This is a genomic window from Burkholderia sp. LK4, assembly GCF_001043615.1.
Lineage (GTDB): Bacteria > Pseudomonadota > Gammaproteobacteria > Burkholderiales > Burkholderiaceae > Burkholderia > Burkholderia cepacia.
This window is the reverse complement of record NZ_LDUL01000049.1, coordinates 1-55,483: the sequence shown is the minus strand read 5'-3', so window position 1 is coordinate 55,483 and position 55,483 is coordinate 1. Positions and strand designations below refer to the sequence as shown.

At 66.3% G+C, this 55,483-nt stretch carries 51 protein-coding genes, 1 tRNA gene and 1 pseudogene; 16 read left to right on the top strand and 37 right to left on the bottom strand.

Annotated elements, in window-relative coordinates; translation table 11 throughout:
- The 11 genes from VK92_RS24920 to hutH all read right to left on the bottom strand — a co-directional run.
- Nucleotides 1-842: aminotransferase (locus VK92_RS24920; protein WP_048468200.1), on the bottom strand; the 842-nt coding region annotated here is incomplete at its 3' end.
- Between the two features lie 28 nt (nucleotides 843-870).
- A complete protein-coding gene (locus VK92_RS24915; RefSeq protein ID WP_048468199.1) occupies nucleotides 871-2,208 on the bottom strand; it encodes a glutamine synthetase family protein in 1,338 nt (445 codons plus the stop codon).
- Nucleotides 2,209-2,220: 12 nt separating this feature from the next.
- The gene (locus VK92_RS24910; RefSeq protein ID WP_048026185.1) at nucleotides 2,221-3,027 is read right to left on the bottom strand and encodes a gamma-glutamyl-gamma-aminobutyrate hydrolase family protein; all 807 of its coding nucleotides are present in this window, start codon (nucleotides 3,025-3,027) and stop codon (nucleotides 2,221-2,223) included.
- A 168-nt stretch (nucleotides 3,028-3,195) separates the two neighbouring features.
- A complete protein-coding gene (locus tag VK92_RS40565; protein ID WP_080982012.1) occupies nucleotides 3,196-3,420 on the bottom strand; it encodes a hypothetical protein in 225 nt (74 codons plus the stop codon).
- A gap of 368 nt (nucleotides 3,421-3,788) precedes the next feature.
- Nucleotides 3,789-4,586, bottom strand: a complete 798-nt coding sequence (gene hutG, locus VK92_RS24905; protein ID WP_048026187.1) for an N-formylglutamate deformylase — start codon at nucleotides 4,584-4,586, stop codon at nucleotides 3,789-3,791.
- A gap of 60 nt (nucleotides 4,587-4,646) precedes the next feature.
- Complete coding sequence (locus VK92_RS24900; RefSeq protein WP_048026190.1) at nucleotides 4,647-6,023, bottom strand: formimidoylglutamate deiminase; 1,377 nt, start codon at nucleotides 6,021-6,023, stop codon at nucleotides 4,647-4,649.
- 8 nt (nucleotides 6,024-6,031) lie between these two features.
- Nucleotides 6,032-7,255, bottom strand: a complete 1,224-nt coding sequence (hutI, locus tag VK92_RS24895; protein ID WP_048026191.1) for an imidazolonepropionase — start codon at nucleotides 7,253-7,255, stop codon at nucleotides 6,032-6,034.
- Between the two features lie 4 nt (nucleotides 7,256-7,259).
- Nucleotides 7,260-7,898, bottom strand: a complete 639-nt coding sequence (locus VK92_RS24890) for a HutD/Ves family protein (protein ID WP_048026192.1) — start codon at nucleotides 7,896-7,898, stop codon at nucleotides 7,260-7,262.
- A gap of 2 nt (nucleotides 7,899-7,900) precedes the next feature.
- Nucleotides 7,901-9,589: a urocanate hydratase gene (hutU, locus tag VK92_RS24885; protein ID WP_027786936.1), complete on the bottom strand. Its 1,689-nt coding sequence runs from the start codon at nucleotides 9,587-9,589 to the stop codon at nucleotides 7,901-7,903.
- A 38-nt stretch (nucleotides 9,590-9,627) separates the two neighbouring features.
- Nucleotides 9,628-10,323, bottom strand: coding sequence for a histidine utilization repressor (hutC, locus tag VK92_RS24880; RefSeq protein ID WP_027786935.1), 696 nt, complete (start codon nucleotides 10,321-10,323; stop codon nucleotides 9,628-9,630).
- 4 nt (nucleotides 10,324-10,327) lie between these two features.
- The gene (hutH, locus tag VK92_RS24875; RefSeq protein WP_048026193.1) at nucleotides 10,328-11,851 is read right to left on the bottom strand and encodes a histidine ammonia-lyase; all 1,524 of its coding nucleotides are present in this window, start codon (nucleotides 11,849-11,851) and stop codon (nucleotides 10,328-10,330) included.
- Between the two features lie 223 nt (nucleotides 11,852-12,074).
- Between hutH and VK92_RS24870 the strand changes: the two genes are divergently transcribed.
- On the top strand, nucleotides 12,075-12,995 hold the full coding sequence (locus tag VK92_RS24870; RefSeq protein ID WP_048026195.1) for a glutamate/aspartate ABC transporter substrate-binding protein: 921 nt from the start codon (nucleotides 12,075-12,077) through the stop codon (nucleotides 12,993-12,995).
- Between the two features lie 21 nt (nucleotides 12,996-13,016).
- Here VK92_RS24870 and VK92_RS24865 read toward each other — a convergent pair whose 3' ends face one another.
- Together VK92_RS24865 and VK92_RS24860 are read right to left on the bottom strand one after the other, a co-directional pair.
- Entirely contained in the window at nucleotides 13,017-13,772 is a 756-nt protein-coding gene (locus tag VK92_RS24865) for a 4'-phosphopantetheinyl transferase family protein (protein ID WP_048026197.1), read from the bottom strand.
- 194 nt (nucleotides 13,773-13,966) lie between these two features.
- Nucleotides 13,967-15,010, bottom strand: a complete 1,044-nt coding sequence (locus VK92_RS24860) for an alpha/beta hydrolase family protein (protein ID WP_048026199.1) — start codon at nucleotides 15,008-15,010, stop codon at nucleotides 13,967-13,969.
- A gap of 202 nt (nucleotides 15,011-15,212) precedes the next feature.
- Between VK92_RS24860 and VK92_RS24855 the strand changes: the two genes are divergently transcribed.
- Nucleotides 15,213-16,154, top strand: coding sequence for a LysR substrate-binding domain-containing protein (locus VK92_RS24855; protein ID WP_048026200.1), 942 nt, complete (start codon nucleotides 15,213-15,215; stop codon nucleotides 16,152-16,154).
- A 191-nt stretch (nucleotides 16,155-16,345) separates the two neighbouring features.
- Nucleotides 16,346-17,578 (top strand): MFS transporter, encoded by a 1,233-nt coding sequence (locus tag VK92_RS24850; protein ID WP_048026201.1) that lies wholly within the window; start codon nucleotides 16,346-16,348, stop codon nucleotides 17,576-17,578.
- A 135-nt stretch (nucleotides 17,579-17,713) separates the two neighbouring features.
- Here the strand turns inward: VK92_RS24850 and VK92_RS24840 are convergent, their stop codons facing one another.
- Nucleotides 17,714-19,192, bottom strand: coding sequence for a cryptochrome/photolyase family protein (locus VK92_RS24840; protein ID WP_048026246.1), 1,479 nt, complete (start codon nucleotides 19,190-19,192; stop codon nucleotides 17,714-17,716).
- Nucleotides 19,193-19,552: 360 nt separating this feature from the next.
- Between VK92_RS24840 and VK92_RS24835 the strand changes: the two genes are divergently transcribed.
- The gene (locus VK92_RS24835) at nucleotides 19,553-20,032 is read left to right on the top strand and encodes an SRPBCC domain-containing protein (RefSeq protein ID WP_048026203.1); all 480 of its coding nucleotides are present in this window, start codon (nucleotides 19,553-19,555) and stop codon (nucleotides 20,030-20,032) included.
- A 13-nt stretch (nucleotides 20,033-20,045) separates the two neighbouring features.
- Nucleotides 20,046-20,498 (top strand): nuclear transport factor 2 family protein, encoded by a 453-nt coding sequence (locus VK92_RS24830; protein ID WP_048026247.1) that lies wholly within the window; start codon nucleotides 20,046-20,048, stop codon nucleotides 20,496-20,498.
- Nucleotides 20,499-20,587: 89 nt separating this feature from the next.
- Here the strand turns inward: VK92_RS24830 and VK92_RS24825 are convergent, their stop codons facing one another.
- From VK92_RS24825 to VK92_RS24810, 4 genes are read right to left on the bottom strand one after another with little or no spacing between them, the layout of a single operon-like run.
- Nucleotides 20,588-21,568 (bottom strand): hypothetical protein, encoded by a 981-nt coding sequence (locus VK92_RS24825; protein WP_048026205.1) that lies wholly within the window; start codon nucleotides 21,566-21,568, stop codon nucleotides 20,588-20,590.
- A 17-nt stretch (nucleotides 21,569-21,585) separates the two neighbouring features.
- The gene (locus tag VK92_RS24820) at nucleotides 21,586-22,377 is read right to left on the bottom strand and encodes an SDR family oxidoreductase (protein ID WP_048026207.1); all 792 of its coding nucleotides are present in this window, start codon (nucleotides 22,375-22,377) and stop codon (nucleotides 21,586-21,588) included.
- A 41-nt stretch (nucleotides 22,378-22,418) separates the two neighbouring features.
- Nucleotides 22,419-23,612: a sulfotransferase family protein gene (locus tag VK92_RS24815; RefSeq protein ID WP_048026209.1), complete on the bottom strand. Its 1,194-nt coding sequence runs from the start codon at nucleotides 23,610-23,612 to the stop codon at nucleotides 22,419-22,421.
- Nucleotides 23,609-24,718, bottom strand: a complete 1,110-nt coding sequence (locus VK92_RS24810; RefSeq protein ID WP_048026211.1) for a DUF1214 domain-containing protein — start codon at nucleotides 24,716-24,718, stop codon at nucleotides 23,609-23,611. Before VK92_RS24810 ends, VK92_RS24815 begins: the two co-directional genes overlap by 4 nt.
- A gap of 130 nt (nucleotides 24,719-24,848) precedes the next feature.
- Here VK92_RS24810 and cysD point away from each other — a divergent pair, with 130 nt between their 5' ends.
- The 5 genes from cysD to VK92_RS24785 all read left to right on the top strand — a co-directional run bounded on the left by cysD (nucleotide 24,849) and on the right by VK92_RS24785 (nucleotide 31,727).
- On the top strand, nucleotides 24,849-25,829 hold the full coding sequence (gene cysD, locus VK92_RS24805; RefSeq protein WP_224051324.1) for a sulfate adenylyltransferase subunit CysD: 981 nt from the start codon (nucleotides 24,849-24,851) through the stop codon (nucleotides 25,827-25,829).
- Nucleotides 25,829-27,742 carry a sulfate adenylyltransferase subunit CysN gene (gene cysN / locus VK92_RS24800; protein WP_048026214.1) on the top strand — a complete coding sequence of 638 codons (1,914 nt, stop codon included), beginning with the start codon at nucleotides 25,829-25,831 and terminating at the stop codon, nucleotides 27,740-27,742. The genes cysD and cysN overlap by 1 nt, the downstream gene beginning before the upstream one ends.
- Nucleotides 27,743-27,879: 137 nt before the next feature.
- Nucleotides 27,880-29,067 carry a helix-turn-helix transcriptional regulator gene (locus tag VK92_RS24795; RefSeq protein WP_021162441.1) on the top strand — a complete coding sequence of 396 codons (1,188 nt, stop codon included), beginning with the start codon at nucleotides 27,880-27,882 and terminating at the stop codon, nucleotides 29,065-29,067.
- Nucleotides 29,068-29,323: 256 nt separating this feature from the next.
- Nucleotides 29,324-30,691: an MFS transporter gene (locus VK92_RS24790; protein ID WP_111999086.1), complete on the top strand. Its 1,368-nt coding sequence runs from the start codon at nucleotides 29,324-29,326 to the stop codon at nucleotides 30,689-30,691.
- Nucleotides 30,678-31,727, top strand: a complete 1,050-nt coding sequence (locus tag VK92_RS24785) for a lactonase family protein (RefSeq protein ID WP_048026217.1) — start codon at nucleotides 30,678-30,680, stop codon at nucleotides 31,725-31,727. Before VK92_RS24790 ends, VK92_RS24785 begins: the two co-directional genes overlap by 14 nt.
- Nucleotides 31,728-31,788: 61 nt before the next feature.
- On the opposite strand, the gene VK92_RS24780 is transcribed toward VK92_RS24785, so the two are convergent.
- Nucleotides 31,789-32,826, bottom strand: coding sequence for an AraC family transcriptional regulator (locus VK92_RS24780; RefSeq protein ID WP_048026219.1), 1,038 nt, complete (start codon nucleotides 32,824-32,826; stop codon nucleotides 31,789-31,791).
- A gap of 204 nt (nucleotides 32,827-33,030) precedes the next feature.
- On the opposite strand from VK92_RS24780, the gene VK92_RS24775 reads away from it, so the two are divergent.
- On the top strand, nucleotides 33,031-34,140 hold the full coding sequence (locus VK92_RS24775; protein WP_048026221.1) for a fatty acid desaturase: 1,110 nt from the start codon (nucleotides 33,031-33,033) through the stop codon (nucleotides 34,138-34,140).
- A gap of 23 nt (nucleotides 34,141-34,163) precedes the next feature.
- On the opposite strand, the gene VK92_RS24770 is transcribed toward VK92_RS24775, so the two are convergent.
- The 8 genes from VK92_RS24770 to VK92_RS24735 form a co-directional block, all read right to left on the bottom strand.
- The gene (locus VK92_RS24770) at nucleotides 34,164-34,784 is read right to left on the bottom strand and encodes an HAD family hydrolase (protein ID WP_048026222.1); all 621 of its coding nucleotides are present in this window, start codon (nucleotides 34,782-34,784) and stop codon (nucleotides 34,164-34,166) included.
- Between the two features lie 146 nt (nucleotides 34,785-34,930).
- A complete protein-coding gene (locus tag VK92_RS24765; protein ID WP_048026224.1) occupies nucleotides 34,931-35,800 on the bottom strand; it encodes a hypothetical protein in 870 nt (289 codons plus the stop codon).
- A 51-nt stretch (nucleotides 35,801-35,851) separates the two neighbouring features.
- Entirely contained in the window at nucleotides 35,852-36,508 is a 657-nt protein-coding gene (locus tag VK92_RS24760) for a TerD family protein (RefSeq protein WP_021163605.1), read from the bottom strand.
- A 94-nt stretch (nucleotides 36,509-36,602) separates the two neighbouring features.
- Nucleotides 36,603-37,619 carry a DUF475 domain-containing protein gene (locus VK92_RS24755; RefSeq protein WP_021163606.1) on the bottom strand — a complete coding sequence of 339 codons (1,017 nt, stop codon included), beginning with the start codon at nucleotides 37,617-37,619 and terminating at the stop codon, nucleotides 36,603-36,605.
- A 46-nt stretch (nucleotides 37,620-37,665) separates the two neighbouring features.
- A complete protein-coding gene (locus tag VK92_RS24750; RefSeq protein WP_021163607.1) occupies nucleotides 37,666-38,412 on the bottom strand; it encodes a VWA domain-containing protein in 747 nt (248 codons plus the stop codon).
- 20 nt (nucleotides 38,413-38,432) lie between these two features.
- On the bottom strand, nucleotides 38,433-39,524 hold the full coding sequence (locus tag VK92_RS24745) for a toxic anion resistance protein (protein WP_048026225.1): 1,092 nt from the start codon (nucleotides 39,522-39,524) through the stop codon (nucleotides 38,433-38,435).
- Nucleotides 39,525-39,876: 352 nt separating this feature from the next.
- Nucleotides 39,877-40,293: a hypothetical protein gene (locus VK92_RS24740; protein ID WP_048026226.1), complete on the bottom strand. Its 417-nt coding sequence runs from the start codon at nucleotides 40,291-40,293 to the stop codon at nucleotides 39,877-39,879.
- Between the two features lie 45 nt (nucleotides 40,294-40,338).
- Nucleotides 40,339-40,965: a LysE family translocator gene (locus VK92_RS24735; protein ID WP_048026248.1), complete on the bottom strand. Its 627-nt coding sequence runs from the start codon at nucleotides 40,963-40,965 to the stop codon at nucleotides 40,339-40,341.
- A 155-nt stretch (nucleotides 40,966-41,120) separates the two neighbouring features.
- On the opposite strand from VK92_RS24735, the pseudogene VK92_RS43120 reads away from it, so the two are divergent.
- The 3 genes and pseudogenes from VK92_RS43120 to VK92_RS24725 form a co-directional block, all read left to right on the top strand.
- Nucleotides 41,121-41,309 (top strand): annotated as a pseudogene (locus tag VK92_RS43120) (hypothetical protein); the annotation flags it as partial.
- A gap of 57 nt (nucleotides 41,310-41,366) precedes the next feature.
- Nucleotides 41,367-41,457 (top strand) — tRNA-Ser (locus tag VK92_RS24730).
- Between the two features lie 254 nt (nucleotides 41,458-41,711).
- On the top strand, nucleotides 41,712-42,119 hold the full coding sequence (locus tag VK92_RS24725; protein ID WP_048026229.1) for a hypothetical protein: 408 nt from the start codon (nucleotides 41,712-41,714) through the stop codon (nucleotides 42,117-42,119).
- A gap of 45 nt (nucleotides 42,120-42,164) precedes the next feature.
- On the opposite strand, the gene VK92_RS24720 is transcribed toward VK92_RS24725, so the two are convergent.
- Nucleotides 42,165-42,407 carry a hypothetical protein gene (locus VK92_RS24720; protein ID WP_048026231.1) on the bottom strand — a complete coding sequence of 81 codons (243 nt, stop codon included), beginning with the start codon at nucleotides 42,405-42,407 and terminating at the stop codon, nucleotides 42,165-42,167.
- A gap of 25 nt (nucleotides 42,408-42,432) precedes the next feature.
- Nucleotides 42,433-43,470 (bottom strand): FRG domain-containing protein, encoded by a 1,038-nt coding sequence (locus tag VK92_RS24715; RefSeq protein WP_082160933.1) that lies wholly within the window; start codon nucleotides 43,468-43,470, stop codon nucleotides 42,433-42,435.
- Nucleotides 43,471-43,757: 287 nt separating this feature from the next.
- Between VK92_RS24715 and VK92_RS24710 the strand changes: the two genes are divergently transcribed.
- On the top strand, nucleotides 43,758-44,465 hold the full coding sequence (locus tag VK92_RS24710) for a TIGR02391 family protein (RefSeq protein WP_048026234.1): 708 nt from the start codon (nucleotides 43,758-43,760) through the stop codon (nucleotides 44,463-44,465).
- A gap of 157 nt (nucleotides 44,466-44,622) precedes the next feature.
- Here VK92_RS24710 and VK92_RS24705 read toward each other — a convergent pair whose 3' ends face one another.
- The 5 genes from VK92_RS24705 to VK92_RS24685 are packed head-to-tail and all read right to left on the bottom strand — an operon-like array spanning nucleotide 44,623 to nucleotide 51,313.
- Complete coding sequence (locus tag VK92_RS24705; RefSeq protein ID WP_048026236.1) at nucleotides 44,623-45,450, bottom strand: competence protein CoiA; 828 nt, start codon at nucleotides 45,448-45,450, stop codon at nucleotides 44,623-44,625.
- A 41-nt stretch (nucleotides 45,451-45,491) separates the two neighbouring features.
- Nucleotides 45,492-45,779: a PAAR domain-containing protein gene (locus VK92_RS24700; RefSeq protein WP_048026237.1), complete on the bottom strand. Its 288-nt coding sequence runs from the start codon at nucleotides 45,777-45,779 to the stop codon at nucleotides 45,492-45,494.
- Between the two features lie 8 nt (nucleotides 45,780-45,787).
- Nucleotides 45,788-47,131 (bottom strand): type VI immunity family protein, encoded by a 1,344-nt coding sequence (locus VK92_RS40555; protein WP_082160934.1) that lies wholly within the window; start codon nucleotides 47,129-47,131, stop codon nucleotides 45,788-45,790.
- Nucleotides 47,132-47,169: 38 nt separating this feature from the next.
- Complete coding sequence (locus tag VK92_RS24690; protein WP_048026239.1) at nucleotides 47,170-48,435, bottom strand: VRR-NUC domain-containing protein; 1,266 nt, start codon at nucleotides 48,433-48,435, stop codon at nucleotides 47,170-47,172.
- Between the two features lie 25 nt (nucleotides 48,436-48,460).
- On the bottom strand, nucleotides 48,461-51,313 hold the full coding sequence (locus tag VK92_RS24685; RefSeq protein ID WP_048026241.1) for a type VI secretion system Vgr family protein: 2,853 nt from the start codon (nucleotides 51,311-51,313) through the stop codon (nucleotides 48,461-48,463).
- 423 nt (nucleotides 51,314-51,736) lie between these two features.
- Here VK92_RS24685 and VK92_RS24680 point away from each other — a divergent pair, with 423 nt between their 5' ends.
- Nucleotides 51,737-52,390 carry a hypothetical protein gene (locus VK92_RS24680; RefSeq protein WP_231616482.1) on the top strand — a complete coding sequence of 218 codons (654 nt, stop codon included), beginning with the start codon at nucleotides 51,737-51,739 and terminating at the stop codon, nucleotides 52,388-52,390.
- A gap of 63 nt (nucleotides 52,391-52,453) precedes the next feature.
- On the opposite strand, the gene VK92_RS24675 is transcribed toward VK92_RS24680, so the two are convergent.
- The 3 genes from VK92_RS24675 to VK92_RS24665 all read right to left on the bottom strand — a co-directional run.
- Nucleotides 52,454-54,469: a sodium:solute symporter family protein gene (locus VK92_RS24675; RefSeq protein ID WP_048026243.1), complete on the bottom strand. Its 2,016-nt coding sequence runs from the start codon at nucleotides 54,467-54,469 to the stop codon at nucleotides 52,454-52,456.
- A gap of 3 nt (nucleotides 54,470-54,472) precedes the next feature.
- On the bottom strand, nucleotides 54,473-54,817 hold the full coding sequence (locus VK92_RS24670; protein WP_048026244.1) for a DUF4212 domain-containing protein: 345 nt from the start codon (nucleotides 54,815-54,817) through the stop codon (nucleotides 54,473-54,475).
- Nucleotides 54,818-54,900: 83 nt separating this feature from the next.
- Nucleotides 54,901-55,483: AMP-binding enzyme (locus VK92_RS24665; protein ID WP_048026245.1), on the bottom strand; the 583-nt coding region annotated here is incomplete at its 5' end.

Genomic DNA, 55,483 nt, shown 5'->3' with positions numbered 1-55,483 from the left:
TGCGCGAACCATTCGCCGGTACGGCCGAAGCCGCCGATCACTTCGTCGGCCACCAGCAGGATGTCGTACTTGCGGCAGATCCGCTGGATTTCCGGCCAGTACGTCGACGGCGGGAAGATCACGCCGCCCGCGCCCTGGAACGGCTCGCCGATGAACGCCGCGACGTTTTCCGCGCCGAGTTCGAGGATCTTCGCCTCGAGCTGCTGCGCGCGGGCCAGGCCGAACGCTTCCGGCGTTTCGCCGGCCGCCGCCTCGCCGAAGAAATACGGCTGGTCGATGTGCACGATGTTCTCGACCTTCGACGGCATCTGCTCGTGCATGTAGCCCATCCCGCCGAGCGTGCCGCCGGCGATCGTCGAGCCGTGGTAACCGTTCTTGCGCGAGATCACGAACTTCTTCTGCGGCTGGCCCTGCACGCGCCAGTACTGGTGCACGAGGCGTAGCACGGTGTCGTTGCCTTCCGAGCCGCTGTTGCAATAGAAGAAGTGGTTGAAGCCGGCCGGCGTGACTTCCGCGAGCATCGCGGAGAGTTCGATCACCGGCGGGTGCGTGGTCTTGAAGAAGGTGTTGTAGAACGGCAGTTCCTGGATCTGGCGATACGCGGCGTCGGCGAGTTCCTTGCGGCCGTAGCCGACGTTCACGCACCAGAGGCCGGCCATCCCGTCGATGACCTTGTTGCCGTCCGAGTCCCACAGGTAGACGCCGTCGGCCTTCACGATCACGCGGCTGCCCGCGCGGTTCAGCGCGCCCATGTCCGAGAACGGGTGGATGTGGTGCGCGGCGTCGAGCGCGCGGTATTCGGCGGTCGAATGCGGTGAGAAGGCTTCGTTTCGATCGGTCATGTTTCCTCCGGATAACGCTGCCGCACGCTCAGACGTGCAGCAGCAGGTGCCTGCGTTCCCACGAGCTGATCACGCGGAAGAACGCTTCGTATTCGGTGTCCTTCAGCGCCAGGTAGGCCTTCACGAACTTGTCGCCGAGAATGCCGGCGAGCGGCGTGCACGCCGCCATCAGCGAGATCCCCTCCTCGAGATTGCGCGGCAGCTGGTACGGCAGGTTGTAGCCGTCCGACGCGATCGGCTCGGTCGGCGCGAGCTGCTGCGACAGGCCGAGATAGCCGGCGGCGAGCGTCGCCGCGAACGCGAGGTAAGGATTGCAGTCGACACCCGGAATCCGGTTCTCGATGCGGCGCGCCGATGCGCCCGACTGCGGGATGCGGAAGCCGACCGTGCGGTTGTCGTAGCCCCACTGCACGTTGATCGGCGCGGCCATGAAGCGCGACAGGCGGCGATACGAGTTGATGTACGGCGCGAAGATCGGCATCAGCGCGGGCGTGTACTTCTGCAGCCCCGCGAGATAGCTGTGGAACATCGGCGACACGGCGCCGTCTTCGCCCGAGAACAGGTTGCGCCCCGTGCGCGCGTCGGCCAGGCTCTGGTGGATGTGCATCGCCGAGCCGGGCTCGTCCTGCATCGGCTTGGCCATGAAGGTCGCGTACATGTTGTGGCGCAACGCGGCCTCGCGCACCGTGCGCTTGAACAGGAACACCTGGTCGGCCAGCGACAGCGCATCGCCGTGCATGAAGTTGATCTCCATCTGCGCGGCGCCGACTTCGTGGATCAGCGTGTCGATGTCGAGGTTCTGCATCTCGCAGTATTCGTAGATGTCCTCGAACAGCGGGTCGAACTCGTTGACGGCCTCGATCGAATACGACTGGCGGCCCGTTTCCGGGCGGCCCGTGCGGCCGACCGGCGGACGCAGCGGCAGATCCGGATCGGCGTTCATGTCGACCAGGTAGAACTCGAGCTCGGGCGCGACGACCGGCTTCCAGCCCTTCGCCTTGTACAGGTCGAGCACACGGCGCAGCACGTAGCGCGGCGAGATCTCGACCGGCGAACCGTCGAAGTGCACGCAATCGTGGATCACCTGCGCGGTCGGATCGACCGCCCACGGGATCAGGCAGATCGTCGACGGATCCGGCACGCACACCATGTCGGGATCGGTCACGCCGGTCAGCGTGCCGTCCTCCGGATAGTCGCCGGTGACGGTCTGCACCATCACGGCCTGCGGCAGGCGCATCGATTCGCCGGATTCGAACTTGTTGCGCGGAATGATCTTGCCGCGCGCGATGCCGGCCATGTCGGGAATGATCGCCTCGACCTCGGTGATGCGGTGCTGTCGCAGGAATTCGCTCAGTTCGGGTTGCATGATCGGCCTCTATCAGTCGACGTCGGATGCGGCCGGCGACGGCATCGCGCCGCCTGCCGCATGAATGCGATGGGTCATGCGCGCGCGGCACGCCGCGCCGAATGCCGCGAAGATGTCGCGCGACAGCGGCTGTTCCGCGTAGCGCCATTCGGGATGCCACTGCACGCCGAGCGCGAACGCACGCGCGCCGCGCACGCTGACGGCCTCGACCAGCCCGTCGGGCGCGCTGGCTTCGACGACGAGCCCCGCGCCGAGCTGCGCGATGCCCTGGTCGTGCAGCGAATTGACCGTCGCTTCAGGTGCGCCGTGCGCGATCCGCTGCAGCAGGCCGCCCGGCGCGAACTGCACGACGTGCGCGGGGCCGTACTGCCGTTCGAGCGGATCGGCCGGCCGCTCGCGGTGATCGTCGAAGCCGGTCGTCGCGTGCAGCCGCTGATGCAGCGTGCCGCCGTAGGCAACGTTCAGCTCCTGCATGCCGCGACAGATCGCGAGTACGGGCACACCCGCGTCGATCGCCGCGCGGATCAGCGGCAGCGCGGTCGCATCGCGCGCGGGATCGTGCAGCGTGTCGGGCGCGCTCGCGGCACCGCCGTAATGATGCGGCTCGACGTTCGAATAACTGCCGGTCAACAGCAACCCGTCGACCGCCGCGACGATCGCATCGGCCGGCTGGCGCGCGCCGAGCGCGGGCAGCACGAAGGCAAGCGCGCCCGCGCCGTCGACGAGCGCGGCCAGGTACTTCTCCCCCGCCGTGTGGTTCGGATGCGCACCGCGCAGGATGCGGTCGGCGGTCACGGCTACGATCGGTCGCGCATGCATGGGTGTCTCTCCGGCAATCGCGCGCGACACGTTCGCACGCGGGACGATGAAGGTTCGCGCCGGCACCGCACGCGCGCACCACGATGCGCCGCATGCCCAAACGCGATCGTGCCGCGCGGACGATGCGGCAACAGGCGGTGCGGCCCGGAACGGACGTGAAAAGGGACGCTAGGGCAACAACGATGCGCTGCCGTCGCACTGCACCGCGCTGAACACGCGGGCAGCCACGAGATTGAAGCGGCGCAGGCCGCGACGGGAAATGGCGAAGAAACGAGGTTCGCGCAAAGAGGCGGCACGCGTGCCGCGATCAGCATGCCGGATCGGCCCGGCCTGAGGCGGCGCGCCCGCCGACGGACTTCGCGTCCGGCGTATCGAAGGGCTGGCGGCTTTCACGATCGTACTCGACTGACGAATGCAGGACACGTGTCGCGATGAAGCGCATGCGGCAATGCCGCGCGGCGACACGTCGGCAAGGTGTCTCGCCGCGCATTCCGGTGCGATGCGGCCACGATCGATGGCCCGCCGCCGGTGCGCGCGTGACGACTTCCTGACATTCAGCTTATATCACCCAAAAATTGCGTCAAATTTTCAGGTGCGGATGACGACATCGATCAGACGAAACCCGGACGAAAAAAACGGCACCGATCTCGTGGATCGATGCCGTATTGTGCAGTGCATCGGTGCGTCACGCTGCGTGCCGGCGGGCCGGCGAGCCGTCACGCACCTGCTCCGCCGCGCTGCCGCATCCGTGCGGCCCGGGTTCAGCGATACGCGAGCGCGGTTTCGACGAGCGTCTGCAATAGCGGCACAATCCGCGCCGCACGCGTTTCGTCGTACGCGTAAGGGCGCGTCTCTTCCATGTAGGTGATCTGCGAGAGCTCGAGCTGCACGGCCTCGACGCCGGTTTCGGGCACGCCGTAGTGGCGCGTGATGTAGCCGCCCTTGAAGCGCCCGTTCGCGACGGCCGTATAGCCGCCATGTTCGAGCACGCGCGCGGCGAGCGCCTCCGCCAAGCCCGGCGCGGCACTTGCACCGCTCGACGTGCCGAAGTTGAAGTCCGGCAGGCGGCCGTCGAAGAAGCGCGGCACGTGCGAGCGGATCGAATGCGCTTCCCACACGAGCACGCGGCCGTGCTCGCGCTTCAGGCGTGCGACCTCGCGTTGCAGCGCGTCGTGGTACGGCAGCCAGTAGCGATCGCGGCGGCGCATGATCTCGTCGTTGCCGGGCAGCGCATTCGCCGGATACAGCGGCGCCTTGTCGAACGTATCGACCGGCACGAGCCCCGTCGTGTCCTGCCCCGGGTACAGGTTCTCGTTGTCGGGCGGACGGTTCAGGTCGACGACGTAGCGCGCATGCGACGGGACGAGGATCGATGCGCCGAGGCCGGCCGCGAAGCCGTACAGCCGTTCGAGATGCCAGTCGCAATCGTCGACGAAACGCGCGTCGGCCGTCATCGTCGCGGCGATGTCGTCGGGGATGTGCGTGCCTGCGTGCGGAATCGAGATCAGCAGCGGCAGCGTGCCCTGCTTCAGCGTGAATACAGCCGGTTGTTCAGTCATGTCGCATCACCGTTGAAGGTCTGCCGGCGCACGCAGGCGGCGTGCGCCGGTTGCCGCGCGTCAGCGCAGCAGTTGCGCCAGCGCGGCGCGGTAGTCGGCGTACGCGACGGTTTCGTCGCGATGGCGGCGGCCGCTCACGACGCGCTCGCCGCCCGTGTAGACGTCGAGCACCGGCGTCTCGCCGTGCTCCGCGAACACGATACCCGACAACCACGACGTGCTGTCGTGTTCGGCGATCGCCGGATGATCGGGATCGAGCACGAGCCAGTCGGCGCGGCACCCTTCGCGCAGCGCGCCGACGCGCCGCCCGCTGGCCTGCGCGCCGCCCGCGAGCGACGCGTCGAACAGGCGGTCGGCGACATGCGCCTGCGTGTCGCTCGCCAGCACGTTGCGCGCGCGGTGCACGAGCCGTTGCCCGTATTCGAGCAGGCGCAGCTCGGCACGCCAGTCGACCGACGCGTGGCTGTCCGAGCCGACGCCGATCACGCCGCCTTGCGCGAGATAGTCGACGGCCGGGAACACGCCGTCGCCGAGGTTCGCCTCGGTCGTCAGGCACAGGCCGGCGACCGCGCGACGCTGCGCGAGCGCGGCCGTTTCGGCCGCGTCGACGTGCGTCGCGTGCACGAGACACCAGCGTGCGTCGACATCGAAGCGATCGAGCAGCCATTGCACGGGGCGCGCGCCGTAGGCACGCACGCAGTCGTCGACTTCGGCCGTCTGCTCGGCGATATGGATATGCACGGGCGCGTCGTCGGGCAGCCCGTCGAGCAGCACGCGCAACCCGTTCTCGGACACCGCGCGCAGCGAGTGCGGCGCGACGCCGTAGCGCAGCCCGCCGTGCTCCGGCGCCGCGCGACGCATCGCGTCGAGCAGCTCGAGCAGGCCGTCGGGCGTATTGATGAAGCGGCGCTGGTCGTCGCGCGGCGGCTTGTTGCCGAAGCCGGCGAACTGGTACGACACGGGCAGCATCGTGATGCCGATGCCGGCCGAGCGCGCGGCGTCGACCACGCGCGTGCCGAGTTCCGCGATCTGCGGATAACGCGAGCCGTCCTGCGCGTGATGCACGTAGTGGAATTCGCAAACCGACGTATAACCGCATTTGAGCATCTCGACGTACAGCCAGCGCGCGATCGCGGCGAGTGCGTCGGGCGTGATCTTCAGCGCGAAGCGGTACATCAGGTCGCGCCAGCTCCAGAAGCTGTCGGCCGGATTCGCGCGGTATTCGGTGAGCCCCGCCATCGCGCGCTGGAACGCGTGCGAATGCAGGTTCGGCATGCCGGGCAGCACCGGCCCGGCCGCATGCGCGACGCCTGCCGGGGCATCGGTGTCGGGCGTCACGCCGGTCAGCGTGCCGGCCGCGTCCCAGCGCAGCAGCACGTTACGGCGCCAGCCGTCGGGCAGGTATGCATGGTCGGCGAACAACAGGGAGTCGGTCATAAGGCTATCTATCCATTCATCCGGCGAAACACGGTCGTGCCGCCGCGTACGACCTGCTCGCACAGCGGCCGGCCGATCCAGTAGGCGAGCTCCGCCAGCGAGCCGACCGACCATGCGGCGAAATCGGCCTGGCGACCGACCTCGAGCGCGCCGTGGCGATCCGCGCGGCCGAGCGCCGCGGCCGCGTGGCGCGTCACGCCCTGCAGCACTTCGGGCACCGTCATGCGGAACAGCGTGCAGCCCATGTTCAACGTCAGCAGCAGCGATTCGAGCGGTGACGTGCCGGGGTTGTGATCGGTCGCGAGCGCGATCGGCACGTCGTGCTTGCGCAGCAGCTCGATCGGCGGCAGTTGCGTCTCGCGGATGAAGTAATACGCGCCGGGCAGCAGCACGGCGACCGTGCCGGCCGCCTTCATCGCCTCGATGCCGGCTTCGTCGAGGAATTCGAGGTGGTCGGCGGACAGTGCCCGGTAGCGGGCGGCGAGCGCCGTGCCACCCGCGTTCGACAGTTGCTCCGCATGCAGCTTCACGGGCAGCCCGCGCCGCGTCGCGGCTTCGAACACGCGCTCGGTCTGGGCGAGCGAAAAGCCGATGCGTTCGCAGAATACGTCGACCGCGTCGACGAGCCCCTCGTCGGCCAGCGCCGGCAGCATCCGGTTGCACACTTCGTCGATGTAGTCGTCCGCGCGGCCCGCGTATTCCGGCGGCAGCGCATGCGCGCCGAGAAAGGTCGTGTAGACCGTGACCGGGAAACGCTCGCCGAGCTGGCGCGCGACGCGCAGCATCTTGCGTTCGCTCGCGAGGTCGAGCCCGTAGCCCGACTTGATCTCGATCGCGGTCACGCCTTCGGCCAGCAGCGGCTGCAGTCGCGCGGCGGCCTGCACGAACAGCGTCGTCTCGTCGGCCGCGCGCGTCGCGCGCACCGTCGACACGATCCCGCCGCCCTGCCGCGCGATCTCCTCGTAGCTGACGCCCGCGAGGCGCTGCGCGAATTCGTCGGCACGCGTGCCGCCGTACACGAGGTGCGTATGGCAGTCGACGAGGCCCGGCGTCACCCACGCGCCGTGCAGGTCCTCGCGCCGCCAATGCGCATAACCGTGCGGCAGCGCGGACATCGCGCCGAGCCAGACGATCGTGCCGGTTTCGTCGACGGCGATCGCCGCGTCGTCGATCGTCTCGTCGGGATGGCCGTGCGGACACAGCCTCAGGTGATGCCAGACAGTCGGTTTCATGCGTTCAGTCTCGTTCGCCGATGGCGAGCGACACGGCGAGCAACGCGCCGCTACCGCTCACGACGACGTCAAACGCACGCCGCGGCCCGTCGAGCCGCAACGTGTCCATTTCTTCCAGTGTGTAGCGCGTGCCGTCGATTTCAACGGCGACCTCGCCGGCCGCGCAAAACAGCAGCACGGTATCGGCATGCCCGATGCGGTGCGCGCCTGCGCGCCACACGTCGAGCGTGCCGCGCGCGGCCGAACGGCGCGTCATCAGGTTGAAGTCGCGCGTCGCGCCGTCGTGCAGCGTCGCGTCGATCGCCGCCTCGCCCGCGAAATCCGCTCGGGCCAGCGGTGCGTCGAGCACGTGGCGTGCGCCGCCTTCCTCGGCGAGCGTCATGCCTGCGCCGGACAGCAGCACGAGCGTGCGGTCGACGCCGTCGAAACGCGAGAACGGGCCGTCCGTGCCGACGTCCGCGACGCTCACGCGCCACGCGAACGCGTCGAGCGCGGCGCCCGGCGGCACCCCGAAGGAAGTCCCCTTGGGGGAAAACGCCGCGATTTCGCGCGTCACGCCGCCGCCGTTCTTCCATGGCGACGCGACGAGATCCGCTGCGCGCATCATCGTCGCGTTCACCGGCGCCTGATCGAGCGCCGTCATGCTCAGCGGCCGAGCATCGGCAGCTTCAGGCCGGCTTCGCGGGCCGTCTGCTGCGCGAGTTCGTAGCCGGCATCCGCATGGCGCATCACGCCCGTCGCCGGGTCGTTCAGCAGCACGCGGCCGAGACGCTCGTGCGCTTCGGCGGTACCGTCGGCGACGATCACGACGCCCGAGTGCTGCGAGAAGCCCATGCCGACGCCGCCGCCATGGTGCAGCGACACCCACGATGCGCCGCCCGCGGTGTTCAGCAGCGCGTTCAGCAGCGGCCAGTCGCTCACGGCGTCCGAACCGTCCTTCATCGATTCCGTCTCGCGGTTCGGGCTCGCGACCGAACCGGTGTCGAGGTGGTCGCGGCCGATCACGATCGGGGCCTTCAGTTCGCCGTTCTTCACCATCTCGTTGAACGCCTGACCGAGGCGATAGCGATCCTTCACGCCGACCCAGCAGATCCGCGCCGGCAGGCCCTGGAACGCGATGCGCTCACGTGCCATGTCGAGCCAGTTGTGCAGGTGCGGATCGTCGGGGATCAGCTCCTTCACCTTCTGGTCGGTCTTGTAGATGTCTTCCGGATCGCCCGACAGCGCGACCCAGCGGAACGGGCCCTTGCCTTCGCAGAACAGCGGGCGGATATAGGCCGGCACGAAGCCCGGGAAGTCGAACGCGTTCTCGACACCCATTTCCAGCGCCATCTGGCGGATGTTGTTGCCGTAGTCGAGCGTCGCCGCGCCGCGCTCCTGCAGCGCCAGCATCGCGCGCACCTGGACGGCCATCGACTGCTTCGCGACCTTCACGATGCTCTGCGGATCGACCTTCTGCGCTTCGCGCCATTGCGCGACGGTCCAGCCTTGCGGCAGGTAGCCGTTGATCGGGTCGTGCGCGCTCGTCTGGTCGGTCACGCAATCCGGCGTGATGCCGCGCGTGACGAGCTCCGCGAACACGTCGGCCGCATTGCCGAGCAGGCCGACCGACACCGGCTTGCCGGTGCGCTTCGCTTCCTCGATCATGCCGAGCGCCTCGTCGAGCGTCGTCGCCTTCTTGTCGACGTAGCGCGTCTTCAGGCGGAAGTCGATGCGCGTCTCGTCGCATTCGACCGCGATCATCGAGAAGCCGGCCATCGTCGCGGCCAGCGGCTGCGCGCCGCCCATGCCGCCGAGGCCGCCCGTCAGGATCCAGCGGCCCGACGGATCGCCGTTGAAGTGCTGGTTCGCGACCGAGAAGAACGTTTCATAGGTGCCCTGCACGATGCCCTGGCTGCCGATGTAGATCCAGCTGCCGGCCGTCATCTGGCCGTACATCATCAGGCCCTTGCGGTCGAGCTCGTGGAAGTGGTCCCAGTTCGCCCAGTGCGGCACGAGGTTCGAGTTCGCCAGCAGCACGCGCGGCGCATCCTTGTGCGTGCGGAACACACCGACCGGCTTGCCCGACTGGATCAGCAGCGTTTCGTTTTCCTCGAGATCCTTCAGCGACGCGAGGATCTGGTCGTAGCACTCCCAGTTGCGCGCCGCACGGCCGATGCCGCCGTACACGACGAGCGCATGCGGATGCTCGGCGACTTCCGGGTCGAGGTTGTTCTGGATCATCCGGTAGGCCGCTTCGGCCAGCCAGGTCTTGCAGACCTTCTCGCTGCCGCGCGGCGCGCGGATCGTGCGCGTCGGATCGAGACGGGGATCGATGTGTTTCGGATGGTTCATGACGACTGCTCCCGAGGGAAATGAATATCAAATAGGAATCAGAAATGCCCGGTGAAGCGATAACGGCTGCCGGGATGCCACAGATTCGCCACCGAGGCGACGACGCCCTGCGACCAGGTGCGCCGATGTAAAACCAGACACGGCTCGACGTCGTCCATCCGCAGCTGCTCGCGCCGCTCCGGCGCCGGGGCCGCCGCTTCGATCCGGTACTCGACGCGCTGCAGCGGAGCCGCGCGCATCAGGTACAGGTTCGGCGTCGTGTTCGTGAAATCCTGCTCGGCGTAATCCGGCGCGACCGCCGGATTCACCCACCGCTCTTCGAGCTGCACCGGCTCGTCGTTCTCGAAGTGCAGCACCTGCGAATGAAACAGCTTCGTGCGCACGGCCACCTGCATCTCGTCGGCGAGCACCTCGTCGGCGCGGATCGTGTCGAGGCCGAGCACGCTCGCGCGATACGCATGCCCGCGCGCGCCGACCTCCTCCGAGATGCTGCGGATCGCCACCAGCGTCGACTCGTACTTCGGCCGCGCGACGTAGGTGCCCGCACCCTTCATGCGCGTGAGCACCTGCTCGGCCGTCAACTCGCGCAGCGCGCGGTTGACGGTCATGCGCGCCACCTTGAACTCGCGCGCCAGCTCGTTCTCGGACGGCACCTGGTCGCCCTCCTCCCACTCGCCTGCGTGGATGCGGGCCAGGATGAAATCCTTGATCTCCTGGTAGACCGGCGCGCTCATGGGCTTACTGTTCCGACGCGAACGAGAACGGCGCGACCTTCGCGAACGCACGCTCGCCGACCAGCTTCGCGATCACCGCGATGTCCGGTGCGAAGTAGTGGTCGAGCTCGTAGTGCGCGACCTTGCTGCGGATCGTTTCCATCACCGGCGCGAGCTTCGGGCTCGTGTGGTGCGGCGCGCGCAGGTCGACGCCTTGCGCGGCGGCCAGCAGTTCGATCGCGAGGATGTGCTTCGTGTTGTCCGCGATGTCGGCGAGCTTGCGGGCGGCGAACGTCGCCATCGACACGTGGTCTTCCTGGTTCGCCGAGGTCGGCAGCGAGTCGACCGACGCCGGGTGCGCGAGCGTCTTGTTTTCCGATGCGAGTGCGGCAGCCGTCACGTGGGCGATCATGAAGCCCGAGTTCACGCCGCCGTCCCGCACGAGGAACGGGGGCAGGCCCGACAGCGTCGCGTCGATCAGCAGCGCGATGCGGCGTTCGGCCAGTGCGCCGATTTCCGATGCGGCCAGTGCGAGGTTGTCGGCCGCGAACGCGACGGGCTCGGCGTGGAAGTTGCCGCCCGACAGCACTTCGCCGGTATCCGGGAAGATCAGCGGGTTGTCCGACACGGCGTTCGCTTCGATCAGCAGCACGTCGGCCGCGTGACGCATCTGGTCCAGGCACGCGCCCATCACCTGCGGCTGGCAGCGCAGGCTGTACGGGTCCTGCACCTTGTCGCAATCGCGGTGCGACTGGTTGATCGGCGAGCCTTCGAGCAGGTCGCGATACGACGCTGCCGCGTCGATCTGGCCTTGATGGCCGCGCAGTTCATGAATGCGTGCGTCGAACGGCTTCACCGAGCCGGCAGCCGCGTCGACCGACAGCGCGCCCGCGACGAGCGCGGTGCGGTACAGGTCTTCGATCGCGAACATGTTGTCGAGCGCGAGCGCGGTGGATGCCTGCGTGCCGTTCAGCAGCGCGAGGCCTTCCTTCGCCTGCAGCGTCAGCGGCGCGAGGCCCGCGACGCGCAGGCCGTCGAGCGCGCTCGCGCGCTCGCCGCGGATGAACACTTCGCCGACGCCCAGCAGCACGGCCGACATGTGCGCGAGCGGCGCGAGGTCGCCCGATGCGCCGACCGAACCCTTCACCGGGATCAGCGGCAGCACGTCCGCGTTGAACAGCTTGATCAGCGCGTCCATCACTTCGCGGCGGATGCCCGAGTGGCCGCGGCCGAGGCTCGACAGCTTCAGTGCCATCAGCAGGCGCACCGACGAACGTGCCATCGGCTCGCCGACGCCGACCGCGTGCGACAGCACGAGGTTCTTCTGCAGCAGTTCGAGCTGGTCGTGCGGGATATGCGTGCTCGCCAGGCGGCCGAAGCCCGTGTTGATGCCGTAGGCCGGCTCGCCCTTCGCGGCGATGTCGGCGACGGCCTTCGCGCCGGCGTCGATCTTCGCGAAGCTGGCCGGGTCGAGCGTCAGTTGCACGGCTTCGCGTGCGATCTGGCGCAGTTGCGGGAGGGTCAGGTGGCCGGGGGTCAACGTAATCATGTGAGCAATCCTGTCTAGACAAGTTCGGAGTGGTTTGAAGTGTAGCCACCCGAACTTGTCTAGACAACCCGTTTTTCACCGATTTCGACTCGGGAGTTTCCCTGATGTCCGGTGCGGCCCGCCGGATCGGTCGGCGGGATCCGGCGCTTAACATATGTTGCAATTATTTTGTCTTTGGCAACATACGAATCACCATTCGTCACCATCCGCCTCGGAGACCGTCATGCCCTTCCCGTCACGATTCGCCGCCCGGTTCGGCCGCCCCTTGCTCTTCGCCGCGTGCGCACTCGCATGCGGCGCGTCGTTCGCGGCGGAGCCGCTCTCGGGCACGCTCGAGAAGATCCGGCAGAGCAACCTGATCTCGATCGGCCACCGCGAAACGTCGGTGCCGTTCTCCTATGTCGACGCGAACGGCAAGGTCATCGGCTTCTCGCAGGACCTGTGCGACCGCGTGATCGCCGCCGTGAAGGCGCGCATCGGCAAGCCCGACCTGCAGGTGCGCTTCATCCCGGTCACGTCGCAGAACCGCATCCCGCTCGTGCAGAACGGCACCGTCGATCTCGAATGCGGCGTCACCACCAACCTCGCCGCGCGTCACGCACAGGTCGCGTTCTCGACCACCTTCTTCGTCGCGACGACGCGCCTGCTCACGCGCACGAGCTCGGGCATCCGCGACTTCCCCGATCTCGCCGGCAAGACGGTCGTGACGAACCAGGGCACGACGTCCGAGCGCCTGCTGCGCAGGATGAACGAGGAAAAGAAGATGAACATGCAGATCATCAGCGCGAAGGACTACGGCGAAGGGCGCCTCACGCTCGAATCGGGCCGCGCGGCCGCGTACATGATGGACGACGTGCTGCTCGCGGGCGTGCGCCAGCTCGCCGCGAAGCCGGCCGACTGGCAGATCGTCGGCACGCCGCAGTCGTCGGAGGCCTACGGGTTCATGCTGCGCAAGGACGATCCGCAGTTCAAGGCGCTCGTGGACGGCGTGCTCGTGCAGTTGATGAAGCGCGGCGAGATCGACGCGCTGTATGACAGGTGGTTCCTGAAGCCGGTGCCGCCGAAGGGGCTCGCGTTCGACTTCCCGATGAGCGACGTGATCAAGGCGCGCTACGCGGCACCGAACGACGCGCCGCTCGAATGAGCGCCGCGCGCTGACGCCGGCTCACGCACGCGTCCACGCGATGCACGCCGCGTAGCCGGGCGCCGCGTCGAGCCACGCCGCGTCGAACGCCGCGACGCCGGCGGCGGGCGCGGCCGGTTCGACGATCGTCGTCGCAGGGGTCGCGGCATCGCGCGGCGGCACGACCGCGAACGCTCGCAACCCGCCGACGATGCCGGTGCCGAGCGCCTTGAGCAGCGCTTCCTTCGCCGCCCACACGCGCATGAACGCCGCCGCGCGCGCGGCGGGCGACACGCTGTCGAGCCACGCAGCCTCGGCAGGCGCGCAGACTTCGCGTGTCAGCGCACGCCAGTCGGCCGCGCGGTCGCAGCACTCGATATCGACACCGACACGACCCGCGGGCGCCCACGCGAGCAAGGCATGATCGCCCGCATGCGACACGTTGAAATCGAGTGACGTCCGATGCGCGGGGGCCGGCGACGGCCGCCCCGATGCGTCGACGACGATCGCGACCGCATGCGGCGCGACACCGAGGGCCGCGCCGAGCACGTCGCGCAGCGCGGCACGCGTCGCGGCACTGCGCACCGCATCCTCGTGACGCATGAAGCGCGCGGCGCGCGCGCGCTCGTCATCGCTCAGCGCCGCATAGGCCGGCGACGCGAGCGGCACGCTCCAGTCGAAATTGATACGCGCGACCCGCACCCCCGCGCGTGCAGCGGCGGGCGGCACATCGAGCGCGCGCACGCGCCATGCGCGGGCGGTATCGGCCGGAGAGGCGGAATCGGACGGAATGGACATCGGTGCGCAGCAGCCTGTGCCGTGAAAGGAAACGCCCGATGTTAATCGATCGCGCCGGCGTATGAACCGGCCCGGGTGCGACTCGCCGCGGCCGCATCGAATCGGAGCGGCTTCATGAGCCGCATGCGAAGGCCGCGCACGGCGGCACGCCATGCCCGCGACGCATCGGGCAGCAGCCGGGCAGCTGCCGCGCCTCACCCGTTCGCGGCGACGCCCGGCACGCCGCTGCCCGCCCCTCGCCCGCGCGACGCCGGGTGAAGCGCATGCACGTGGCCCGGCGCATCGGCCGGCAGCACGCCGTGCTGCAGCCAGTACAACGCGAGCGGCCACAGCGTGTCGGTGAAGCGGCTGTGGAAAAACGCGAAATGGCCGATCGCATCGACGCCGATGTCGGCCGGCGCGATCCGCAGGTGCGTGACGTCGCTGCCCGTGTAGTAGCCGACCAGCCGCTCGATCGCCTCGACCGTGCCGAACCCGTCGTCGTCGAGGCCGATCGCGAGCATCGGCGCCGACAGTCCCGCGAAGCGGGTGGGCAACGCCGCGCGGCTTGCGACGGGTTCGGCGAGCAGGCCGCGCGTATAACCATCCTCGAAGCGGGCCTGCGAGCGCACCCACGACAACGCGACGCCGCGCGGCGTGTCCTCCATCCAGCCGAGCCGCTTCGCGGGCACGTAGCCGAACACGGCCGCGAGCAGCGGCATCGCAACGTGCCACTTCCACCACATGCGCCGCCGTTCGGCCGGCAGGTAATCGCGCCAGTACGCGTACTGCGCGCCGACCGTCACCGCGTGCCGCACGTGAGCGTTCGATGCCGCGAGCCCGAGCGCGAAGCCGCCGATGCTGTGCGCGACCACGTCGATCGGCTGGCCCGGAAACGCGTCGCGCGCGTACTGCAGCGCGGCGTCGCAATCGAGCCGCCCCCAGTCGAGCCAGTTCGCGCGCAGCTTCGCGAGCTGCGCCGGGCGCGACCCGCCGATGCCGCGATAGTCGTAGACGAGCACGTCGCGCCCCTGTGAAAACAACCAGGCCGCGAAACGAAAGTAGTAGTCGCAACGCACCGATGTCGCGCAATTGATGACCGTCACGGGCCGCGCGGCGCTGCCGCCGCGATGGCGCCACACATGGCCGCGCAATTCATAGCCGTCGGCCGCGCGCAGCGTCACGGGCTCGGGCGGCAGCAATGCGCCTGCCGCACGGCTGCCCTGCGTCGTCCCGCTGCTTTCGTTCGAAATCGCCATCGAGTCTCCTGTCGGTCCGAGTTAGCGCTTCAGCGCTTACTCGGACCCCATGCTTCGCGGTCGGTCCGAGTTAGCGCTTTAGCGCTTACTCGAACCCCATGCCTCGCGGTCAGCCCCGCACTCCCCGCGCCAGCCTCCATTGAACTTGACGCGCCCCGCGTTCTCAACCAATCTTGCTGCTCCGTTCGCATGAGTCACGCGCATGTCAACGCCACTCGTCCGCCTCCCGTCGCTCGACCTCGTCCGCGGTTTCGTCGCCGTCGGCCGCCGCATGAGCATCACGCTCGCCGCGCAGGATCTGTGCGTCACGCAATCGGCGGTCAGCCGCCAGGTGCACGCGCTCGAAGCGCATCTCGGCGTCGCGCTGCTGCAGCGCGGCTACCGGAAGATCGCGTTCACGCCGGAAGGCGAGCGGCTGTTTCGTGTCGCCGATGCGGCCCTGCACAGCCTGCAGGACACCGTCGCGTCGCTCGCCGCCGCACGCGAGCGCCAGCCCGTCACGATCACCGCGAGCATCGGCGTCACCGCGCTGTGGTTGCTGCCGCGGCTCGGGCGGCTGCAGGCGCGCCTGCCGGAGATCGACCTGCGCGTCGCCGCGAACGACAAGGTACTCGATTTGCGCGCCGAAGGCATCGACCTCGGCGTCCGCTATTGCCCGCGCGAGCGCGCGCCGGCCGGCGCGCTGCACCTGTTCGACGAGATCGTCGTGCCGGTCGCCCATCCCGCGCTCGCCGCACGGCCCGTCACGAACGCGCCCGCGATCGCCGACCACGTCCTGCTCGAATTCGACGGGCCGCCGCAGCCGCAACTGCAATGGCGCACGCACCTGCTCGCGGCCGGGCTCGGCGACGCGCGCCCGAAAGGCGTGCTGCGCTTCAACCAGTACGACCAGGTGATCCAGGCCGCGATCGCAGGCCAGGGCGTCGCGCTCGGGCGGCTCGCGCTCGTCGCGCCGATGCTCGCGGACGGGCGGCTCGCGGTGCTCGGGCCGCACACGCAGGCACTGTCGGAGGCTTACGGCTACTGGCTGTTCCAGCACGATCCGGCACCGCGCCGCGAAGTCGCCGAGGTCCGCGACTGGATGCTCGCCGAAGCAGCCGAATGCGATACCGCGATGCGTGCGCACGATACGGCGTCGGCATAGGCCGAAGCCGGAGCCGATTCAGCGAATGCCGCCGGCCGCGGCCGGGCACGCCCGCCCGATCCCCCGCGCCCTTCGTCACATTCCCCACACGCATGCCAACCTGACCGAATGATCGCTTGAGGGTCGACGGGCCCGATCGTCTAATCGGATCGAGCGCGGCCGTTTTGCCGCGCCCCCTTCCGGAGACACGCATGACCCCGATCGAGCACGAAGTCCGCCGCCGCTGGCTGCCCGTACTGGCCGGCGGCCTGATCATGGGCGCCGCGCTCGGCATCCGCCACGTGCAGGGCCTGTTCCTCGCGCCGGTGTCGCTCGATCACGGCTGGTCGCGCGAAGCGTTCGGGTTCGCGCTGGCGCTGCAGAACCTGATCTGGGGCGTCGCGCAGCCGTTCACGGGCATGGTCGCCGATCGTTTCGGGTCGCTGCGCGTGATCGTCGCCGGGATGCTGCTCTATGCGGCCGGGCTCGTCACGATGGCGCACGCGGCGACGACCGGCATGTTCACGGTCGGTGCCGGGCTCGTGATCGGCATCGCGCTGTCGGGCTCGGCGTTCGCATCGATCTATGGCGCGCTGAGCCGCCTGTTTCCCCCCGACCGGCGCGGCTGGGCGCTCGGCGTCGCAGGCGCGATCGGCGGGCTCGGCCAGTTCTGCATGGTGCCCGTCGCGCAGGAACTGATCGGCGGCATCGGCTGGCGGCATGCGTTCATCGCACTGGCGCTCGTCGCGGTGGTGCTCGCGCCGCTCGCCGTGCTGCTGCGCGACCGGCCCGCGCAGGTTGCCGGCGCCGCCGCCGGCCCCGACCAGTCGATCGGCGAAGCCGTGCGCGAGGCGTTCGCGCATCGCGGCTTCTGGCTGCTGAACGCGGGTTTCTTCGCGTGCGGCTTCCAGCTCGCCTTCATCGCGACGCATCTTCCCGCGTACCTGCTGGATCACGGGCTGCCGGCACGCCACGCGAGCGTCGCGCTCGCGCTGATCGCGCTGACCAACGTGGCCGGCACCTATGCGTGCGGCCATCTCGGCGGGCTGCTGCGGCGCAAGTACGTGCTGTCGGTGCTCTACCTCGTGCGTGCGCTCACGATGGCCGTGTTCGTCGCCGCGCCGCTGTCGCCCGCGAGCGTCTACGTGTTCGCGGCCGTCATGGGGTTCACGTGGCTCGGCACCGTGCCGCTGACGAACGGCGTGATCTCGCAGGTGTTCGGCGTGCGCTACATCGCGACGCTGTTCGGCTTCGTGTTCTTCGGGCACCAGCTCGGCAGCTTCTTCGGTGTCTGGCTCGGTGCGCTCGTGTACGACGCGACGCATTCGTACATGCCGCTGTGGATCGGCTCGATCGCGCTCGGCGTACTCGCGGCGCTGCTGCACCTGCCGATCAACGACGCGCGCGTCGCGCGTCCGGCAGCGGGCAACGCGGCGTGGGCATGATCCGCGCGGCACTGGCCGCCGGCACGCTCGCGTTCGTCGCGTGGTGCGGCGCGGCCTACTTCGATTCGGGCGTCGCGTACGCGCTGCTCGAACACGTCGCGTTCTGCAATTGACGCGGCAACCCGGGGCGAGCGGTCAGCGGCGCTTCGGCAATGCGGCCAGTGCATCGAGCGCGCGGGCACGCGCCGCCGCATGCTCGACGAGCGGCTCCGGATAGTCGACGCCGAGCCGCACGCCGGCCGCTTCGAGCTCCAGCGGCGAGGCCTCCCACGGCGCGTGGATCGATGCGGCGTCGAGGCCGGTCAGCTCGGGCACCCAGCGCCGCACGTACGCGCCGTCCGGGTCGAACTTCCGCCCCTGCGCGACCGGATTGAAGATGCGGAAATACGGCGCGGCGTCGGCACCGCAGCCGGCCACCCACTGCCAGCTCGCCGCGTTGTTCGCGGGATCGGCGTCGACCAGCGTGTCCCAGAACCACGCTTCGCCCGCGCGCCAGTCGATCAGCAGATGCTTGATCAGGAACGACGCGACGACCATCCGCACGCGGTTGTGCATCCAGCCGGTCGTCCACAGCTCGCGCAGGCCCGCATCGACGAGCGGATAGCCGGTCAGCCCGCGCTGCCACGCGCGCAGCGCGGCGGGATCGTCGCGCCACGGCATCGCATCGAACTGCGCGCGGAAGTTGTCGGTCGCGAGTGCCGGGAAGTGGTACAGCAGCGTGTAGCTGAATTCGCGCCAGCCGAGTTCGCTCAGGAACTTGTCGGCACCCGCCGCGCATGCCGCGCCGCCGGCCTGCGCGGCGCCCTGCACCGCGTGCCACACCTGTCGCGGCGAGACGTTGCCGAAGCGCAGGAACGGCGACAGCCGGCTCGTCGCGGGGCGGTCGGGAAGGTCGCGCGCATCCGCGTAATCGGCGAGCGACGTCGTCAGAAACGCGTCGAGCTGCGCGTGCGCGCCGCCTTCGTCGGGCACGGGCCATGCGTCGCGCAGGCCGCCGGCCCAATCCGGCGCCGACGGACGCAACGCCAGCGCATCGAGCGCCAGCGCGCGGTCGCTCAGGGCCTTCGGCCAGCGATGAAACCCGATCCGTTCCGGCTCGGGCAGCGGCGCGGCCACCGCGCGATCGCGGCGTGCCGCGCGCCAGTACGCGGTGAACACCTGGTACGGCCCGCCGCTGCCCGTCAGCACCTCCCACGGCTCGTTCAACAGGCTGCCGTTGCTGCTCTCGACCGTGACGCCGCGCGCCTTGAGCGACGCCTTCAGCGCCGCGTCGGCGTCGCGCTGCGGTTGCGCATAACGACGGTTCCAGTACACCGCTTGCGCACCCGTGTCGTGCACGACGCGTTCGATCTCGCGCGGCGCGTCGCCGCGCAACAGCAGCAGGCGGCCGCCATGACGCGCAAGCGCCGCGTCGAGCCCCGCCAGCGACCCGTGCAGCCACCAGCGCGCCGCGCCGCCGGGCGCGCGCCCGGCGGCGGCGCCCGTGTCGTCGACGAATACGCATACGAGCGGCCGGCCCGACGCCACCGCGCGCGTCAGCGCGGGCTGATCGGTCACGCGCAGATCGTCGCGGAACCAGACGATCGCGGGAGCAACGGACGACTTGGCGGACACGGGCACCTCGATGACGAAAGCAGGAAGAGACGCGTATTGTCGCGGCTGTGCCGCGCGGTGTCGATGTTCGGCACGCCGGCGGATCGATGACGGTCACGGCCGTCGCGCTCCCCCTGCCGCCCCCGGTGAAACGCCTTAGTCCATTCCGACGATTCTTCTCCGCATGCGCCGGCCTACGCTCGATGTCGGGTACGCCGCCCGGCACCTGCCGGTCGCTACCGGCACCGCGCGTCCCGCCCCTGCCGCGCACGCCGGCCGATGCCGGCGCGGACCTTTCCGACTGTTGCGGCGCCCGGCCGGGCGCGCGGCCTCACCCGATACTCACTCCCAATTCACCCCCTACTCACCCGATACGCCGCCATGACCAAACCCTCGAATCTCGTCACCTCGATCACCGTCGACATCGACGCACCGGCCTCCGTCGTCTGGGAAGTGCTGACCGACTTCCCGCGCTACGGCGAATGGAACACGTTCTGCGTCGGCTTCGAAACGACCGGCAGGCTCGGCGATTTCGTGCACATGCAGGTGCGCATTCCCGGCACGGAAACCGTGATTCCCGTCGACGAGATCCTCGTCGCGTGCGAACCGGAACGCCTGCTGTCGTGGGAGCAGCGCCCGACCGACGACAACAAGGACGCCGCGCGCCGCGACCAGTACATCGACGCGATCGGCGCGGAACGCTGCCGTTATTTCACGACCGACCAGTTCCTCGGCATCAACGCGGACACGATCATGCAGAACCACGGTGCGTGGGTGAAACAGGGTTTCGACCAGTGCGCGCGCGACGTGAAGCGGCGCGCCGAAGCGCTCCATGCGGCACGCCGGCGCAACGGCGCCTGACCGGGAGCCGCCGATGCCCGATCTGCAAACGCTGTCCGACCATCACGACATCCGCGAACTGATCGTCGCGTATTCGACCGCGATCGACGCGCGCGACTTCGACGCGCTCGACGCGGTGTTCACGCCCGACGCGGCGATCGACTATCGCGCGATGGGCGGCATCGCGGGCCGTTATCCGGACGTGAAGGCGTGGCTGCGCACCGTGCTGCCGCGGTTTCCGCAGTACCAGCACCTGGTCGGCAACCTGTCGATCCGGCTCGACGGCGACACCGCGCGCGGCCGCACGATCTGCTTCAATCCGATGGAAGTCGCGCTGCCGGACGGCGGCACGCAGGTGATGTTTCTCGGGCTGTGGTACGTCGACCGGTTCGCGCGTACCGCGCTCGGCTGGCGCATCGCCGAGCGTGTCGAGGAGCGCTGCTACGGCCACAACGTGCCGGCCGCGCTCGCGGGCGCGACCGGTTGATCGCGCCGCAACCCGCCGGCCACGATCCGCCGCCCGCGACGCGCATACCGTGCGCGGGATGCACGGCGTGCGCGTCGCGGGCCGTTGCGTCAATCGAGCCGGAACGCCGCCTCGAACCGCTCGGCGAACGCGTCGAACTCGGTTTCCGGCAGATGATTGATGCCGCCCGCGCGCTTGCGCCCGCCGCCGGTCGGAAAACCGCGACAGAACTCGTCGGCGCCGAGCGGCCGGCCGTCGGGCACGCGCACGCTGACGACGAGCCCGCCGTCCGCGCGCGGCGACAGCACCGCGAGCGCCGCATGCGGCGCGTTGCGCATCCGCTCGTTCGCGAGCATGCCCGTCGCGCGCCGCGCCCATGGATGATCGGGCATCCGGACCAGCGTCGCGCCGGGCACCTCGCGCAGCGGCGCGAGTGCGCACGCCCGTGCCATGTCGTCGCGGTAGCCGTCGCGCAGCGCGGCAAACACGGCGGTCTCGTGCACGAACTCGAGCGGGTCGACGCACGGCAGCATCGCGTCGGCAAGTGCCGCCGGGTCGAAATGCAGATCGCCGACACACTCGCCGTACGCGTTGTAGTTCAGGTAGAGGCCCAGTTCGGCGAGCGTGTCGCGCTCCGCGTCGTCGATCCCGTGCTCGCGCGCGAGCGCGCCGCCGAGCGCCGGCAACTCGTCGCCGAATGCCGCGACGATCGCCCAGCGCACGTGCCGGCCGCCGAGATAACGGTTCACGATCGCGCTCGTGCAGACGTCGGCCGCCGTGTCGATATGCGCGTCGAAGCGCGGATCGTCGGGCAGCTCGCCCGCGAAGTGATGGTCGAAATAGCGGACCGTCGCGCCGTCGCGCAGCAGCCGCGCGCAGGCATCGCGATTCTGGTCGTGCGACACGTCGAGTACGGTGACGATGTCGCCCGCGCGCGCGTCGATCCGCTCGAGCAGCCTGATGTCGCGCTTCACGCCGGTCACGAGCGTGCCGCGCACGCCCTCCGCGAGCCGCAGTTGCTGAAGCGCGCACAGGCCGTCCGCGTCGCCGTTGAACGCAAGGAAGTGTCGTTCGTCGTGGTTGTCCTGCATGATCCTTTGCTCCGTCGTCAGGGCATGAAATCGCCGCCATTCGCGTCGAGCGTCGCGCCCGTCACCGCGTTCGCGTAGTCCGACGCGAGGAACAGCGCCGCGCGCGCGCAGTCGTCGTCGGTCGGCAGCTTCGCGAGCGCGAGGTTCGACGCGACCGGCGCGATCACCTGCTCTTCCGTCATCCCGTATTCGGCCGCCGCCTGCCGGAAATACGTCCGGGTCGGCACGCCCCACATCCACCCCATGTGGATGCTGTTCGCGCGAATGCCGTGCACGCCGAGTTCGCGCGCCAGGTATTTTGCCGCAACGACGAGCGCTCCCTTCGATACAGCGTAGCCGCCTTCCCCTGCAAACGGCTTGCGGGTCGCCTGCGTGTTGATCATCACGATCGCGCCGCGCTTGTGCCGCTTCATGTGCGGCACGACTTCCTGCGTAAGCGCCATCGTGCCGAACACGTTGGTGTCGAACACCGCGCGCCAGCCGTCGAGGTCGGCGTCCTCCACCGGTTCGGGAAACCTGCCGTGCACGAATGCGCTGTTCACGAGCGCATCGATCCGGCCGAAGCGCTCGACGGCCTGCGTCGCGAGCTGCCGGCATTGCGCGCGATCGGTGATGTCGGTCTTCACCTTCAGCACGTCGCAATCGACGCCGAGTGCACGGATCCGCGTTTCGGCGTCGTCGAGCTTTTCCGTCGTGCGCGCCGCGACGACCACGCCGCACGCGCCCTCGCGCGCGGCCTCGACGGCGAGCTTCACGCCGAGCCCCGGCCCGATCCCGGAAATCACGACGATCTTGTCCTTCAGCAACATGGCTTGTCTCCTGGTTGTCGTTGGTGTTGCGAGCCCGGCCGTCAGCCGGCCGCCCGCAGGTGCCGCGCGCGATACGCGGCGAAGTCGCGCGCGAGCTGCGCATCGGTGAAGCCGAAGCGCGCGATCGAATAGTCGTGCGCGGCACGCTTGTCGCGGCCGTTGCGCGCCATCCAGTCGGCCATCGCCGTGCGCCGCCGCGCATCGAGCGGCATGCCGGCAAACGCGTACACGGCCTCTGCCACGCCGAGCGGATTCGACACCGTGTCCTCGAAACGCACGTCGAGGAAGCGGCCGGCCGGCAGCGCATCGCGCGCGGCCATCGCGGCGCCGATCGCGCGTGCCATTCCGGCGTTCCACTGCGCGCCGACGGCAAGCGGATCGGGATCGTCCGCATACATCTGCCACAGCGTGTGCGCCATGCTGGCCATCGACGGAATCGTCTGCGCCGGGTCGCGGTGCGTGAGCACGACCTGCGCGCGCGGGAACACGCGGCACAGCACGTCGAGCGCATGCAGGTGCTGCGGCGTCTTCAGCAGCCAGCGCGTGGCCGGCGCGACGCCGCGCCGCGCCTTCTGCCATTGCAGGAACTGCAGCATCCGCTTCAGGTACGTATAGACCGGCGTGAGATCCTGCCGCGCGAGCCACGCCGTATAGCGCGGCACGTTGGCGTACGAGTCCATCGCGCACACGAACGAGTGCTCCATCAGCATGAACTCCTCGTCGGCAAGCATCGCATCGAGCGGATGAATCGCGAGGATCTGCGGAATGCAGTCGATCATCGTCGCGACTTCGGCCTGCGCGCGGGCGATGCGCACTGCCGGCTCGGCCAGCGTCTCGCCCGCGAGCGGCGCCGGGTAGCGGGTCTCCCACCACGCGGCGGCATGAAAGCGCGGATCGAGGGCCAGCAGCCGCTGCAGCAGCGTCGTGCCCGTGCGCGGCAGGCCGACGATCACGAGCGGATCGTCGATCTCGATGTCCGCGATTTCCGGATGACGCCGGAAGTAATCCTCGACGACCAGCCGGTTCACGAGTTGCCCGACGAGCTTCTCGCGCATCATCGCCGCGCCGCGTTCGGACAGCCTGGCTTCGTCGATCAGCGACGCGCACATCACGTCGAGCGCCCCGCGATACGGTCCGTCGCCGAACGCGGTGAGCCCGCCCGTGCGCGACACGGCCTCGGCGATCAGTCCGTCGGCGTCGAGCTGCGAGCGGACCAGGTCGATCGGCGCGTTCATGCGGCCTCCTTCAGCGCGGCGAGCTTCACGACCCGCGTGCGCGGATGCACCGGCTGCGCGGCGCCGACCCAGCGCCAGCAGATCGTGCCGGTGCGATGCCCGGCCGTATCGAGCCAGTTCGCGTCGCCCGGCCGCGCGGCCGCGACGACCACCGTCACGCCACCGTCCGCATTCCGGCGTGCGCCGTGCTTGTTCACGCAGATATCGAAGTGCCGGTAATCGAGCGACTCCATCCAGTAGTTGTTGAGCTGCACGTTCCAGAAATCGCAGTCGGGCACCGTGTCGACGTCGATCACGAGCGCCTCGTCGTCGGCCAGTTCCCAGCACGAGTGGTAGTAGTAGATGTTCGGGTCGCCGCCGACCGACTGGCACAGCGCCTGGTCGGCGGGCGGCAGCGCGTTCACGTGCGACCGGTAGCTCGCAGCCCAGTCGGCGAACAGCTTCGCCGTCTGCTCGACGAACTGCGCGGCGCGCGTGAGGCCGCCCTGCAACGCGAGCGGATCGAGCGGCGCCGGGCGGTCGTGCGCGCCGATGCGTTCGATCTTCAGTTGCGCGGGTGTCTCCGTGCGCCGGTCGAGGAAAGTCTGTCGCACCAGCAACGCATTAGTGCCCGGCTCCATGCGTACCCAGTTGCCCGCGCGCGGTGTCTCGCCGAGCACGATCTCGAAGCTGCCGTCCGGTGCGATCTCGAGCTGCTTCGCATCGAGAAAGCCCGTCTGCAGCATCTTGCCGTCGGTCTCGTAGCCGCCCTTCTGCGTGCCGAAGCTCAGGTAGGCCACCGTGCCGCGCCGCCCCGTCACGCGGTATTCGCAACGGCCGTCGAGCCGCGCGTACTGGTACAGGTTGTCGGGATTGTCGGCGCCGATCTTCGCGGTCTCGTGCGACGGCGAGAAAAAGCCGGGCCACGCGCCGTCCGCGAATTCAACGTGCATTTCGAGCGCGATGCGCATCAGCCGGCTCAGGTAACGAAAGCCTTCCGCGCGTGTCAGCGGATCGTCCGGCGCCTCGGCGCGCAGGATCTGCTCGCCGCTGCGTTTCAGGGTGTCGCAGAAATCGGCCCAGGTCTGGCCCGAAAGCAATTGCGTGGCACGTGTGTCGTCCGTCATGTGTCGTCTCCGCCGATGGTCGAGCGCTCACCTTAAGCGCCGGCGTCGCGCACCTCTTCGTCCGGGTGGACTAAGGAAAGATCCGCTCCACCGCCGTGCCGCGGTTTAGTCCACCCGGACGAAGAGCGGCATGCCGCTCGCTCGATACCGTTGGCGTCATGCACGAAACGCCGCACATGTCGCGCGGCGCCGGCATGAAACAAGGAGACGAACGATGTTGACCCACTTGGAGCGACTGGAGGCCGAAAGCATCCACATCATGCGCGAGGTGGTTGCCGAGAGCGAGAACCCGGTGATGCTGTATTCGATCGGCAAGGACAGCTCGGTCATGCTGCATCTCGCGATGAAGGCGTTCTACCCGGCGAAGCCGCCCTTTCCGCTGCTGCACGTCGATACGACGTGGAAATTCCGCGAGATGATCGCGTTTCGCGACGAGACGGCCGCGCGCCTCGGCCTCGACCTGCGCGTGCACGTGAACCCCGACGGCCTCGCGAACGACATCAATCCGTTCACGCACGGCTCGGCCATGCACACCGACGTGTGGAAGACGCAGGGGCTCAAGCAGGCGCTCGATCATTACGGCTTCGATGCCGCGTTCGGCGGCGCGCGCCGCGACGAGGAGAAATCGCGCGCGAAGGAACGCATCGTGTCGCTGCGCTCCGAGCAGCACCGCTGGGACCCGAAGCGCCAGCGCCCCGAACTCTGGTCGCTGTACAACGCGCGCAAGCGCAAGGGCGAAAGCCTGCGCGTGTTCCCGATCTCGAACTGGACCGAGCTCGACATCTGGCAGTACATCCAGCTTCACGACATCCCGATCGTGCCGCTCTACTTCGCGAAGGAACGGCCCGTCGTCGAACGCGACGGCGCGCTGATCATGGTCGACGACGAACGCCTGCCGCTGCGCCAGGGCGAAGTGCCGCAGATGCGCAAGGTGCGCTTTCGCACGCTCGGCTGCTACCCGCTGACGGGCGCGATCGACAGCGATGCGAGCTCGCTCGACGACATCCTTCGGGAAATGCGCGAGACGCGCACGTCGGAACGACAAGGACGCCTGATCGACAGCGATTCGGCCGGCTCGATGGAGAAGAAGAAACAGGAGGGATATTTCTGATGGCATACGTTCTCACCGCGCCCGAGGCACCCGCACACGCGACGCCCAACATGCACGCCGACGATGCGCAGACGAAGGACCTGCTGCGCTTCATCACGTGCGGCAGCGTCGACGACGGCAAGAGCACGCTGATCGGCCGCCTGCTCTACGAATCGAACATGCTGTTCGACGACCAGCTCACGCAGCTCGAAGCCGATTCGAAGAAGGTCGGCACGCAGGGCGGCGAGCTCGATTTCGCGCTGCTCGTCGACGGCCTGTCGGCCGAGCGCGAACAAGGAATCACGATCGACGTCGCGTACCGCTTCTTCGCGACCGCGCGTCGCAAGTTCATCGTCGCCGACACGCCCGGCCACGAGCAGTACACGCGCAACATGATCACCGGCGCGTCGACCGCCGATCTCGCCGTGATCCTGATCGACGCGCGCAAGGGCGTGCTCACGCAGACGCGCCGTCATAGCCATCTCGTCGCACTGATCGGCATCAGGCGCGTGGTGCTCGCGATCAACAAGATGGACCTGGTCGACTACGACCGGGCCGTGTTCGAGCGCATCGACGCCGACTATCGCGCGTTCGCGGCCGAGCTCGGGCTGGCGGAGATCGTCAGCATCCCGATGTCGGCGCTGCGCGGCGACAACGTGATCGCGCCGGGCGCGCGGATGCCGTGGTACGCGGGCCCGACGCTGATGCAGCATCTCGACACGCTGCCGCTCGCCGCGCGCGTGACGCGCGACGAGCCGTTCCGGCTGCCGGTGCAGTGGGTCAACCGCCCGCACCTGAATTTCCGCGGCTACGCGGGCAGCATCGCATCGGGCGAGATCCGCGTCGGCGAGCGCGTGCGCGTGCTGCCGTCCGGCAAGGAGAGCCGCGTCGCGTCGGTAATCACGCAACGCGGCGAAAGCGACATCGCGCACGCCGGCGACGCAGTGACGCTCACGCTCGCCGACGAGATCGACATCAGCCGCGGCGACATGATCGCGCGCGCGGATGCGCCGCCCGAGGTGGCCGACCAGTTCGAGGCGACGCTCGTGTGGATGCACGACGCGCCGCTGCTGCCCGGCCGCCCGTATCTCGTGAAACTCGGCACGCAGACGGTCGGCGCGACCTGCGCGACGCCGAAGTACAAGGTCGACGTGAACACGCGCGAGCATCTCGCGGCGCGCACGCTCGCGCTCAACGAAATCGGCGTGTGCAACCTGAGCTTCGACCGGCCCGTGGCGTTCGATCCGTACGACCGCAACCGCCACACGGGCGGCTTCATCGTGATCGACCGCTTCACCAACGACACGGTCGGTGCCGGGATGCTGCACTTCGCGCTGCGCCGCGCGCACAACGTGCACTGGCAGGCCGTCGACGTCGACCGCGCCGCGCGTGCCGCGCAGAAGGCGCAGACGCCGCGCATCGTGTGGCTGACGGGGCTGTCGGGCGCCGGCAAGTCGACGATCGCGAACCTCGTCGAGAAGCGGCTGCACGCGCTCGGCAAGCACACGTACCTGCTCGACGGCGACAACGTGCGGCACGGGCTCAATCGCGATCTCGGCTTCACCGAGGCCGATCGCGTGGAGAACATCCGGCGCGTCGCCGAAGTCGCGCGGCTGATGCTCGACGCGGGGCTCATCACGCTCGTGTCGTTCATCTCGCCGTTCCGCTCGGAACGCGAGATGGCGCGTGCGCTCGCCGGCCCCGACGAGTTCGTCGAGGTGTTCGTCGACACGCCGCTCGCGGTCGCCGAGGAGCGCGACCCGAAGGGCCTGTACAAGAAGGCGCGGCGCGGCGGGCTGAAGCATTTCACGGGCATCGATTCGCCGTACGAGCCGCCCGCGCGGCCCGAACTGCGCGTCGATACGGTCGCCGAGTCCCCTGACGAAGCGGCCGGGCGCATCGTCGCTTACCTGCTGCGCGAGCGCGCGGCGTAGGCGCCGCAGGCGGGCAACCCTGCGGTTGCCCGCCTGCCCGCCCGGGCGCGCCGCCTCCTCCGTTCGGACGACGCGGGCCGCCGGGCGGCCGGTATGCTGGCTCGGGAACCCTACCCCCGATCCAGGAGAACACGAGCATGCCCATCGCGCTGGCACCCGGCGATCCGGCCGCGCACGACGGCTTCGACGACGCGGCGTGGACGGCGCGCGAACTCAGCGCGTGGCTCGGGCTCGTCTATCAGGGCCCGTCGGAAGCGACCCCGTGGGCCGGCTTCCTCGAAGCGGTCCGCGTGCGGCTCGACGCGCGCTTCACGACACTGGTGCTGCGCAACCCGGGCGGCGCACGGCACGGGCTCATCATCAACGCGTCGGCGCACGGCCCGCTGCTGCCCGGCGAGCCGTCGTACAGCGAGCAGTTCTATGCGCTGTGCCCGTTTCTCGATCAGCCGCCCGGCCAGGTCTTCACGGCCGACCGGCTGTTCGGCGAAACCGCGTGGCGCGCGCACGATTTCTACCGGCAGTATCTACAGCCGCTCGACCTGCGCTACATCCTCGGCGCGAACCTGCGCGGCGAACGCGGCGTCGAATGCGCGTTCTTCGTGAGCCGCGCGCACGGCGGGCGGGACTTCGACGCGGCCGAACGCGCGCAGGTCGCGACGCTGCTGCCGCACCTGCAGCGAGCAGTCGAACTGCACGCGGCGTTCGACGTGCTCGACGCCGAACGCGCGCTGTACGCGGGCACCGTCGACCGGCTCGATGTCGGCACCGCGATCGTCGATGAGGACGGCCGCGTGATCAAGCGCAACCGCATCGCCGAGCGGCTGATCGAGCAGCAGGACGGGCTGTGCGTGCGCCACGAGCGGCTCCACGCCTCGTGCCCGCTCGACGAGCGCCGGCTGCAGAAGGCGTTGCAGGCCGCGCTCGAGCATTTCCGCGCGGGCGCGCTCGCCCGCATCGAAGCCACCACGCTGTCGCGCCCCGGCGGCGCGATGCCGTTGAGCGTGCTGCTGCGCCCGCTCGCGCCCTACCGCGGCGCCGAGGACCGCCGGCACCGGCCGGCCGTCGCGGTGTTCGTGCGCGATCCCGTGTCGTCGCCGCAGACGTCGCGCGACATGCTGCACCGGCTGTTCCGGCTCACGCCGATGGAAACCGAAATCGCGCTGCTGCTCGTCGACGGGTTGACGCTCGACGAGGCCGCCGCCGCGACCGGCATCACGAAGAACACCGCGCGTGCGCACCTGCGCGGCATCTTCGCGAAAACGGGCGCAACGCGGCAAGCTGTGCTCGTGAAGACGCTGCTCAACAGCGTCGTGTCGATGGCGTAGCGGCCGCGAGAGTAACCGCCGAACGGGTTGCCGGGGAGTGCACCACGCGCGCGGGTCGCCACCGGGTACCCCGGCCACTGGTACGCACTCGTTTCATGTCATATGTCATCAGACATTGAAAACTACCCGACGGATCTCGTGAAATTCCCTAATGTCTGAGAAATTCCCGGGTAAACCCGCGACGTCTTCACCGGCACTCAGGCGTACCATGTCATACGACGACATACTACACAGCCCCGCCCGACCGGAGACACGCTTGAACCCGCCCTCGCCCGCCCTGCCCGGACGCGACCCGCTCGCGTCCGCCGTCTCGAAAGTGAAGTGGCATGTACTGCCGCTCGTGCTGATCATGTTCATCGCGAACTACATCGACCGCGTGAACGTCGGCTTCGTCGACCGCCACCTCGAAGCGTCGATCGGAATCGGCGCGGCCGCGTACGGCCTCGGTGCCGGGTTGTTCTTCGTCGGCTACGCGCTGTTCGAAGTGCCGTCGAACCTGCTGATGCAACGCTACGGCGCCCGCGTGTGGCTCGCGCGAATCATGGCGACGTGGGGCATCGTCGCGGCCGCGATGGCGTTCGTGTGGAACGACACGTCGTTCTATGCCCTGCGCTTCCTGCTCGGCGCGGCCGAGGCCGGTTTCTTTCCCGGCGTCGTGCTGTACCTGTCGCAATGGCTGCCGCCGCAGGAGCGCGGCAAGGCGATGGCGATCTTCCTCGGCGGCTCCGCGTTCGCGTCGGTGCTGTCCGGGCCGGTCACCGGTGCGCTGCTGTCGATCCGCGGCTTCGGCCTCGAAGGCTGGCAGTGGATGTTCCTGATCGAAGGGCTGTTCTCCGTCGCGCTGTGCGGCGCGAGCTGGCTGCTGCTGAAATCGCACATCCGCGACGCGACGTGGCTCACGGCCGAGGAACGCACGGCGCTGCAGAACGCGCTCGACGAAGAACGCGCGACGCGCGACGTGCGCTCGAACGTGCCGGTGCGCGCCACCGCGCTGCTGCGCGATCCGCAGATCGTGCTGTTCTGCTTCCTGTATTTCTCGATCCAGCTGACGATCTACGCGGCGACGTTCTGGCTGCCGACGATCATCCGCAAGATGGGCGGCCTCACCGATTTCCAGGTCGGCCTGTACAACACGATTCCGTGGATGATCGCGATCGGCGCGATGTACGGCTTCGCGGTGCTGTCGTCGAAATGGAAGCACCCGCAGCGCTGGCTCGCGTTCGCGCTCGTGCTCGCCGCGTGCGGGCTGTTCGCGTCGACGTCGCACGATCCGGCCTGGTCGTTCGCGTCGATCTGCTTCGCCGCACTCGGCTTCAAGGCCGCGGCGTCACTGTTCTGGCCGATCCCGCAGGGTTATCTCGACACGCGCGTGGCCGCGGCCGTGATCGCGCTGATCAACTCGGTCGGCAACCTCGGCGGCTTCGTCGCGCCGACGGCCTTCGGTTATCTGAAGCAACATACGGGTTCGATCACGGGCGGGCTGTATGCGCTCGCGATCGCGTCGCTCGTTGCCGCCGTGGCCGCGCTGTTCGCGCGCACGCACCGGCGCAGCGATCCGCCGCGCGGCCTGCCGGCCGACACCGCCCTGACGAACGCATCGATGCTCCGCCATGCCGAACACTGACCGCCTGACCGTCGTCGTCTCGAACGCCGCCGACGCCGACCTCGCCACGTTCTCCCTCGCGGCCGACGGCGCGCTCGCGCCGCTCGCCCGCTATCCCGCGGCCGACGTCGCGATGCCGATCGCCGTGCAGGCCGACCGCGCGCGGCTCTATGTCGCGACGCGCGGCGAACAGCCGACGATCGTCGCGTTCCGCGTCGTGCCGGCCACCGGCGCGCTCGTGCGCATCGGCGCGACCGCGATCGACGCGAGCCATGCGTACCTATCGCTCGACCGCGGCGGCCGCTGGCTGCTCGGTGCATCGTACGGCGGAAATTCGCTGAGCCTCTACGACGCCGCGTGCGTGCGCGACGGCGACGGCACGCCGCTGCAGGTCGTGGGCGGCATCGCGAACGCGCACTCGGTGATCGTGTCGCCGGACAACCGTTTCGCCTATGTCAGCTCGCTCGGATCGGATCGCGTGTTCAGCTTCGCGCTGGTCGAGGACGCGGCCGGCCTGCGCGCGCTCGAACACGGCGAAACGCGCGTGCCGGCCGGGTTCGGCCCGCGCCACCTGCAGTTCGCGCGCGACGGCCGCACGCTGGTCGTCGTCAGCGAATTCCAGGCCACGCTCGCCACGTTCGCGTGCGACCCCGACACCGGCCGGCTCGGCGAGGTGCACGTGAGTGCGCGCCATCCGGCCGTCGCCGAACTCGCGCCGGGCCATGCGCGGCCGCCCGCGCCCGCCGAGCCCTCCGTCTGGGCCGCCGACCTGCACCTGAGCCCCGACGGGCGTTTCGCCTACGTCAGCGAACGCACGTCGAGCCACCTGCTCTGCTATCGCCGCACCGCTGACGGCACGTTCGAGCCCGCGCACGCAACGGCCACCGAGACGCAGCCGCGTGGGTTCGCGATCGACCCGTCGGGGCGCTGGCTCGTCGCGTGCGGCGAACAGTCGGAATACGTGTCGGTATATGCGATCTCGCAGGACGACGGCGCGCTGTCGCCGCACGCACGCGTGCCGGGCGGGCGCGGCGCGAACTGGGTCGAGATCGTCTGAAGAAGGGATACGTGGAGCATGAAGCGGCAGTCCCGCCAAGCGGGCCGGCGCATGCCCGCGTTCAGCGCCGCTCGCTCGGCGCGACACCCGTCCAGCGCTTGAACGCACGCGTGAAGTTCGCGCGATCCGTATAACCGACGCGCGCGGCGATCTCGTCCACCGGCAGCCGCGTTCCCTCGAGCAGCCGCAGCGCGTCGCGCAACCGGATCTCGTCGAGCAGCGTCGAATAGGTCGCACCGTATTCGGCGAGCTTGCGCTTGAGCGTACGCGCCGATACATGCAGCTCGCGCGCGACGTCGTCGACCGACGGATAGCCGCCCTCGCCGCAGATCAGCAGGTTGCGCACGCGCTCGACGATGCTTTCCGCATAACCGAGCCGCGCGAGTTCGGCCTCGCACTGCTGCACGATCATCTGTGCGGTGTGCGCGTTCGCGGTGCCGATCGGTTCGTCGAGCAGCGCGGCATCGCAACGGATGCGGTTCGCGCTCGCGTCGAAATGGCAGCGCGGCAGCCGCGCGCGATAACGCTCGAACCACGGCGGCTCGGGCCATTCGAAATGGAGTTCGGCGCGCGACTGCAACGTGCGTCCGGGCATCGGATACAGCAGCGAATTGAACAGGATCGCCGTCTCGACCAGGAAGTTCTCGACCGCGAACTGCCGCAGCCGGCCGAGCGGAAACGCTTCGAGCACGTCGATGTCGACGGTCCCGTCGAGCCGCGCGAGCCGCACCGAGAAGAACGGCACGCGCGTCGGCAGGTAGCGGATGCCGAGCGAGATCGCCTCGCCGAGCGTCGCGCAGCTCATCAGCCCGAAGCCGATCAGTCCCGCTTTCGTCAGGCTGCTGCGCAGGCCGATCTCGATCGCGATCGACGGATCGCCCGTCGCGTCGAGCAGGTTGAACACGATCGCCGCCTGTTGCAGCGGCGTGATGCGCGCATCGGGCTGCGCGAGCCGGTCGCGCTCGACACCCGAGCCCGCGAGAATGCGTCCGCCGTCGATACCGCGCTCCTCGGCCAGCATCAGCATGAACAGCGCATACGCGGACGACACCGTCGCCTTGTTCAACTGGCGCGCGGCATCCGGGACGGACAGGGCCATGCGGAGGACTCCGGAGCGGTTTCGGCGGATTGTAGCGCCGCTGGCCCGCAATGACACCGGGGCGAGACTCTAGCCGCGCCGGCCGGCCAACGTGGCCCGAAATGACACCGCCATTGGCACCCGCGGCCCTCGCGGGCGGCCCGGTGCGCGCCTATGCTTGTCACATCGGCATAACGCCCCACTCTTTCCGCAGGAATCCGGTCGATGAGCCAACCCGCACGAACCGCCTTTCGCCACGACGCGGACAAGGTCGCGTACGTCCGCCGCGAGGTCAACGCCGCGAGCGACGCGATCCGCGCGCGCTTTCCAATGCTCGACAACCAGAACCTCGTCGGCGCGACCGTGATGGCCGTGTCGGTGAGCGCGATGCTGGCGATCGCCTGGCTGTATGCGCGCGGGGCGATCGCGTGGTACGTCGCGCTGCCGCTCGCCGCGTTCGTCACGTCGCTGATCCACGAGCTCGAGCACGACCTGATCCACCTGATGTACTTCAAGAAGACGCCGTGGGCCTATCACCTGATGATGGCGCTGTGCTGGCTCACGCGGCCCGGCACGATCAACCCGTGGACGCGGCGGCGCATGCACCTGCATCACCACAAGGTGTCGGGCGGCGAATCGGATCTCGAGGAATTCGGCATCACCAACGGCGAGCGCTGGAGCGTGAAGCGCCTGCTGATGATCGCCGACGGCATGCTCGCCGTCGTGCTGCGGCCGGCCGCGATGCGCCGCAAGGTCAAGCAGTACGTGGCCGCTCAGCCGGTGCAGGACCCGTCCGAACGCTTGCAGTTGCGCGTCGAGCAGGTGTCGTCGTACATGCCGGTCGGTCACGTGTATTACGTGCTGTGGCATGCGTTCATCGTCTATCACGCCGGCCTGTTCGCGCTGCATGCGTTCGGCTACGCGGTGACGGTGCCGGCCATCGTCGCGCGCGTGATGAGCGCCGTCGATTTCCTGGCCGTGGTGTGGCTCGGGCCGAACTTCGTGCGCAGCTTCTGCATCAACTTCGTCAGCTCGAACATGCATTACTTCGGCGATATCGATTCACGCAACGTGATCCAGCAAACGCAGGTGCTCAACCCGTGGTGGATGCTGCCGTTCCAGCTGTTCTGCTTCAACTTCGGCAGCACGCATGCGATCCATCACTTCGTGGTGCGCGACCCGTTCTACATTCGCCAGCTGACCGCGCGCACCGCGCATGCGGCGCTGCGTGAAGTCGGCGTGCGCTTCAACGACGTCGGCACCTTCGCGCGTGCAAATCGCTGGGGCCCGTATCGACCGTCGCGCCGCGCTCGCCACGCGCAAGCCGACGCGTGATGTAAGACCGGCGCCGCGCCGGCTCAGCCGCCGATCGGCGGCATCGGCCCTTGCCCGCGGATCCACGACCAGTTCGCGAGCTCGGCCATTTCCTTGTCGCCGCGGCTGTCGCCGTACGCGAACAGCTGTTTCGGCGGCCGGTTGCCCCACCACCCGCGCAGCCGCACGACCTTCTGCGGCCCCCAGCAGTTTTCGCCGTCGAGCCGGCCGGCAAACGTGCCGCGCTCGAACGCGAGCCGCGTCGCGAGCACCGCATCGAAGCCGGCCGTCTTCGCCCACTTCTCCAGGTACAGCGACGGCGACGCGCTCACCAGCACGACTTCATGCCCGCGTGCCCGGTGCTCGCGAATGCGTTCGAGCATTTCCGGACGCACGAGGCCCGGCAGGTAGGTGTCGACGAACGTGCGTGCCTGCGCATCGAGCGCGTCCTCGCGCACGGATCCGAACGCGAACGACGCGAACTTCGCTTTCGCATCGCCACGCGACAGCAGCCCGGCCTTCATTGCGACGATCCACGGCAGTGCACGCAGCCCGGCCCATGCGAAGCGCGGCGTGCCGACCGCATAGCGGACGAAATGGCGAAAGCTGTCGGTCGTCGTGATGGTGCCGTCGAAATCGAATGCGGCAACGATGCGGTCGGTCATGGAGAATCGGCGGGAAAGCAATGAGATGCCCGGGAAGATAGCAGACTCGCGCCGGTGCACGTGAAATGGCGTGACGTGGCCCGCGCAGCGAATGCGCGCGCCACGGCGCGCGCATTCGTGCGCCTCGTGCCCTATGCGCCGTTCGCTCAGCGCTGCGGCCGCGCCGCCAGCGCCGCCGGCAGCACGACGTTCATCAGGTGATCGGCGCGCGACAGCAGATCGGTCACGCGCTCGTCGAGCCCGCGCAATTGCGCGGGTTGCATGCGGATCTGCTGCACCGCCTGCCCGACGATGTTGCGGCGGTCGAACAACGTGCGCTCGACGCCCGCATCGTCCGGTGCGCGCACGACGTCCGACACCGCGCTCAGCGCGGCGAGCACGACCACGAGATTTTCTTCCGCATGGCGAACCTTCGCGGCGAGTTCCTCGGTGCGGCGCGGAAAGAAGCCGAGCGACTGCTTGAGCGCACCGAGCGCCGCTCGATAATCGACATGCCCGGCGGACCCGCCGAACCAGCGTTCGAACATGCCGGCCTTGCGCGTCGCCTGCGCGAGCATGCCGGCCATCATGTCGGCCGCGCCGAGTTCGTTGAATTCGCGCGTGGTGGCCGCGACGGCTTCGACGAGGTTGCCCGCCGTCTCCAGCGCGCCGTCGCCGATCGTCGCGACCGTCGTGAGCTTCAGCGGTACCAGTTGCCGGATGTGCCGCTCGATGCGCGGCGCGTAGTCGGGGTAGAGATTCGGGAAGCTGGCCTGCGCGGCGCGGAAGCATGCTTCGAGCTGCGGATGGTTCGACTCGCCGAACACCGCGCGGCCGACCGCCTCGGCCGGCGCGGTGCGCACGGGCCTGTCGGGCGCCGGCCCGAAGTCGAGCGCCTGCGGTGCCGGCCGCTCGGGCGCGCGCGTGCCCGGCGTCGTCGCGGCCGCGGGCGGCGCGTCGAACGCAAGACGCCCGGGCGTGCGCTCGGGCGTCGTATCGAACTCGAGCCGTTTCGGCTCGTCGGACGGATTCGTCATCGCTGCTTCCTGCCCGGCGCGGCGGTGTCCCGCCGGCCGGACTGCCGCCAGTCAGACCGCGCCGCCGTACGCGCGCACGAAGTCGCCCAGGCCGCGGTTGTAGCCGGCGCCGACCGCCTTGAACATGAAGTGGCCGTCGCGGCGATAGAAGCTGCCCACCTGCACCGACGTCTCCATCGAGAAGTCTTCCTCGAGCGCGTACTTCGCGATCACCGCGCCCGACACCTCGTCGGCGATCTGGATGTAGCTGTTGCGCACCTGGCCGAAATTCTGGCGGCGCGCTTCGGCCTGGTCGATCGTCACGACCACCGAGATTTCCTCGATGTCCGCGGCGAGCTTCGTCACGTCGATGAAGATCACCTCGTCGTCGCCGCCGCCGCTGCCCGTGCGGTTGTCGCCGCTATGCACGACACCCAGGCACTTCGACGCGGGCATCCCGCGCTTCGGGAAATCGTCGCCCGGCTGGATGAAGGTTTCCTTGCGCTCCATCGTGCGCACTTCGCTGTTGTAGAACACGAAATGCTGATCCGAGATCAGCTTCGGATTGCTCTGCGCGTCGTACTTGCACAGGAACACCGACACATCGAGATCGAAATCCGTGCCCGTGTCCGTCGCGTTCGCGTCCCAACCGAGACCGATGCGGAACTTCTGCGTGCCGGGCGCTTCCTTCGACAGGTTGACGCGACCGCCTTTCGACAAATTGATCATCTGAACCTCTTCTGCTGGAACCGCCGTTGCGCCGGCGGCAATGCCGGGCCGCCCTGCGCGGCCCCCTCGTTGATGGTTTTCGTGCGGCGCGCGCTTATTCGCCGGCCACCGCGGTGCGATCTTCCTTGCGCTGCACGACGATCGACGACCACACGGCCGCGGCGATCATCGCCGCGCCGACCAGGCCCGTGATGACCTCGGGCACCTCGAACTTCACGCCGAGGAACATGATCGTTGCAAGCGCACCGATCGCCCAGAACGCACCGTGCTCGAGATAGCGGTACTGCGCGAGCGTGCCCTTCTTCAGCAGCACGAGTGTCATCTCCCGGATATAGGCCGCGCCGACGCCGAGGCCGAGCGCAATCAGGAAGATGTTGTTCGACAGCGCGAATGCGCCGATCACGCCGTCGAAGCTGAACGACGAATCGAGCACCTCGAGATACATGAAACCCGCGACGCCTTCGCGCACCACGCGCGTGCCCGTTTCCTCGCCGCCGATCAGGTCGCCGATGCCGTGCGCGATCACGAAGCTGATCACGCCGAACGCGCCCGCCAGCAGGAAGGCGACCTGTTCCGCCGACGGCACGTAGAACGACGCGACGATCACGATCGCGAGCGTCAGCGCCACTTCCAGCGCGGTGATGCGGCCGAGATGGCGCATCGGGCTTTCGAGGAAGCCGATCCAGTGCTCGTCCTTCTCGGTGTCGAGCATGAACTTGAAGAACACCATCAGCAGGAACGCGCCGCCGAACGCCGACACCTGGTGATGCGCGGAAGTCAGGATCGCCGCGTACTTCTCCGGCGACTCGATCGCGAGCGTCAGCGCATCCCACATGCCGATGTGGCCGATCACCGCGACGATCAGCAGCGGGAACACGAGCCGCATGCCGAACACGGCGACCGGCAGGCCGAACACCATGAAGCGGTTGCGCCACTTCTCCGACCAGTTCTTGAGCACGGAGGCGTTGACGACCGCGTTGTCGAGCGACAACGAGATTTCGAGCACGCACAGGACCGCGACGATCAGCATGTCTTTCACGCCGCCGAGGAAATACGCGGCGACCAGTGCGAGCGCCGTGAGCGACAGCGGGATCTTGAAGTCTTTCAACATGATGTGGGGTTTCGAGTTTCGGGAAAAAATGACGTGCGGGCCGCGCTTACTTCGCGCGCACCCAGTCGCAGAATTCCTGCGTGATCAACTGTTCGTAGATCTGTTCGTCGCTGATGTCGAGCGATTCGAGATGCAGAAAGCCGACGTTCGGCATCTCTTCCGCGATTTCCGCGAGGAAGCCGAATTCGCTCGGGTCGCCGACGCCGACGAGCGACCAGTACAGCGGGTAGTGCTGCGACTCGGCCAGCAGCTGGCGCACGCGCTTGCGATCGTTCTTCGGGTTCTGCCCGTCGGTGACGAACAGTACCCATGCGGGCAAATGGCCGTTCACCGGCGCGGAGGCCGCCGGTGCCGGCGTCTCGTCCGCGCCGCCGAACAGCCGGCTCAGGAAGCCGCGCTTCTCTTCGCGTTTCGGCGACGGCTGCGGCGCGCGGAAGAAGAAGTCGACGATGTCGTTCATCACCGGCGCGTACTGCGTGCCGCCCCATTTGTCGATCCGCGCTTCGAGCACGTGGTCGGAAATGTACGAACCATAGTTGTCCGGCGTTGCGGTCGGCAGCCGGTTGTAGCCTTCGGTGAAAGTCCACGTGTCGACTTCGCCGTTGTCGTCGAACTTCAGTGCGATGCCGAGGATCCGGTCGTGCGTCTCCTGGATCACGCCCGACTGGTAGAGCGGCTTCGCGGAGCCGGAGATGTCGAGCGCCGCGCCGACGCGCACGACGGGCGGCTTCAGGATCTGGCGTTTTTCGAGGACGATCGCGACCTTCGCCGCGCGTTTCTCAAGCGTAATCATGCGGTGTTCTCTCAGTTCTCTCAGTTGTGCTTCGGAGCGAATCGGGTGATCAGGTCCTGTTCGAGCTGGCGCAGGCGCGGCGCGTCCTGCTCGCGCTGGCGCTTGCCGTCGGCGATGATCTGCGTAATGTCGTCGAATGCGCCGAACAGCTGCTGCTGCGCGTATTCGAACGTGTCGGTCGAGATCACCGGGCGCTGGCCGAGCTTCGCGACTTCCTGCGCGTTCTGGCGGTTCAGGTCGGCCTGCGCGCGGATCGCCTCGTCGGCCGCGTCGTAGGTCGCGTTCGCGAGCGCCGCCGCGCGCTTCGTGCTGAGCTGCTCGAGGTAGAGCGCGAACGCATTGGTCCACGCGGGGATCAGCACGGTCTTGATCGTCATGAACTTCGACGTCAGCGTGCGTTTCTGGTCCTGCTCCATGCGGATCTGCGGCGCGAGCTGCTTCGACATCAGCATCGCGCGGTCGAGGTCGTCGAGCTTGCTTTCGAGCGCGTCGACCTTGCGCTGCACGTCGAGCAGGCGTTGTGCGGCGAACGCGTCGTCCGCCGGCTGCTGGCCGGCCGCGAGATGCGCACGCAGCGTCGCGAGCGCCGTTTCGCCGAGCGCCTTCGACTGCGCGAGCTCCTGGTGCAGCGCGTAGTTGTCGTTGTACATCCGCTCGAGCTCGTCGATGCCGGCCTTCTGGCGCCGCGCATGGCTCTCGAGCTCGACGACGAGCGTGTCCATCCGCTTGCTCACCGATTCGTATTGCGACAGCAGCTTCTCCTTGGTCGAGCGAAACAGCCGCGTGACCTGCGTGAGCAGCCCGCCCTTGTCGGCACCGCGCGGATCGAGCCCCTTCGCGGTCGCGATCAGTTCGTTGAGCTTGTCACCGAACTGGTCGGCATCCGACGCGCGGACGCTCGCGAGAATCTGCTGGGAAAAAGCGGCGATTCGCGTGCCCTGCGTCGCGCCGAGCTGGTCGATCTCGTCGACGGTGATCAGGCGGACATTCTCCGTCGGGCGCGCGGCCGGCACGGTGACGGCGGCGGCAGGCACGGCGACGGGTGACGAAGACGGGGTGGAAGGACGATCGCTGACCGCATCGGAGTTCTTGTCATCGAATAGCGGCTTCATGTGGCTACCACGTTTCCTTTTCTGCTTTCTGCTGCGTGTTGTCGTGCGCGCGTGGCGCGCATCCGCGATAACCGCCGTGCTCTCTCACGGGCGGCAGACGGACAATAAATGGCCCGAGCGCCTTGCGTCAAGGGAAGGAATTCTTTCAATTTCCATTCATTTTGTAAGGTGATGAACGGACGTCATGCCCGGGTGCCCCGCTCCTGCCGCGATGCGGGCTGGCCACGCGAGATTCGGACACGCCGAAACTTACATGTCGGATCAATGCGAAAGAGAAATGAAACCGCCTGTTTGAACGGGTTTCAGACGGCGCACTCACGGGGCCAAGGCCCTCGCGGACACCGATCGCGCATTAGCGATCCCGCACGCGATTCATCCCGAGCCTGGGCAGGATGAACGGCACCGATCGGTCACGAATCGTAAAATCCCATCGTCCGTCGATGTCCACGAACGTCGCGCTGAAATGCCGGTCGTCGGCCCACGCGAGGTCGTCCAGATGGCAGGATGCATACATCGCGCCGACCGTACGCCGCGCGATTTCCGTCAATGGATCCTTCGACACGAGCATGAACGTGACGGCCTCCTCGAACAGGCAGTCGTAGTCGGTGACGAGCAGATAAGCGGCCGGCGTCTCGAACTGGCGAAGCAGCACGTAACCGGAAACCGTGAGGCCCGAGCGCTCGCCGTTCACGAGCACGGCGGCACGCGGCGGCCACGTTTCGTACGGACCGTCGTGCGTTTCGAGCGCGAAGCGTTCGATCGGCTTCATCGCCGGACCGGTTGGCCGAGATCGTGCGCCGGAAGCATCGTCGCGTCAGTTCGCGGCCTTGCGGTACAACGCGACATATCCCGCGAGAATCAGCAGCAGCGACCCGCTGACGCGGTTCAGCCACTTCTCGCCGGCCGCTTTCCACACGCGCACCGAGTGCACGCCGAGCAGCGCGTAGCCGGTCATCCCGGCGACGTCGATCGCGACGATCGTGGCTGCGAGGATCGCGTACTGCGGCGCGATCGCGTGCGACCGGTCGACGAACTGCGGCAGCAGCGCGGACATGAACAGGTAATACTTCGGGTTGCTCATGGCGACGAAAAAGCTCTTCAGGAACGCGGTCCGGCGATCGGGCATCGCCTGATCGACTGCCTGCGCGGCAGCACGACCGCCGGACGAGAGCATCCGCACACCGACATAGGCGAGCCACGCGGCACCGGCCAGCTTCAGCGTGACGAACGCCGTTTCCGATGCTTCGAGCAGCATCCCGAGACCGAACCCGACCAGCGCGACCATCACGACATCGGCGGTAACGGCGCCGAGCATGCCGACCAGTGCGTGACGCAATCCGTACCGTGAGCCGTTGCTCATCGCGAGCAACACCGTCGGGCCGGGTGTCGCGACGCCGACGGAGAGGATCAGGGCAAAGGCGAGCAAGGCGGACAGCGACATGGCGTGGCGTTCCTTCTGAAGGGAGCTTGCGAACGGGATGGCGTCGTCGTCTTCGGCCGCGCGGGCCGCTGCCGGCGTGCGCGAACAATGGCGACGCATTCGAACGGCTCATGATCGCATGTTCGCCCCGAGGTCCGCTCGGCGGTCGCGTGGCGTCGATCCCGGCGTGGGACCGCCACGATCTCGGTGCGAGTTGTGCGACGGCGCTGTTCGGCAGGAAGACGGCGTTGCGAGCAATCGTACGCAATGTCACGAACAAGTCGTACTGACCGCCGACGACCGGTGGGCACCTGATACAAGGCGAGCCGCGGTCGGTATGGCTGTCGATGACGACGGATTTCTGACGATCGCCGAAGGGAGTGGCGGGCTGCCGCCAGAGTTTGCTATACTCTCGGTCTTCCGGAGAGATGGATGAGTGGTTTAAGTCGCACGCCTGGAAAGCGTGTATAGGTTAATCGCCTATCGGGGGTTCGAATCCCCCTCTCTCCGCCAGAAATACCGAAAAAGCCCCGCAGAATCAATGATCTGTGGGGCTTTTTATTTTTCACTCCATCATACAACCCATCATCAAGCAGAAATTCGCGGGCGTCGCAGAATTTCGCTGCGTCTCCCTGTCGTCACGAATTGCCGGTGACATCGACACCCCGCGAAGGCGTACCGTTCCCGGCACGCCCACGCGATAAAGTACGATTCACCGACAGGTGAAGCCCCGCGCGAAATCCTCAGCCCGCCGAAGCAAGGCACCAATGACCAAGGACATGTTGTTGCCCTTGCCAGCGGCGGCCGCTCGAAAAAGGTCATTGGAACATCACCTTGCGCTGGCCTCATTGCAGAGCAGCAACGGAACCACCGATGCCGTCAGCAAGGTATTCCAAACGATCTATCTCGCGTACTTCGTGCATGAGGCGACGGTCGGTCGTCGGGACCTAGATCAGTTCCGTACTGCCGAAGCTGATGTGGTTGACTGCGCAGTGGCCGGGAAGAGAACAGGCATTTTCGAGATTTCGGCAGAAGGCCGTACCGCTGTCGAGCACCTCCTGTTGATGCACGACGAGCAGTTGACGAGCGTCCCGGCCCACGTGATCGCAACGGCCCATGTCCGCCTGGCTCAATTTGTGGCGAACGAGAAACTGTCGCCGATTGCAGATGCGTGAATTTGGGCTGCGCCGTACTAGCCGCCGATGTGGTTCTCAATCGACTCACTCATCCTCAAGCAAGAGGGCTATGGCGAACAGAATGCCAGCAACAACCGCCCCCTGTGCAGCCCAAAGATTCTCTTGCGACGAAAGGGTTTGAAGCGACTTGATCGCCTTATCTGCGGTTGACGGCAAGGACGAAGCCGCGATCCCCGCCTGCGCAGATACGTGCCACATGACAGCGGAATATGCCGTCGCCGCCGCACCAATAGTCGCGGCAGTTCGCCGCATCGATTTTTTGAACATGATGATGGCCTATAGGCTCTGGACATCAAGTGGCCGAATCAGATTCAGGGCCTACACCCGGCGACGGAATATATACGCGGCTAACCGCAACGGCCTTGGCTGTCACCACTCCGAGCGTCTGCTCGACCCACTTTGGGTCCGCAAGAAGAGGTGCAATCTGTTGATCTGTCAGTAGCCTTCTGTAGTTCACGAGATTTGCCAGCGTTGAAATCTCCTTGCGCAGAACAGGTAGATGCTCGGAAACAATCCCGCAGGGGTCATTGGCGTACGACTCCAGAGCAGCCTCAACGATGTCGATCGGGATTTCTCTGCAAGCTAGAATCTCAGCGGCAACGTCGGCCAGAGGGTCCGGCGGAAACAACCGCTCGCCACCTTCGAACATTTCCAAGAAGTGTTGACCAACATGCCGATCATGCTGGAACGGCAATAGCTCGACACCCGGCCATCCCTCGAACGAGTGACAAAAAGGAAGTGCGGTAACCCATGCACACTGCTCACTCGGTCGAGGAAGCGGCTGCGGCCCAAGCGCTATGTAGTTGTCGAAGGGGGACGTCAATTTTCGAAGATGAACCCGATACATCACTCCCACACCTTCATCGACCGGCTTCCATCCATCCTTTGTTTCATGGCAAGTCGCAAAGAAAGCGCTGACGTTAAAATCGTCCGAGAGGTCGAGGTATCCGGTCGGAATACCGTAGTGCTGAGCGAGCGCGATGGGGTCGAAATCGAGGCGCTGACCTGCAGCATGGTGTGAAATGGGGTGATGCGTCAGTTCACGGGAAAACCACCACGCCTGAGCTACCCGAAGAATGATCTTCGCCTGATCGGCTATAGAGCCTTCGTGTATTTTTCCAATGTCGGTGGACTGCAAGCCCCGACCGATCGACGGAAGCATGGGCGTGTGGTGCGCGTTCTGCCCTCGATAGAGTTTCGAGACAGCAAATGGTATTGCGCCGCCAAGGCCCTCTTCTTCGTACCAGTACCAGCTGGCATCACGGCGTGATCGATGACCCTCAACACGCTTTGACATTTCGATAAGCGCGGAGGCTGGGGCTATTTGCATAGTATCGCTTCCTCAAAACCCATAACGCACGATGTTCAAGCGGGTCAACGCCCGGAACGCGAGAACAACTGCGTAAGCTTAGCTTTGTCCTCGTAGGTTGAACAGATCATGATCGACCGCCTGCGACCATACTCAGCCCCTAACGGCGCACCCTGTGGTCCAAGAAATGCGGCAAAGCAGCGGGGTGTCCACGCACTGACCGATGGGTAATTGCTTTTGATAAAGTTTCTTATGGGTTTTCGCGTCCTACACGGTACATCGATCAGCCACTCCCTACAGGTGCCCAAATGCCGTCGTCCCCGTCGCTTGCTACCGCCTTACAGCAGTATCAGAAAACCTACGACAAGGCGATTCAGCTTCACACGTTATTTGATGATGCTGACGCACCAGAATTGCTGCGCATACACGAAGCGCTTGCCGAAGAAGCAAAGAATTTTCTCAACGTCTCTGGGCTGGATTGGGGTTCCTGCGGAAATCTCGGTCGCCACTTGAGTTTCCTGCTTCGCTACCTCAGGGTCGGCGACAAGGCCAGTTGCGCACAGGATGCGCAAGACATCGTTTTCTATGACCTGCCAACAGCGCTGCGCAATCTTGCAGCCCGATCGACAGACGACACACACGTTGATCCTCGATTGCGCGACGCTGTTGCGCCGTTGATGGCTGGCGGACACTACGACTCCGCTGTCCGCAAGGTTTTTGTTGTGATGACGGACCGGCTTCGGCGTGCGTTCGGCGTAACCGAAAGCATTGACGGAGAGGATTTGGTCAACGTGGTTTTCGGAAAAGGTGGAAAGATACCGGTTGCACTTGATGACTCGCAGAAGCAAGCGATGCGGAACTTGATCAGCGGCTTCTACGGCGTGTATCGCAATCGATTCGCCCACAACGATGTCGAACCCGATCTAGCTCAGGCACGGACAATTATCGAAATGGCAAACACGATCATCCTCGATATCGAAGCGCTTGCCGCTGCATCCGCATCCCCGCCCACATAGCTTAGAGCTAGATCACGCAGCAGCGGCGGCCTTGCTGATCGTCCGGTGCGGCACGCTGAATTGCTTCGCAAGTCCGCCCACCGTCAGCTTGGCTTTAATTTCCGCGCGTTGCGCAGCCGTCAACATGCGTCGCTCGACATATCCGGCCTGCGAGCATCTAACGGATCGGATAGAAACGCGTTGCGATAGCGCGGGCATCCGTCTCGACCACGACATCGTGGACAAATTTCCTCTTTGCAACGTACCGCATACAGCGCAGGCCCGATTCATCGTACGTCATGAGTTGTGCAAGCCAGTCCTCGCCGAAATCAATGTAGACCGGGCACGTGGCGTCAAGCCACGTGCGGCGCGGCCGGACCCAATCGTATTGGTAGTGGCCGGTGCACGCGCGCTGCACCTGCTCTTCGATTTCGTGCATGAAGTGGTACCAACCGCCTCGCGGGTTCGCCTTCGTCGCGTCGGGATAGTCCTTCACGCATTCAGACAACCGGAAGAAGATTCCCGCCGCCGCGCCTCGCAACTCACGCTTTGCCTTGACCCAAATCAGATCGCGCGCCAGCTCCGACACCGGGTCGGGCAGCGCGTGGTAAATGTCGAAGTTCTGCCGGAATCCGTGCCCATCGATGACCCATACGAGGTTGCCGTAGAACGCTTCACGGGAAATACGCTCGGTGTCGGTCATAGCAGAATGCTGCACTTCAACAACGATGCCTGTCGGGGTCTTGATGTCCGCCCGATGGATTTCACCGTCAGACGCTACGTGCGAAATTTCTCGGCATTCGGCAGGAAATAGGTTTTTCCATTCGCGATGCCACGGCGTTTCGTTCTCCCACCACGGATCACAATCGCGACGGCTGGCGTGCGCCCAATGATGCATAACGCGTGGGCCGCATTTCGCGATGGTTGCCGCGCCGCATGTCGGGCAAACGCCTTGACCGCCCGGGAACGCCTCGCGGCGCTTCTGCTCAACGATGGCGAACTGCACCTGTTATCCCCTTCGCGCCTGATTTGTGAACCTCGCCGCCGTCACACATCGACCGACATGACGTGCTGCGATGCGATGAGCAACGGCGGCACCGGGCACTTGCAAACGCACAGATCGTCACTGAGCGCTACGCGGCGACCATCTGGCCCGGTCATCGGAATTCGCGGGCCGACACATTTGATCTTGCCGATCGTCTTGCACACCGGGCAGAACACATCGTCATCCTCATGCGCGATGTGCCTGCCGTCGAGCGCGAACGGCGTAGCCTTGGCTTGCACCGTTCCCGCCACTGTCGTGTGATCGCCGTCGAGAATCAGGTATCTCGTCATGGCTGGTTTTATCCGCCTTGCTTCTCAGTCGGCGACCAGTGCCAGTTCGTTGTACCCCACGAACTGCCTTCGATCACCGGCATGATTTCGCCAGCTTCGAAGTAACGACGGCTCCCAACCTTTGCTGGCGTATGCCACCAACCCGCTTCCGGGCATGCACTGCCGCCCCGCACACTTTGGCGGGCCGGTTCGCGATTTGCGGGCGGCGGAACTATCGTCGGCGGCTCAGGAATCGGCGGGGCATCGGGCAAATCGAAGCGTGCTACCCACTTGCGCGCGTTCTTCACATCCGCGCTCGGAAGGTCGGGAATGTAGGTATGCAGTGCGTCGGGTTTCGGATCGCGCAGGATGCGCAGGACACTGTTCACGAACACGTACGGCTCGGGCAAACCCTCTTCAGGAGCGCCAAGGCGCGGGAAGTCGCCCGCACGGATCATCAAGCATGCATTGGCGCGCTCGATGTGAATATCGGGACGATCAAGTTTTTCTCGGATTACCGCCTCGCCACCCAAACGCTCGATGAACAGTTCGCCTAGGATCGTGAACCAGTTCACACCCTTGATGAAGCCCCACCGCCCGACCTTCGCACCGGGATGCAGATGATCATAGGAGGCGGTTAGATCGTCTTTGGATTCACCTTCGTAGGACACCGGGTCGTACTCTTGTTTCTGCAGGTGCGCGGTACTGTCAATGTCTAACCCGCTGAAACGTTCCGCAAGTGCCCATTCTTGCGGCATATATCGGTGATAGCTATACGCAAGAACAGGCGCAAGCCCACCATAGCCACCACGCACTACGAGCTTGTTACACACATAACGCAGAAATTCCTCGTACTTCGCGACTCCTTCAGCGGTAGTGACCAAGTTCATCGGCACATTGAATTTCAAATACGATAAACCCGTCTCCCGTCCCTTAGGCACTCTCAATCGTCCGGTGGGCGAAACATAGTCCTCTTGAAGTGCCGTCCCGGTTAACACCCCGATATTGTATTCCGCCGCTGTATCTTGGTCGGTTGCACTGGAACGCAACACACTGACTTGCATATATGACGGTGTATCGGAAATTGCACGGCGAATCTTCTCAACACCTTTGGCATTTCGCGCCGTGAATTTTCCAAGGTCAGCATCCTTGCCTCCCTTCAGATGCTCGCCGAACATTTCATCAAAGCGGTCAAAGCAGTCAAGGATCGCCTTTCGCACCTCAGGTTGCGAGCCACGCTCAAAGAAAACCGTACCGATGACACCCGGCAACACGCCCATCGAATTGTCGGCAAGGCGTACGCTCAAATCTTCCTGATAGCGGGAAAGCGCCTGCAACGGCGTCAAGACGGGTTTCGAATCACTCAAAGTCATAATCGGATCGTCAATTGATCAGTCGCACATGAATTCAGTCAACTTGCGGACAGCGCTGCGACCGCACTCCCACCCCCGACGACTACACCAAGGGTCGCAGCCAGTGCCGCAGCGGCCTCCGCACCAGCCGCGATAATCGCACACAGCGCAGCGAAAATCGCGATCAACTCAGGCAGCAACAGGATCACGATCGCGACGCCGACGACGATGGCGACCGCTATCGCGGCTCCTTTCAGCAGAGTCACGCCGACCTGAGCCCAATCGATATGAGTGAGCACGTCCCACGTCATATCGGTCATTTGCACAATTGCCTCCCATCCGGCCTTGAGTTGCGCAGCCGTGTAGCGGAATATTTCGTGCCCCTTCTCGTCAACCCATACCCAAGCGCTATGCGCCTTGTCAGCGACCCACTGACCCGCCGTAAACATCCACGCTGCGTGCTGATGCAGGAACGCACTGGTTTCAGCAGACACGTATGAATATCCACGATGAACGGCATCCCAAACAGGGGCAACCGCATGTTCAACCTCTTCGCCGAACGTGTGCGCCTTTTGCCACCAGTCCTCATACCAGACATGGTGCGGGACAGCGGGGACGCTACGAATGGGCACTGTCTGCCGGTCCTTCTCATCGTTGGTTTTCGGCGCGGGAATAGGTGCAGGCTTAGGGATTTTCTGCAAGTCCCCATTGCAATCAGTCACATCGATCACGGTCATGCGATTTTTGAAGTCGCCGGAAATCGCCCGGTAAGCTTCCTCTTGCCCCGGTCCCCAGTTGTCACCCGGGAATTTGACTTCGACCAATCGCAACATATTGTTGGCATGATGCCCGCCTTCGCGATCGACAGTTCCACGCCCGGGCCAGAGAATCGCCTCGCTTTCCACAATGATCACATCGGGTCGCCGAAGAGCACCTACCTTCGCTCCGGGCGGAAACGGGTTCCGGCTTCGACGACGCTCTGTCCCGTGGGGTTTTTCATTACTCAAGAAGGGAATCGGAGCGGCAACGCCGCCTGTCGCGAAGAACGGCATCATGTCGAAGCTCACTTCAGCCTTGTACTTGAATAGCCACTTCCACTCGAACTCTTCCTCGACCATCATTGGCACACTCATCGCTGACTGCATGAGCAGCCGGTAGACGATCGAGCCATCGCGCAACCTGACGGGAATGTATTTCGCCGTTTTCAGCGCTTTCTCGACCTTTTCCCGCAAATATCCCTTGGTTCCCGGCGGTAAATATGCGTACTCAGGTACGCGCTCTTTGATCGTCTCGCACGCGCCTGCCGGTTGAAGTGATCCGCCCATTGTGTTCTCCTAGTATCGTTGGCGCTCACGTGCGCTCGTCAGGGTCAACCTTCAGGTAATCGGCCCAAATGTCGGGTTCCCCACCACCGGCATACTTCCACGGCTCCACGTCCTGCTTTTCCTGCTTGAACGCCTTGAGGCTCACGCTCTGTGCATTCGGCGTAAAGACCGGTACTGTCTCGCCAAGATCGTTCGTATGGCCGAGCACGGTCCGCCCTGATGGCAGCTTCAGTTCGTACGCATGTCGAATCATCGGCGTGCCATCTGCTTCGTTCTTCAAGACGTATTGCGCCTGATACGACGGTTTGAACTGCGGCATCGTGTACGACTCACTGACCGGCCCTGCGAAGCTAAACGACGCGCCCTTGAAGTCAACGTTGCCGGGTGCGTGTATCGAGACGTTCCCGCCCTTGATGCGGATCGTTGCGCCGCCGCAGTACAGGACTAGCTCCTGATCGGCTGCAATTTCCATCCGTCCGGCTACCGATAGCAATTTCACAAGCTGCTGCGCAGTCATTTCGAGATCGCCTGCTTGCGCCTGTATCTCAACCTTGCCGTTACCCGCAACAGCCTTGATGCCTTGATTACGTGCGAACAGGCTCAGATGATTTACCGTAGCCGCGTGCATCGATCCGCCCGCCGCGAAATATGAATCTTGTCCGCTGATCCAGTTCGCCTGTTGGTCGGCACTCGCGTGAAGCGATTGATGTGTGGACAGGCCGATACCGGCCGGACTGCCGAGCAGCAGCAGCGGCGCAGCGAACGCATTGGCGTTACCCGTGCCGCCGCCCGCCGTACGTCCGCCGGTAGCTTCGCCGGATGCAGACTGCTTCGTTGCATCGGTGAACGCCGTCAGCGCCTCAACGCCGGGTTTCAGGCTCTCGGCCTGATGCTGTTCGCTCGCATCCGAGATGCTGCCGAGCAGGTCTTTTGAGCGCGTAAGCTGCTCGCGTGCTTCGTCAACATCAAGCTGATCGCTGTCGCGCGAAACAGGGTGCGCACTGATCGACACGCCACGGCCACCGCGTACCGATGCGTAATGGTCGGCGTGCAACAGCAATCCCGAACCGAGATATCGCCCCCGCGTGTTTCCGCTCTGCTGAATCAGATATCCCTGCGCGATCGATGCGTAGCTGCTGCCCGTGTAACTAACGAGCCGCGTGCCGCCTTGGTTCGTGGCGTCGTCGTGGACGAACGCGTTAAACGCGCCCGTGCCACCGAACCCTTGCGACTGAAATCCCGACAGCAGCACATTCGAATGCCACGGAGAAGGTGTCGCGCCGCCGTTGACGCGCCCCAAAATGAACGGTTTGTCGCAATCGTTTGCCCAATAGGCGACCAAAACCCATTCACCGGCCCGTGGCACGTGCACCGAGCCGTAGCCGTTGCCCGTATCGGCCTGCATGGTCGATAGTAGCGGCGACGATGCGAAGGTACCGTCCGGGTTCTTGCGGTCCCATGCGAAATGCACACGTACCTGGTTCCGCTCGTTCGTCCATGCTTCCGATCCCTGCTGCGTCACAACGATCGCATGCTCGATAGCCATGTTCGGCTTGGGATGCGCGAGCGGGCTGCGATATTCAACGCTCGCTTCTTGTGCCTCAATCTCGATGACGAAAAACCCGGCCGTCCCGTCTTGTGGGTGTTCCGGCGTCTTGAAGCGCGCCCCGTGTGCCGCCTGCTGCTCGGCCAGCGTCGCGCGCAGACTGCGCGGATATTCCGTCGCCAGTTGACCAATCGACACGTTATTTTCGATGAACCATCGCGCCTCAATGACGAGAAATTCCCGCTTCTTGGGATCGCTGTCGGGATGACGGGGATGGTTGTTCAGCGTGAACCGCGACCCGGCATCAAGCCATCGTAGACCGCCGACCCCGAAATAGCGACGCGCACGCGAATCCCACTCTTCAACACGACGACGGGCACGGCCTTCGCCGCTGTCTGAATCGGGATAGCCGTACGCTGTCGGCTGATAGATCGTCATCGGTGCAGCAGGGATGCTGCGCGATTCCGCCTGCCGCCCGCCGTCCGTTGCGTAGGTCGTGGATTGCAGAGCGCTTTCCGTCTGGAAATGGGATGTCGGGCGCTTGTAGTCGAACGCACGCGACATGTAACGCAGGCTCTGCATGGTCTGCATGACCGCCCACTGCGTGAACCCGTCCGCTTCGTGATCACTGTTACCGCGATAATATTCGGCCGGTTTCGCTTCCGGCAGCGACGATACGCGGTCCACGATAACGAGCGTCGTTTTCGGCGGCTCGCCTTCCTTCGTCGGTTCGTGAACCCAACGGAGATACATGCCTTCATCTTCGAGAAGGCGGTACACAAAATGAAGATCGGATTCGCTCTGACGACACCATGAGCGCACCGCAGGTTCGCGCGTCAGGTCGAACCGGAACCGCCCCTGCAACTGCGGATAGCGGTTGAACACGTCGGAAATGATTTCGCGCGCGTCCTTTTCGAGCCACCCTTCATCGTTGTGGGTCTTGCTCAGGAAAATCTGCGCGGATGAAAATTCGAGCTGGTACGTTGATACGCTACCGTCACCGCCCAAATATCCAACCTGATGCACGAAACCGTGCACTGGTCGATAGACCGAATCTGCATACAGTACCGTACGCTGTTGAATCCACAGGGTGACGGGCTGATGCATCAGCGACAGCAGCGCCGTATCGTCACGCAGCGACGCAACGTCGATTGTCCAATGGTAGTCACCGCCAATCCGGGACGATCCGCGTGCCCGCAGCGGGGTCAACGCGTTCTTGCCGAGTGGTGTATCCAGCATCAACAGCCGGTCGTGCTGCAACAACCCGCGATGAACGGCCTCGTACAGGTCGCGATTCTTCAGGTCCCCGATTGCGGGTGGTCTGAGTGCCATTTCTTGTCGTCCTTCTCTCAGGTTCGAGCTACCGTCAGAGAAGCAACACACAGACGGTCAGCCAGCGGCGACGAAAGGTCGCTCTCGCGCAATTGTAGCTAAAGTCCGAGAAATATTTACCGATTTGACGCAAGCTGACGCTGAGTCTGGAAGATCGTGCGGAAGTTTCTCGGTCAACTCGTTGCCGCTGGCGTGAACCCTGATCTGCTCCAGGAATCCTGGACACAAACGAGTGTTAGTGCGTCGGCGGCAATTTCCCCGTCAGGAACGGGAGGTTGGCGATGAAACGCAAGCCATGCTCGACGGAGCAGATCGTGGCCGCGCTCACGCTGACCGTAGCCGGCACGCCCGCTCGTCCGGTCCGCTGCGTCGTCTGGACCGAGCACCCATCGCACATCGAACCCCGAACACCGCTCGCTAAAGATGTGTATTCTTCTGACGATATCCGAGGTTTCAGCTCCGCGAGTCAGATCCATGCGATTCAGTCCAGGGTTCGCCATGACGATTGTCGCTTCGACGATGCTGTCAGCTTGCGCAACGGCATTTTCGCCGCCGTCGATCACCACCACCGTCGCGGTGACCTCTCCCCCGCCGGTCGACAAGACGCTGCGCGACGGCGGATCGTCTACCGACCTGTCGGTCATCGGTCAGCCTGCATCCCCGTTTCGCACGCTGCTTTCCGTTCGTGAGTGCGCTGCCGGCAAATGCGCGGCGGGAATCGCCATGCCGACGCTTGCGGTCACGGTTCAACGCGTGTCCGAAGGACAGGCGGCGATACGCTTCTCGGTCAGCGGAGAGATCGGCAGCAGCCAGACGCTGAAATCGCAAACCGGGAACGCCGCGTCGGAAGTGACGATGTCGATCCCGTCGAGCGCGACACCGATCAACGATCGCTTTGCCGTCGACCGGGTCGCGACGATCAAGGTCGGCGAGTTTCGCCACGTGGCACTGCCTCATGGCATCCGTGCGTACGTGTGCGTCGCGATACCGAACGCCAAGGGGATGACGGACGGAAGCTGCGATTTCAGCCGGGTGCAGACGACCAAGGGCGCCGAGCTCGGCATTGCCGCGCTCTGACCCGCCCGTCACGGCGCCGATACCGGCTGCCCCGCCACGCGAGCATGCCGAACGACACTCGCGTCACGGATGCCGGATGTAATCCACCAGCGCCCGCGTATAGTCATCCGGCTTTCGATCGAACAGACTCACGACGATCGCCACCGCGAACCCCGCCGGCACCCCGAATACTCCCGAACTGATCGACTCGATCCCGAACCACGTGCGCCCCGCGAATCCCGTCAGCTGAGTGAAGTACGGATAGGTCGACACGATGTAGTACACGCACACCGCGAGCCCGGTCACCATCCCGGCGATCGCACCGCGCGTCGTCGTGCGCTTCCAGAACACGCCGAGCACCAGCACCGGAAAGAAGCTCGAGGCCGCCAGCGAGAACGCGGCGCCGACGAGAAACAGGATCTTCCCCGTATTGAGCGACGCGACATACGACGCGAACAGCGCGACGCCGAGGAGCAGCACCTTCGAGATCGTCACGCGCCGCTGGCTCGATGCGTCGGGCGCGACCATGCAGTAGTAGACGTCGTGCGACAGCGCGTTCGCGATCGTCAGCAGCAGCCCGTCCGCGGTCGACAGCGCCGCGGCAAGCGCACCGGCCGCGATCAGTCCCGACACGACGTACGGCAGCCCGGCAATCTCCGGCGCGGCCAGTACGACCATGTCCGGCTGCATCTGGATTTCCGACCAGTGCACGATGCCACCGCGAATCACCTCGACGACGCTGATCAGATCGGGCTCGAAGTGATGCCATTGCGTGACCCACGCCGGCAATTCGGCGAACGGCCGCCCGACGAGGTTCGCGAGGATCTCGTACTTGATCAGCACCGCGAGCACCGGCACGCTGAGGTAGAACAGCGCGATGAAGAACAGGGTCCACCCGACCGAGCGCCGCGCCGACGCGACCGACGTGGTCGTGTTGTAACGCGTCAGGATGTGCGGCAGGCTCGCGGTGCCGAGCGACAGGCACAGCAGCAGCGCGAGGAAATTCCGCTCGCGCGGCTTGCGCTCGTCATCGCTCGCGGCGGGAAACGGTTCGTGCATCGGCACGGGCGGCTCGGCACGGGCCAGCAGGTCGTCACGCGCCTGCGTCCACGCGACACGCGCCGCCGCCGGATCGCGCGGAAAGTCCGCCAGCTCGCGCTCGCGCTGGCTGATCTCGCGCAGCGGCCCGTTGTGGCGCCGCAGGTCGGCCAGCTGGTCGGCGAGATGGCGGCGTGCATCCGCATACGACGAAGGCAACCGGTCGAGCCGCGTCTGGATGTCCGCGGCTTGTCGTCGATACGCGTCGCGCACCTGCTGTTCGTCGGACGCATCGCGCACCTGCGCCTCGCGGGCCGCGACGCGCTCCATCAGCTTGCCGTAGCTGAACTGCGGCACCGGGCCGAGCCCGTTCTTCATCGCGATCAGCGACACCGGAATCAGGATCGCGCTGATCAGGATGATGTACTGCGCGACCTGCGTCCAGGTGACCGCGCGCATTCCGCCGAGAAACGAGCACACGAGAATGCCCGCGAGCCCGCAGAAGATCCCGATCGCGAAATCGACGCCGATGAAGCGCGTCGCGATCAGGCCGATCCCCTGGATCTGCGCGACCAGGTACACGAACGAACACAGGATCGCCGCGCCGGCCGCAAGCGCACGCACGGCCGTGCTCGAAAAGCGCGTACCGAGAAAATCGGGAATCGTGTAGCGCGCGAGCTTGCGCACATACGGCGCAAGCAGGAACGCGACGAGGCAGAACCCGCCCGTCCAGCCCATCACGTACGCGAGCGCATCGTAGCCGGTCGTATAGAGCGAGCCGGCCAGGCCGATGAACGACGCGGCCGACAGCCAGTCGGCCGCCGTCGCCATCCCGTTGAACGCGGACGGCACGCGCCGCCCGGCCACGTAGTATTCAACGAGATCGGACGTGCGCGACAGCAGCCCGATCACCGCGTACACCGCGATCGGCACGAACAGGAACACGTAGCCGATCCAGACGCCGGAGCCGGTGGCGCGCTCGATCCGCCACATCAGCAGCACGAACCCGAGAAACCCCAGCGTGTAGAGCGCATACGCGCGGATCAGTCGATGCGTCAGCATGAATCAGCGCCCGCCGTTCGGATGGCCGGTACGTGCCGCATGCTCGTCGTACGCGCGGCGCAGCGTGCGGTCGGCGCGTTGCATCAGCCCGATGTACGCGACGATCAGCACGAGATACACGAGAATCGCGCCCTGCGCACCGACGTAGAACGGCAGGCTGAACCCGGCGAAGCGCACGCTCGCGAGCGCGGGCCCGAAGAACGGCACGATGAACGACACGGCGAAACCGATCGCCATCAGCACCGCGATCAGCGCGACGTTGAAGCGCCAGTAGCGTGCATGGGCACGCGCGAGCGGCTCGGGAACGGGCGGTGGCGCGGCAGGCGCGGATCGGGTCGGAACGGTCATGCCGTTATGTAACAAAAAGCCCCTGCGCGGGCAATCGGGATTGCCGCGCAGGGGCTCGTGCGCGTGATGCGCAACCGGTACGGTCAGCGCACTTCGGCGAGCTGCTCGAGGATGGCCGGGTTCTCGAGCGTGGACGTGTCCTGCGTGATCGCTTCGCCCTTGGCGAGCGAACGCAGCAGGCGCCGCATGATCTTGCCCGAGCGCGTCTTCGGCAGGTTGTCGCCGAAGCGGATGTCCTTCGGCTTCGCGATCGGCCCGATCTGCTTGCCGACCCAGTCGCGCAGCGTCTTGGCAAGTGCCGCGGCCTCCTCGCCTTCCGGACGCGAACGCTTGAGCACCACGAATGCGACCACCGCCTCGCCCGTCGTGTCGTCAGGACGGCCGACCACGGCCGCCTCGGCCACCAGCTCGTGCGAGACCAGCGCCGATTCGATCTCCATCGTGCCGAGCCGGTGGCCCGACACGTTCAGCACGTCGTCGATCCGGCCCATGATCGTGAAGTAGCCGGTGTCCTTGTCGCGCACGGTGCCGTCGCCGGCGAGATAGAGCGTGCCGCCGAGTTCTTCCGGGTAGTAGCTCTTCTTGAAACGTTCCGGGTCGCCCCAGATCGTGCGGATCATCGCGGGCCACGGGCGCTTGACAACGAGAATGCCGCCTTGCCCGTTC

Coding starts and splice junctions, on each gene's coding strand:
- VK92_RS24835 (WP_048026203.1), top strand. CDS start 19,553: ATGACCAAACCCTCGAATCTCGTCACCTCGATCACCGTCGACATCGAC.
- VK92_RS24735 (WP_048026248.1), bottom strand. CDS start 40,965: ATGTCGCTGTCCGCCTTGCTCGCCTTTGCCCTGATCCTCTCCGTCGGC.
- VK92_RS24795 (WP_021162441.1), top strand. CDS start 27,880: ATGCCCATCGCGCTGGCACCCGGCGATCCGGCCGCGCACGACGGCTTC.
- VK92_RS24740 (WP_048026226.1), bottom strand. CDS start 40,293: ATGAAGCCGATCGAACGCTTCGCGCTCGAAACGCACGACGGTCCGTAC.
- VK92_RS24675 (WP_048026243.1), bottom strand. CDS start 54,469: ATGCTGACGCATCGACTGATCCGCGCGTATGCGCTCTACACGCTGGGG.
- VK92_RS24700 (WP_048026237.1), bottom strand. CDS start 45,779: ATGACGAGATACCTGATTCTCGACGGCGATCACACGACAGTGGCGGGA.
- hutG (WP_048026187.1), bottom strand. CDS start 4,586: ATGACTGAACAACCGGCTGTATTCACGCTGAAGCAGGGCACGCTGCCG.
- VK92_RS24710 (WP_048026234.1), top strand. CDS start 43,758: ATGCCGTCGTCCCCGTCGCTTGCTACCGCCTTACAGCAGTATCAGAAA.
- VK92_RS24770 (WP_048026222.1), bottom strand. CDS start 34,784: ATGACCGACCGCATCGTTGCCGCATTCGATTTCGACGGCACCATCACG.
- VK92_RS24780 (WP_048026219.1), bottom strand. CDS start 32,826: ATGGCCCTGTCCGTCCCGGATGCCGCGCGCCAGTTGAACAAGGCGACG.
- VK92_RS24870 (WP_048026195.1), top strand. CDS start 12,075: ATGCCCTTCCCGTCACGATTCGCCGCCCGGTTCGGCCGCCCCTTGCTC.
- VK92_RS24830 (WP_048026247.1), top strand. CDS start 20,046: ATGCCCGATCTGCAAACGCTGTCCGACCATCACGACATCCGCGAACTG.
- VK92_RS24760 (WP_021163605.1), bottom strand. CDS start 36,508: ATGATCAATTTGTCGAAAGGCGGTCGCGTCAACCTGTCGAAGGAAGCG.
- VK92_RS24670 (WP_048026244.1), bottom strand. CDS start 54,817: ATGACCGTTCCGACCCGATCCGCGCCTGCCGCGCCACCGCCCGTTCCC.
- hutH (WP_048026193.1), bottom strand. CDS start 11,851: ATGATTACGTTGACCCCCGGCCACCTGACCCTCCCGCAACTGCGCCAG.
- VK92_RS24910 (WP_048026185.1), bottom strand. CDS start 3,027: ATGCATGCGCGACCGATCGTAGCCGTGACCGCCGACCGCATCCTGCGC.
- VK92_RS24810 (WP_048026211.1), bottom strand. CDS start 24,718: ATGACGGACGACACACGTGCCACGCAATTGCTTTCGGGCCAGACCTGG.
- VK92_RS24890 (WP_048026192.1), bottom strand. CDS start 7,898: ATGACGGCGCTCGATCAGGCGCCGGTGAACGCGACGATGATGCGCGCA.
- VK92_RS24865 (WP_048026197.1), bottom strand. CDS start 13,772: ATGTCCATTCCGTCCGATTCCGCCTCTCCGGCCGATACCGCCCGCGCA.
- VK92_RS24850 (WP_048026201.1), top strand. CDS start 16,346: ATGACCCCGATCGAGCACGAAGTCCGCCGCCGCTGGCTGCCCGTACTG.
- hutU (WP_027786936.1), bottom strand. CDS start 9,589: ATGAACCATCCGAAACACATCGATCCCCGTCTCGATCCGACGCGCACG.
- VK92_RS24785 (WP_048026217.1), top strand. CDS start 30,678: ATGCCGAACACTGACCGCCTGACCGTCGTCGTCTCGAACGCCGCCGAC.
- VK92_RS24855 (WP_048026200.1), top strand. CDS start 15,213: ATGTCAACGCCACTCGTCCGCCTCCCGTCGCTCGACCTCGTCCGCGGT.
- cysD (WP_224051324.1), top strand. CDS start 24,849: ATGCCGCTCGCTCGATACCGTTGGCGTCATGCACGAAACGCCGCACAT.
- VK92_RS24765 (WP_048026224.1), bottom strand. CDS start 35,800: ATGACGAATCCGTCCGACGAGCCGAAACGGCTCGAGTTCGATACGACG.
- VK92_RS24775 (WP_048026221.1), top strand. CDS start 33,031: ATGAGCCAACCCGCACGAACCGCCTTTCGCCACGACGCGGACAAGGTC.
- VK92_RS24755 (WP_021163606.1), bottom strand. CDS start 37,619: ATGTTGAAAGACTTCAAGATCCCGCTGTCGCTCACGGCGCTCGCACTG.
- VK92_RS24860 (WP_048026199.1), bottom strand. CDS start 15,010: ATGGCGATTTCGAACGAAAGCAGCGGGACGACGCAGGGCAGCCGTGCG.
- VK92_RS24720 (WP_048026231.1), bottom strand. CDS start 42,407: ATGTTCAAAAAATCGATGCGGCGAACTGCCGCGACTATTGGTGCGGCG.
- VK92_RS24715 (WP_082160933.1), bottom strand. CDS start 43,470: ATGCAAATAGCCCCAGCCTCCGCGCTTATCGAAATGTCAAAGCGTGTT.
- hutC (WP_027786935.1), bottom strand. CDS start 10,323: ATGAGCGCGCCGGTCTACCAGGAGATCAAGGATTTCATCCTGGCCCGC.
- VK92_RS24685 (WP_048026241.1), bottom strand. CDS start 51,313: ATGGCACTCAGACCACCCGCAATCGGGGACCTGAAGAATCGCGACCTG.
- VK92_RS24915 (WP_048468199.1), bottom strand. CDS start 2,208: ATGCAACCCGAACTGAGCGAATTCCTGCGACAGCACCGCATCACCGAG.
- VK92_RS24725 (WP_048026229.1), top strand. CDS start 41,712: ATGACCAAGGACATGTTGTTGCCCTTGCCAGCGGCGGCCGCTCGAAAA.
- VK92_RS24820 (WP_048026207.1), bottom strand. CDS start 22,377: ATGTTGCTGAAGGACAAGATCGTCGTGATTTCCGGGATCGGGCCGGGG.
- VK92_RS24745 (WP_048026225.1), bottom strand. CDS start 39,524: ATGAAGCCGCTATTCGATGACAAGAACTCCGATGCGGTCAGCGATCGT.
- VK92_RS40555 (WP_082160934.1), bottom strand. CDS start 47,131: ATGACTTTGAGTGATTCGAAACCCGTCTTGACGCCGTTGCAGGCGCTT.
- VK92_RS24690 (WP_048026239.1), bottom strand. CDS start 48,435: ATGGGCGGATCACTTCAACCGGCAGGCGCGTGCGAGACGATCAAAGAG.
- VK92_RS24900 (WP_048026190.1), bottom strand. CDS start 6,023: ATGACCGACTCCCTGTTGTTCGCCGACCATGCATACCTGCCCGACGGC.
- cysN (WP_048026214.1), top strand. CDS start 25,829: ATGGCATACGTTCTCACCGCGCCCGAGGCACCCGCACACGCGACGCCC.
- VK92_RS24825 (WP_048026205.1), bottom strand. CDS start 21,568: ATGCAGGACAACCACGACGAACGACACTTCCTTGCGTTCAACGGCGAC.
- VK92_RS24680 (WP_231616482.1), top strand. CDS start 51,737: ATGTGTATTCTTCTGACGATATCCGAGGTTTCAGCTCCGCGAGTCAGA.
- hutI (WP_048026191.1), bottom strand. CDS start 7,255: ATGAAACCGACTGTCTGGCATCACCTGAGGCTGTGTCCGCACGGCCAT.
- VK92_RS24815 (WP_048026209.1), bottom strand. CDS start 23,612: ATGAACGCGCCGATCGACCTGGTCCGCTCGCAGCTCGACGCCGACGGA.
- VK92_RS24750 (WP_021163607.1), bottom strand. CDS start 38,412: ATGATTACGCTTGAGAAACGCGCGGCGAAGGTCGCGATCGTCCTCGAA.